The organism is Acinetobacter sp. PFS20, assembly GCF_052261015.1.
Taxonomy (GTDB): domain Bacteria; phylum Pseudomonadota; class Gammaproteobacteria; order Pseudomonadales; family Moraxellaceae; genus Acinetobacter.
Genome location: NZ_JBPVZE010000001.1, coordinates 1 through 57671 on the forward strand (window position 1 = coordinate 1; position 57671 = coordinate 57671).

At 41.0% G+C, this 57671-nt stretch carries 43 protein-coding genes and 1 pseudogene (1 of these 44 running past the window's edge); 16 read left to right on the forward strand and 28 right to left on the reverse strand.

Features of this window, described 5'->3' with window-relative positions; translation table 11 throughout:
• From ACS125_RS00005 to ACS125_RS00020, 4 genes are all read right to left on the reverse strand, one after another.
• A partial coding sequence (locus tag ACS125_RS00005) for an Ig-like domain-containing protein (RefSeq protein WP_443269910.1) occupies positions 1-11933 on the reverse strand: 11933 nt, incomplete at its 3' end.
• Positions 11934-12389: 456 nt separating this feature from the next.
• On the reverse strand, positions 12390-13892 hold the full coding sequence (locus ACS125_RS00010) for a cation:proton antiporter (protein WP_004789435.1): 1503 nt from the start codon (positions 13890-13892) through the stop codon (positions 12390-12392).
• 240 nt (positions 13893-14132) lie between these two features.
• Positions 14133-15032 (reverse strand): KPN_02809 family neutral zinc metallopeptidase, encoded by a 900-nt coding sequence (gene ypfJ, locus ACS125_RS00015; RefSeq protein ID WP_004789433.1) that lies wholly within the window; start codon positions 15030-15032, stop codon positions 14133-14135.
• 26 nt (positions 15033-15058) lie between these two features.
• Positions 15059-15988, reverse strand: coding sequence for a DUF808 domain-containing protein (locus ACS125_RS00020; RefSeq protein WP_005310080.1), 930 nt, complete (start codon positions 15986-15988; stop codon positions 15059-15061).
• 207 nt (positions 15989-16195) lie between these two features.
• Between ACS125_RS00020 and trpS the strand changes: the two genes are divergently transcribed.
• On the forward strand, positions 16196-17209 hold the full coding sequence (gene trpS / locus ACS125_RS00025; protein WP_004789430.1) for a tryptophan--tRNA ligase: 1014 nt from the start codon (positions 16196-16198) through the stop codon (positions 17207-17209).
• 409 nt (positions 17210-17618) lie between these two features.
• Here the strand turns inward: trpS and sucD are convergent, their stop codons facing one another.
• From sucD to sdhC, 10 genes are all read right to left on the reverse strand, one after another.
• Positions 17619-18509, reverse strand: coding sequence for a succinate--CoA ligase subunit alpha (sucD, locus tag ACS125_RS00030; protein ID WP_003655479.1), 891 nt, complete (start codon positions 18507-18509; stop codon positions 17619-17621).
• A gap of 14 nt (positions 18510-18523) precedes the next feature.
• The gene (gene sucC, locus ACS125_RS00035; RefSeq protein ID WP_003655470.1) at positions 18524-19690 is read right to left on the reverse strand and encodes an ADP-forming succinate--CoA ligase subunit beta; all 1167 of its coding nucleotides are present in this window, start codon (positions 19688-19690) and stop codon (positions 18524-18526) included.
• 147 nt (positions 19691-19837) lie between these two features.
• Positions 19838-21271, reverse strand: a complete 1434-nt coding sequence (gene lpdA, locus ACS125_RS00040; RefSeq protein WP_004789427.1) for a dihydrolipoyl dehydrogenase — start codon at positions 21269-21271, stop codon at positions 19838-19840.
• Between the two features lie 61 nt (positions 21272-21332).
• Positions 21333-22523, reverse strand: a complete 1191-nt coding sequence (gene odhB, locus ACS125_RS00045) for a 2-oxoglutarate dehydrogenase complex dihydrolipoyllysine-residue succinyltransferase (protein ID WP_004789424.1) — start codon at positions 22521-22523, stop codon at positions 21333-21335.
• Positions 22523-25363 (reverse strand): 2-oxoglutarate dehydrogenase E1 component, encoded by a 2841-nt coding sequence (locus ACS125_RS00050; RefSeq protein ID WP_004789422.1) that lies wholly within the window; start codon positions 25361-25363, stop codon positions 22523-22525. Before ACS125_RS00050 ends, odhB begins: the two co-directional genes overlap by 1 nt.
• Before the next feature lie 157 nt (positions 25364-25520).
• Complete coding sequence (locus ACS125_RS00055) at positions 25521-25649, reverse strand: hypothetical protein (RefSeq protein WP_081399426.1); 129 nt, start codon at positions 25647-25649, stop codon at positions 25521-25523.
• A gap of 283 nt (positions 25650-25932) precedes the next feature.
• Entirely contained in the window at positions 25933-26643 is a 711-nt protein-coding gene (locus ACS125_RS00060; RefSeq protein WP_004789420.1) for a succinate dehydrogenase iron-sulfur subunit, read from the reverse strand.
• Between the two features lie 14 nt (positions 26644-26657).
• Positions 26658-28493 carry a succinate dehydrogenase flavoprotein subunit gene (gene sdhA, locus ACS125_RS00065; protein ID WP_004789419.1) on the reverse strand — a complete coding sequence of 612 codons (1836 nt, stop codon included), beginning with the start codon at positions 28491-28493 and terminating at the stop codon, positions 26658-26660.
• A gap of 12 nt (positions 28494-28505) precedes the next feature.
• Entirely contained in the window at positions 28506-28871 is a 366-nt protein-coding gene (gene sdhD / locus ACS125_RS00070) for a succinate dehydrogenase, hydrophobic membrane anchor protein (protein WP_003655454.1), read from the reverse strand.
• A complete protein-coding gene (gene sdhC, locus ACS125_RS00075) occupies positions 28871-29272 on the reverse strand; it encodes a succinate dehydrogenase, cytochrome b556 subunit (protein ID WP_081399112.1) in 402 nt (133 codons plus the stop codon). The genes sdhD and sdhC overlap by 1 nt, the downstream gene beginning before the upstream one ends.
• Positions 29273-29769: 497 nt before the next feature.
• On the opposite strand from sdhC, the pseudogene ACS125_RS00080 reads away from it, so the two are divergent.
• Together ACS125_RS00080 and gltA are read left to right on the forward strand one after the other, a co-directional pair.
• Positions 29770-29853 (forward strand): annotated as a pseudogene (locus tag ACS125_RS00080) (hypothetical protein); the annotation flags it as partial.
• A 361-nt stretch (positions 29854-30214) separates the two neighbouring features.
• On the forward strand, positions 30215-31489 hold the full coding sequence (gltA, locus tag ACS125_RS00085; RefSeq protein WP_004789414.1) for a citrate synthase: 1275 nt from the start codon (positions 30215-30217) through the stop codon (positions 31487-31489).
• A gap of 80 nt (positions 31490-31569) precedes the next feature.
• Here the strand turns inward: gltA and ACS125_RS00090 are convergent, their stop codons facing one another.
• Positions 31570-32055 carry a DUF1289 domain-containing protein gene (locus tag ACS125_RS00090; protein ID WP_107881187.1) on the reverse strand — a complete coding sequence of 162 codons (486 nt, stop codon included), beginning with the start codon at positions 32053-32055 and terminating at the stop codon, positions 31570-31572.
• Positions 32056-32166: 111 nt separating this feature from the next.
• On the opposite strand from ACS125_RS00090, the gene trhO reads away from it, so the two are divergent.
• Positions 32167-33099 carry an oxygen-dependent tRNA uridine(34) hydroxylase TrhO gene (gene trhO / locus ACS125_RS00095; RefSeq protein WP_004789411.1) on the forward strand — a complete coding sequence of 311 codons (933 nt, stop codon included), beginning with the start codon at positions 32167-32169 and terminating at the stop codon, positions 33097-33099.
• Between the two features lie 296 nt (positions 33100-33395).
• Here trhO and ACS125_RS00100 read toward each other — a convergent pair whose 3' ends face one another.
• Together ACS125_RS00100 and ACS125_RS00105 are read right to left on the reverse strand one after the other, a co-directional pair.
• Complete coding sequence (locus tag ACS125_RS00100) at positions 33396-33920, reverse strand: YecA/YgfB family protein (RefSeq protein ID WP_004789407.1); 525 nt, start codon at positions 33918-33920, stop codon at positions 33396-33398.
• Between the two features lie 74 nt (positions 33921-33994).
• Complete coding sequence (locus ACS125_RS00105) at positions 33995-34201, reverse strand: PA3496 family putative envelope integrity protein (protein ID WP_002116495.1); 207 nt, start codon at positions 34199-34201, stop codon at positions 33995-33997.
• Between the two features lie 358 nt (positions 34202-34559).
• Between ACS125_RS00105 and rpoD the strand changes: the two genes are divergently transcribed.
• From rpoD to ACS125_RS00135, 6 genes are all read left to right on the forward strand, one after another.
• The gene (gene rpoD, locus ACS125_RS00110) at positions 34560-36443 is read left to right on the forward strand and encodes an RNA polymerase sigma factor RpoD (protein WP_005310050.1); all 1884 of its coding nucleotides are present in this window, start codon (positions 34560-34562) and stop codon (positions 36441-36443) included.
• 97 nt (positions 36444-36540) lie between these two features.
• Positions 36541-36828 (forward strand): YbeD family protein, encoded by a 288-nt coding sequence (locus ACS125_RS00115; RefSeq protein WP_002116017.1) that lies wholly within the window; start codon positions 36541-36543, stop codon positions 36826-36828.
• Between the two features lie 205 nt (positions 36829-37033).
• The gene (gene lipB, locus ACS125_RS00120) at positions 37034-37687 is read left to right on the forward strand and encodes a lipoyl(octanoyl) transferase LipB (RefSeq protein WP_443269920.1); all 654 of its coding nucleotides are present in this window, start codon (positions 37034-37036) and stop codon (positions 37685-37687) included.
• 81 nt (positions 37688-37768) lie between these two features.
• Positions 37769-38302 carry a hypothetical protein gene (locus ACS125_RS00125; protein WP_004789401.1) on the forward strand — a complete coding sequence of 178 codons (534 nt, stop codon included), beginning with the start codon at positions 37769-37771 and terminating at the stop codon, positions 38300-38302.
• A gap of 1 nt (position 38303) precedes the next feature.
• Entirely contained in the window at positions 38304-39488 is a 1185-nt protein-coding gene (locus tag ACS125_RS00130) for an iron-containing alcohol dehydrogenase (RefSeq protein ID WP_004789399.1), read from the forward strand.
• A gap of 266 nt (positions 39489-39754) precedes the next feature.
• Complete coding sequence (locus tag ACS125_RS00135; protein ID WP_013196978.1) at positions 39755-41140, forward strand: APC family permease; 1386 nt, start codon at positions 39755-39757, stop codon at positions 41138-41140.
• A gap of 37 nt (positions 41141-41177) precedes the next feature.
• Here ACS125_RS00135 and ACS125_RS00140 read toward each other — a convergent pair whose 3' ends face one another.
• Complete coding sequence (locus ACS125_RS00140) at positions 41178-41738, reverse strand: flavodoxin family protein (RefSeq protein ID WP_016143322.1); 561 nt, start codon at positions 41736-41738, stop codon at positions 41178-41180.
• Between the two features lie 117 nt (positions 41739-41855).
• Here ACS125_RS00140 and ACS125_RS00145 point away from each other — a divergent pair, with 117 nt between their 5' ends.
• Positions 41856-42236 (forward strand): winged helix-turn-helix transcriptional regulator, encoded by a 381-nt coding sequence (locus ACS125_RS00145; RefSeq protein WP_443269923.1) that lies wholly within the window; start codon positions 41856-41858, stop codon positions 42234-42236.
• Positions 42237-42279: 43 nt separating this feature from the next.
• Here the strand turns inward: ACS125_RS00145 and ACS125_RS00150 are convergent, their stop codons facing one another.
• The 3 genes from ACS125_RS00150 to ACS125_RS00160 all read right to left on the reverse strand — a co-directional run bounded on the left by ACS125_RS00150 (position 42280) and on the right by ACS125_RS00160 (position 45014).
• Positions 42280-42912 carry a hypothetical protein gene (locus ACS125_RS00150; protein WP_443269925.1) on the reverse strand — a complete coding sequence of 211 codons (633 nt, stop codon included), beginning with the start codon at positions 42910-42912 and terminating at the stop codon, positions 42280-42282.
• A 16-nt stretch (positions 42913-42928) separates the two neighbouring features.
• Positions 42929-43738: a DUF6502 family protein gene (locus tag ACS125_RS00155; protein ID WP_443269927.1), complete on the reverse strand. Its 810-nt coding sequence runs from the start codon at positions 43736-43738 to the stop codon at positions 42929-42931.
• A gap of 85 nt (positions 43739-43823) precedes the next feature.
• Complete coding sequence (locus tag ACS125_RS00160; RefSeq protein ID WP_443269929.1) at positions 43824-45014, reverse strand: cupin-like domain-containing protein; 1191 nt, start codon at positions 45012-45014, stop codon at positions 43824-43826.
• Between the two features lie 101 nt (positions 45015-45115).
• Between ACS125_RS00160 and ACS125_RS00165 the strand changes: the two genes are divergently transcribed.
• Positions 45116-46759 carry a PT dipeptide repeat lipoprotein gene (locus ACS125_RS00165; protein ID WP_443269931.1) on the forward strand — a complete coding sequence of 548 codons (1644 nt, stop codon included), beginning with the start codon at positions 45116-45118 and terminating at the stop codon, positions 46757-46759.
• A gap of 59 nt (positions 46760-46818) precedes the next feature.
• On the opposite strand, the gene ACS125_RS00170 is transcribed toward ACS125_RS00165, so the two are convergent.
• The 7 genes from ACS125_RS00170 to rplU form a co-directional block, all read right to left on the reverse strand.
• Complete coding sequence (locus tag ACS125_RS00170; RefSeq protein WP_002116042.1) at positions 46819-47292, reverse strand: tRNA (cytidine(34)-2'-O)-methyltransferase; 474 nt, start codon at positions 47290-47292, stop codon at positions 46819-46821.
• 43 nt (positions 47293-47335) lie between these two features.
• Positions 47336-48709 (reverse strand): siroheme synthase CysG, encoded by a 1374-nt coding sequence (gene cysG, locus ACS125_RS00175; RefSeq protein ID WP_174728327.1) that lies wholly within the window; start codon positions 48707-48709, stop codon positions 47336-47338.
• A gap of 67 nt (positions 48710-48776) precedes the next feature.
• On the reverse strand, positions 48777-50048 hold the full coding sequence (serS, locus tag ACS125_RS00180) for a serine--tRNA ligase (protein WP_004789381.1): 1272 nt from the start codon (positions 50046-50048) through the stop codon (positions 48777-48779).
• Between the two features lie 118 nt (positions 50049-50166).
• Positions 50167-50967 (reverse strand): RsiV family protein, encoded by an 801-nt coding sequence (locus ACS125_RS00185; RefSeq protein ID WP_312825377.1) that lies wholly within the window; start codon positions 50965-50967, stop codon positions 50167-50169.
• Between the two features lie 116 nt (positions 50968-51083).
• On the reverse strand, positions 51084-51779 hold the full coding sequence (lolA, locus tag ACS125_RS00190) for an outer membrane lipoprotein chaperone LolA (RefSeq protein WP_004789378.1): 696 nt from the start codon (positions 51777-51779) through the stop codon (positions 51084-51086).
• A 240-nt stretch (positions 51780-52019) separates the two neighbouring features.
• Positions 52020-52277, reverse strand: coding sequence for a 50S ribosomal protein L27 (gene rpmA / locus ACS125_RS00195; RefSeq protein WP_002116037.1), 258 nt, complete (start codon positions 52275-52277; stop codon positions 52020-52022).
• Positions 52278-52295: 18 nt separating this feature from the next.
• Positions 52296-52607 carry a 50S ribosomal protein L21 gene (gene rplU / locus ACS125_RS00200; protein ID WP_004639133.1) on the reverse strand — a complete coding sequence of 104 codons (312 nt, stop codon included), beginning with the start codon at positions 52605-52607 and terminating at the stop codon, positions 52296-52298.
• A gap of 443 nt (positions 52608-53050) precedes the next feature.
• Between rplU and sdsA the strand changes: the two genes are divergently transcribed.
• The 4 genes from sdsA to adeI all read left to right on the forward strand — a co-directional run.
• Positions 53051-54028: an All-trans-nonaprenyl-diphosphate synthase gene (sdsA, locus tag ACS125_RS00205; RefSeq protein ID WP_151964384.1), complete on the forward strand. Its 978-nt coding sequence runs from the start codon at positions 53051-53053 to the stop codon at positions 54026-54028.
• Between the two features lie 14 nt (positions 54029-54042).
• Positions 54043-56103 carry a site-specific recombinase gene (locus ACS125_RS00210; protein ID WP_312824536.1) on the forward strand — a complete coding sequence of 687 codons (2061 nt, stop codon included), beginning with the start codon at positions 54043-54045 and terminating at the stop codon, positions 56101-56103.
• A 186-nt stretch (positions 56104-56289) separates the two neighbouring features.
• On the forward strand, positions 56290-56916 hold the full coding sequence (locus ACS125_RS00215) for a phosphatase PAP2 family protein (RefSeq protein WP_151964383.1): 627 nt from the start codon (positions 56290-56292) through the stop codon (positions 56914-56916).
• Between the two features lie 23 nt (positions 56917-56939).
• Positions 56940-57671 carry the 5' portion of a multidrug efflux RND transporter periplasmic adaptor subunit AdeI gene (gene adeI, locus ACS125_RS00220; RefSeq protein ID WP_151964382.1) on the forward strand. The gene runs 516 nt beyond the window's last position, so the window shows 732 of its 1248 coding nt (coding positions 1-732); the start codon lies at positions 56940-56942; its stop codon lies off the right edge, out of view.

The window sequence follows — 57671 nt, forward strand, 5'->3', positions numbered from 1 at the left end:
GTCACGGTAATGGTATGTGGACCGTCTGTTAATACAGGCAAGGTATTGTCTGCAAGGGTCCAGGTGCCGTCACCATTGTTGGTCGCTGGATAGTCTGTGCCATCAACAGTCACCACCACAGTCGCAGTCGGATCGTTCACTGTACCAGTGAGTGCTGGTGTGCTGTCATTGGTTAACACATCATCGAGTGCAACCACAGGTGCAGTAATGTCCGCAGACACTACGCCTGAACCTGGCAATGAAGTATTGCCTGCAGGGTCAGTTGCTGTTGCTGTAACCGTTTGACCATCCGTCAAGTCACCTGGGTTTGCTACTGACCAGCTGCCGTCTGTACCTGCAACCACAGTTGCTGTCGTACCGTCAGGGAAGCTTACAGTCACGGTTGAACCCGGTTCTGCTGTACCTGTCACTGGATCAGTCGCATTGATTGGATCAAGGACCGGTGCATTTGGTGCAGTGGTATCAATCGTTACCACAGCTGTATCTGTTCCTGCATTACCTGCAGGGTCAGTTGCTGTCACGGTAATGGTATGTGGACCGTCTGTTAATACAGGCAAGGTATTGTCTGCAAGGCTCCAGGTGCCGTCACCATTGTTGGTCGCTGGATAGTCTGTGCCATCAACAGTCACCACCACAGTCGCAGTCGGATCGTTCACGGTACCCGTCAACGCTGGTGTGCTGTCATTGGTCAACACATCATCGAGTGCAACCACAGGTGCAGTAATGTCCGCAGACACCACGCCTGAACCTGGCAATGAAGTATTGCCTGCAGGGTCAGTTGCTGTTGCTGTAACCGTTTGACCATCCGTCAAGTCACCTGGGTTTGCTACTGACCAGCTGCCGTCTGTACCTGCAACCACAGTTGCTGTTGTACCGTCAGGGAAGCTTACAGTCACGGTTGAACCCGGTTCTGCTGTACCTGTCACTGGATCAGTCGCATTGATTGGATCAAGGACCGGTGCATTTGGTGCAGTGGTATCAATCGTTACCACAGCTGTATCTGTTCCTGCATTACCTGCAGGGTCAGTTGCTGTCACGGTAATGGTATGTGGACCGTCTGTTAATACAGGCAGTGTATTGTCTGCAAGGGTCCAGGTGCCGTCACCATTGTTGGTCGCTGGGTAGTCTGTGCCATCAACAGTCACCACCACAGTCGCAGTCGGATCGTTCACGGTACCAGTGAACGCTGGTGTGCTGTCATTGGTCAACACATCATCGAGCGCAACGACAGGTGCAGTAATGTCCGCAGACACCACGCCTGAACCTGGCAATGAAGTATTGCCTGCAGGGTCAGTTGCTGTTGCTGTAACCGTTTGACCATCCGTCAAGTCACCTGGGTTTGCTACTGACCAGCTGCCGTCTGTACCTGCAACCACAGTTGCTGTCGTACCGTCAGGGAAGCTTACAGTCACGGTTGAACCCGGTTCTGCTGTACCTGTCACTGGATCAGTCGCATTGATTGGATCAAGGACCGGTGCATTTGGTGCAGTGGTATCAATCGTTACCACAGCTGTATCTGTTCCTGCATTACCTGCAGGGTCAGTTGCTGTCACGGTAATGGTATGTGGACCGTCTGTTAATACAGGCAGTGTATTGTCTGCAAGGCTCCAGGTGCCGTCACCATTGTTGGTCGCTGGATAGTCTGTACCATCGACAGTCACCACCACAGTCGCAGTCGGATCGTTCACAGTACCAGTGAGTGCTGGTGTGCTGTCATTGGTCAACACATCATCGAGTGCAACCACAGGTGCAGTAATGTCCGCAGACACCACGCCTGAACCTGGCAATGAAGTATTGCCTGCAGGGTCAGTTGCTGTTGCTGTCACCGTTTGACCATCCGTCAAGTCACCTGGGTTTGGTACTGACCAGCTGCCGTCTGTACCTGCAACCACAGTTGCTGTTGTACCGTCAGGGAAGCTTACAGTCACGGTTGAACCCGGTTCTGCTGTACCTGTCACTGGATCAGTCGCATTGATTGGATCAAGGACCGGTGCATTTGGTGCAGTGGTATCAATCGTTACCACAGCTGTATCTGTTCCTGCATTACCTGCAGGGTCAGTTGCTGTCACGGTAATGGTATGTGGACCGTCTGTTAATACAGGCAAGGTATTGTCTGCAAGGGTCCAGGTGCCGTCACCATTGTTGGTCGCTGGGTAGTCTGTGCCATCAACAGTCACCACCACAGTCGCAGTCGGATCGTTCACGGTACCCGTCAACGCTGGTGTGCTGTCATTGGTCAACACATCATCGAGTGCAACGACAGGTGCAGTAATGTCCGCAGACACTACGCCTGAACCTGGCAATGAAGTATTGCCTGCAGGGTCAGTTGCTGTTGCTGTAACCGTTTGACCATCCGTCAAGTCACCTGGGTTTGCTACTGACCAGCTGCCGTCTGTACCTGCAACCACAGTTGCTGTCGTACCGTCAGGGAAGCTTACAGTCACGGTTGAACCCGGTTCTGCTGTACCTGTCACTGGATCAGTCGCATTGATTGGATCAAGGACCGGTGCATTTGGTGCAGTGGTATCAATCGTTACCACAGCTGTATCTGTTCCTGCATTACCTGCAGGGTCAGTTGCTGTCACGGTAATGGTGTGTGGACCGTCTGTTAATGCAGGCAGTGTATTGTCTGCAAGCGTCCAGGTGCCGTCACCATTGTTGGTCGCTGGATAGTCTGTACCATCGACAGTCACCACCACAGTCGCAGTCGGATCGTTCACAGTACCAGTGAGTGCTGGTGTGCTGTCATTGGTCAACACATCATCGAGTGCAACCACAGGTGCAGTAATGTCCGCAGACACCACGCCTGAACCTGGCAATGAAGTATTGCCTGCAGGGTCAGTTGCTGTTGCTGTCACCGTTTGACCATCCGTCAAGTCACCTGGGTTTGCTACTGACCAGCTGCCGTCTGTACCTGCAACCACAGTTGCTGTCGTACCGTCAGGGAAGCTTACAGTCACGGTTGAACCCGGTTCTGCTGTACCTGTCACTGGATCAGTCGCATTGATTGGATCAAGGACCGGTGCATTTGGTGCAGTGGTATCAATCGTTACCACAGCTGTATCTGTTCCTGCATTACCTGCAGGGTCAGTTGCTGTCACGGTAATGGTATGTGGACCGTCTGTTAATGCAGGCAGTGTATTGTCTGCAAGGGTCCAGGTGCCGTCACCATTGTTGGTCGCTGGATAGTCTGTACCATCGACAGTCACCACCACAGTCGCAGTCGGATCGTTCACAGTACCAGTGAGTGCTGGTGTGCTGTCATTGGTCAACACATCATCGAGTGCAACCACAGGTGCAGTAATGTCCGCAGACACCACGCCTGAACCTGGCAATGAAGTATTGCCTGCAGGGTCAGTTGCTGTTGCTGTAACCGTTTGACCATCCGTCAAGTCACCTGGGTTTGCTACTGACCAGCTGCCGTCTGTACCTGCAACCACAGTTGCTGTCGTACCGTCAGGGAAGCTTACAGTCACGGTTGAACCCGGTTCTGCTGTACCTGTCACTGGATCAGTCGCATTGATTGGATCAAGGACCGGTGCATTTGGTGCAGTGGTATCAATCGTTACCACAGCTGTATCTGTTCCTGCATTACCTGCAGGGTCAGTTGCTGTCACGGTAATGGTATGTGGACCGTCTGTTAATGCAGGCAGTGTATTGTCTGCAAGGGTCCAGGTGCCGTCACCATTGTTGGTCGCTGGATAGTCTGTACCATCGACAGTCACCACCACAGTCGCAGTCGGATCGTTCACAGTACCAGTGAGTGCTGGTGTGCTGTCATTGGTCAACACATCATCGAGTGCAACCACAGGTGCAGTAATGTCCGCAGACACCACGCCTGAACCTGGCAATGAAGTATTGCCTGCAGGGTCAGTTGCTGTTGCTGTAACCGTTTGACCATCCGTCAAGTCACCTGGGTTTGCTACTGACCAGCTGCCGTCTGTACCTGCAACCACAGTTGCTGTCGTACCGTCAGGGAAGCTTACAGTCACGGTTGAACCCGGTTCTGCTGTACCTGTCACTGGATCAGTCGCATTGATTGGATCAAGGACCGGTGCATTTGGTGCAGTGGTATCAATCGTTACCACAGCTGTATCTGTTCCTGCATTACCTGCAGGGTCAGTTGCTGTCACGGTAATGGTATGTGGACCGTCTGTTAATGCAGGCAGTGTATTGTCTGCAAGGGTCCAGGTGCCGTCACCATTGTTGGTCGCTGGATAGTCTGTACCATCGACAGTCACCACCACAGTCGCAGTCGGATCGTTCACAGTACCAGTGAGTGCTGGTGTGCTGTCATTGGTCAACACATCATCGAGTGCAACCACAGGTGCAGTAATGTCCGCAGACACCACGCCTGAACCTGGCAATGAAGTATTGCCTGCAGGGTCAGTTGCTGTTGCTGTAACCGTTTGACCATCCGTCAAGTCACCTGGGTTTGCTACTGACCAGCTGCCGTCTGTACCTGCAACCACAGTTGCTGTCGTACCGTCAGGGAAGCTTACAGTCACGGTTGAACCCGGTTCTGCTGTACCTGTCACTGGATCAGTCGCATTGATTGGATCAAGGACCGGTGCATTTGGTGCAGTGGTATCAATCGTTACCACAGCTGTATCTGTTCCTGCATTACCTGCAGGGTCAGTTGCTGTCACGGTAATGGTATGTGGACCGTCTGTTAATGCAGGCAGTGTATTGTCTGCAAGGGTCCAGGTGCCGTCACCATTGTTGGTCGCTGGATAGTCTGTACCATCGACAGTCACCACCACAGTCGCAGTCGGATCGTTCACAGTACCAGTGAGTGCTGGTGTGCTGTCATTGGTCAACACATCATCGAGTGCAACCACAGGTGCAGTAATGTCCGCAGACACCACGCCTGAACCTGGCAATGAAGTATTGCCTGCAGGGTCAGTTGCTGTTGCTGTAACCGTTTGACCATCCGTCAAGTCACCTGGGTTTGCTACTGACCAGCTGCCGTCTGTACCTGCAACCACAGTTGCTGTCGTACCGTCAGGGAAGCTTACAGTCACGGTTGAACCCGGTTCTGCTGTACCTGTCACTGGATCAGTCGCATTGATTGGATCAAGGACCGGTGCATTTGGTGCAGTGGTATCAATCGTTACCACAGCTGTATCTGTTCCTGCATTACCTGCAGGGTCAGTTGCTGTCACGGTAATGGTATGTGGACCGTCTGTTAATGCAGGCAGTGTATTGTCTGCAAGGGTCCAGGTGCCGTCACCATTGTTGGTCGCTGGATAGTCTGTACCATCGACAGTCACCACCACAGTCGCAGTCGGATCGTTCACAGTACCAGTGAGTGCTGGTGTGCTGTCATTGGTCAACACATCATCGAGTGCAACCACAGGTGCAGTAATGTCCGCAGACACCACGCCTGAACCTGGCAATGAAGTATTGCCTGCAGGGTCAGTTGCTGTTGCTGTAACCGTTTGACCATCCGTCAAGTCACCTGGGTTTGCTACTGACCAGCTGCCGTCTGTACCTGCAACCACAGTTGCTGTCGTACCGTCAGGGAAGCTTACAGTCACGGTTGAACCCGGTTCTGCTGTACCTGTCACTGGATCAGTCGCATTGATTGGATCAAGGACCGGTGCATTTGGTGCAGTGGTATCAATCGTTACCACAGCTGTATCTGTTCCTGCATTACCTGCAGGGTCAGTTGCTGTCACGGTAATGGTATGTGGACCGTCTGTTAATGCAGGCAGTGTATTGTCTGCAAGGGTCCAGGTGCCGTCACCATTGTTGGTCGCTGGGTAGTCTGTGCCATCAACAGTCACCACCACAGTCGCAGTCGGATCGTTCACGGTACCCGTCAACGCTGGTGTGCTGTCATTGGTCAACACATCATCGAGCGCAACGACAGGTGCAGTAATGTCCGCAGACACCACGCCTGAACCTGGCAATGAAGTATTGCCTGCAGGGTCAGTTGCTGTTGCTGTAACCGTTTGACCATCCGTCAAGTCACCTGGGTTTGCTACTGACCAGCTGCCGTCTGTACCTGCAACCACAGTTGCTGTCGTACCGTCAGGGAAGCTTACAGTCACGGTTGAACCCGGTTCTGCTGTACCTGTCACTGGATCAGTCGCATTGATTGGATCAAGGACCGGTGCATTTGGTGCAGTGGTATCAATCGTTACCACAGCTGTATCTGTTCCTGCATTACCTGCAGGGTCAGTTGCTGTCACGGTAATGGTATGTGGACCGTCTGTTAATGCAGGCAGTGTATTGTCTGCAAGGGTCCAGGTGCCGTCACCATTGTTGGTCGCTGGATAGTCTGTACCATCGACAGTCACCACCACAGTCGCAGTCGGATCGTTCACAGTACCAGTGAGTGCTGGTGTGCTGTCATTGGTCAACACATCATCGAGTGCAACCACAGGTGCAGTAATGTCCGCAGACACCACGCCTGAACCTGGCAATGAAGTATTGCCTGCAGGGTCAGTTGCTGTTGCTGTCACCGTTTGACCATCCGTCAAGTCACCTGGGTTTGGTACTGACCAGCTGCCGTCTGTACCTGCAACCACAGTTGCTGTTGTACCGTCAGGGAAGCTTACAGTCACGGTTGAACCCGGTTCTGCTGTACCTGTCACTGGATCAGTCGCATTGATTGGATCAAGGACCGGTGCATTTGGTGCAGTGGTATCAATCGTTACCACAGCTGTATCTGTTCCTGCATTACCTGCAGGGTCAGTTGCTGTCACGGTAATGGTATGTGGACCGTCTGTTAATACAGGCAAGGTATTGTCTGCAAGGGTCCAGGTGCCGTCACCATTGTTGGTCGCTGGGTAGTCTGTGCCATCAACAGTCACCACCACAGTCGCAGTCGGATCGTTCACGGTACCCGTCAACGCTGGTGTGCTGTCATTGGTCAACACATCATCGAGTGCAACCACAGGTGCAGTAATGTCCGCAGACACTACGCCTGAACCTGGCAATGAAGTATTGCCTGCAGGGTCAGTTGCTGTTGCTGTAACCGTTTGACCATCCGTCAAGTCACCTGGGTTTGCTACTGACCAGCTGCCGTCTGTACCTGCAACCACAGTTGCTGTCGTACCGTCAGGGAAGCTTACAGTCACGGTTGAACCCGGTTCTGCTGTACCTGTCACTGGATCAGTCGCATTGATTGGATCAAGGACCGGTGCATTTGGTGCAGTGGTATCAATCGTTACCACAGCTGTATCTGTTCCTGCATTACCTGCAGGGTCAGTTGCTGTCACGGTAATGGTGTGTGGACCGTCTGTTAATGCAGGCAGTGTATTGTCTGCAAGGGTCCAGGTGCCGTCACCATTGTTGGTCGCTGGATAGTCTGTACCATCGACAGTCACCACCACAGTCGCAGTCGGATCGTTCACAGTACCAGTGAGTGCTGGTGTGCTGTCATTGGTCAACACATCATCGAGTGCAACCACAGGTGCAGTAATGTCCGCAGACACCACGCCTGAACCTGGCAATGAAGTATTGCCTGCAGGGTCAGTTGCTGTTGCTGTCACCGTTTGACCATCCGTCAAGTCACCTGGGTTTGCTACTGACCAGCTGCCGTCTGTACCTGCAACCACAGTTGCTGTCGTACCGTCAGGGAAGCTTACAGTCACGGTTGAACCCGGTTCTGCTGTACCTGTCACTGGATCAGTCGCATTGATTGGATCAAGGACCGGTGCATTTGGTGCAGTGGTATCCACTGTCACCACAGCCGTATCCGTACCCACATTGCCTGCTGCATCAGTTGCAGTCACGGTAATGGTATGTGGACCGTCTGTTAATACAGGCAGTGTATTGTCTGCAAGGGTCCAGGTGCCGTCACCATTGTTGGTCGCTGGATAGTTCACACCATCCACAGTCACCACCACAGTCGCAGTCGGATCATTCACTGTACCAGTCAGTGCTGGTGTGCTGTCATTGGTCAACACATCATCGAGCGCAACCACAGGTGCAGTAATGTCCGCAGACACCACGCCTGAACCTGGCAATGAGGTATTGCCTGCAGGGTCAGTTGCTGTTGCTGTCACCGTTTGACCATCCGTCAAGTCACCTGGGTTTGCTACTGACCAGCTGCCGTCTGTACCTGCAACCACAGTTGCTGTCGTACCGTCAGGGAAGCTTACAGTCACAGTTGAACCCGGTTCTGCTGTACCTGTTACTGGATCAGTCGCATTGATTGGATCAAGGACCGGTGCATTTGGTGCAGTGGTATCAATCGTTACCACAGCTGTATCTGTTCCTGCATTGCCTGCAGGGTCAGTTGCTGTCACGGTAATGGTGTGTGGACCGTCTGTTAATACAGGCAGTGTATTGTCTGCAAGGGTCCAGGTGCCGTCACCATTGTTGGTCGCTGGGTAGTTCACACCATCCACAGTCACTACAACAGTCGCAGTCGGATCGTTCACTGTACCAGTCAGTGCTGGTGTGCTGTCATTGGTTAATAGATCATTAAGAGCGACTGTCGGTGCAAGCGCATCTACGACACCTGTTGCAGGTCCTGATGTATTGCCAGCAGGATCTGTTGTAACTGCCGTAACTTCATCACCATCATTAAGACCTGGATTTGGCACAGTCCAACTGCCATCCGGTCCTGCTACAACGCTTGCTGTACTGCCATCAGGATAGGTCACAGTGACTGTTGAGCCAGGTTCTGCTGTACCTGTAATTGGGTCTGTCCCGTTAACCGGGTTAATTACTGGCGCATCAGGTGCAGTGGTATCTACTGTATAAGTTTGTGTATCGTTAACTGTGCTGCTATTACCTAATGCATCTGTAAACGTTACTTTCGCATCAATCGTCTTATCTGCATCTGCCGTTAAATCGCTGCCCGGTACACTTACTGTCCATGTACCTGCTGCACTGTCTACAGTTGCAGTATACGTTTGACCATTAATAACAACAGTAACGACTGTATTCGCGGCATCTGCCGGAACGTTTTTCAAAACACCACTAACCGTAACATTGCCTGATGCTTCTGAAGCATTAATCACGTTGTCAGAAGTGACAGAGTCAACCGCGAAGTTGACACCACTTGTATCTGGACCCACTGCATCGACAGTACCTGTGCCTGGTAATGATGGGTTACCTGCTGGATCGGTAGCGATTGCTGTTACCTTGTCTCCGTCATTTAAACCTGGATTTGGCACAGTCCAGCTACCATCCGGTCCTGCAACTACACTTGCTGTACTGCCATCAGGATAGGTCACAGTGACTGTTGAGCCAGGTTCTGCTGTACCTGTAATTGGGTCTGTCCCGTTAACCGGGTTAATTACTGGCGCATCAGGTGCAGTGGTATCTACTGTATAAGTTTGTGTATCGTTAACTGTGCTGCTATTACCTAATGCATCTGTAAACGTTACTTTCGCATCAATCGTCTTATCTGCATCTGCCGTTAAATCGCTGCCCGGTACACTTACTGTCCATGTACCTGCTGCACTGTCTACAGTTGCAGTATACGTTTGACCATTAATAACAACAGTAACGACTGTATTCGCGGCATCTGCCGGAACGTTTTTCAAAACACCACTAACCGTAACATTGCCTGATGCTTCTGAAGCATTAATCACGTTGTCAGAAGTGACAGAGTCAACCGCGAAGTTGACACCACTTGTATCTGGACCCACTGCATCGACAGTACCTGTGCCTGGTAATGATGGGTTACCTGCTGGATCGGTAGCGATTGCTGTTACCTTGTCTCCGTCATTTAAACCTGGATTTGGCACAGTCCAGCTACCATCCGGTCCTGCAACTACACTTGCTGTACTGCCATCAGGATAGGTCACAGTGACTGTTGAGCCAGGTTCTGCTGTACCTGTAATTGGGTCTGTCCCGTTAACCGGGTTAATTACTGGCGCATCAGGTGCAGTGGTATCTACTGTATAAGTTTGTGTATCGTTAACTGTGCTGCTATTACCTAATGCATCTGTAAACGTTACTTTCGCATCAATCGTCTTATCTGCATCTGCCGTTAAATCGCTGCCCGGTACACTTACTGTCCATGTACCTGCTGCACTGTCTACAGTTGCAGTATACGTTTGACCATTAATAACAACAGTAACGACTGTATTCGCGGCATCTGCCGGAACGTTTTTCAAAACACCACTAACCGTAACATTGCCTGATGCTTCTGAAGCATTAATCACGTTGTCAGATGTTACCGAATCAATCGCAAAATTTACTGATCCTGTATTTGGTGCTGCAGTATCAACAGTGACCACACCTGTATCTGTACCTTTGTTACCTGCTGCATCTGTTGCAGTCACGGTAATCGTGTGTGGACCGTCAGTTAATGCAGGCAGTGTATTGTCTGCAAGCGTCCAGGTGCCGTCACCATTGTTGGTCGCTGGATAGTCAACACCATCCACAGTCACCACCACAGTGGCGGTCGGATCGTTCACTGTACCAGTCAGCGCAGGTGTGCTGTCATTGGTCAACACATCATCAAAAGCAACTGTCGGCGCTGATGTATCAAGCGTATAAGTTTGTGTATCGTTAACAGTACTGCTATTACCTGCTGCATCTGTGAAGGTTACTTTGGCATCAATGGTTTTATCTGTATCAGCAACCAAACCACTACCCGGTACACTTACACTCCAAGTACCTGCAACTTTATCAACTGTTGCAGTATATGTTTGACCATTAATAACAACAGTAACGACTGTATTCATCGCATCTGCCGGAACATTTTTCAAGACACCTGTAATGGTGACATTACCTGATGCTTCTGAAGCATTAATCACGTTGTCAGCAGTTACTGAATCAACTGCAAAGTTGACACCATCTGTATTTGGCCCAACGGCATCGACAATAGCAGTCCCTGGTCCGGAAGTATTGCCAGCAGGGTCTGTTGCTACGGCTGTTACAGTATCTCCATCTTTAAGATCACCAGGATTATCAACTGACCATGTACCATCTGGTCCTGCTACAACAGTTTTCGTACTTCCGTCAGGATAAGTCACAGTCACTGTTGAACCAGGTTCTGCCGTACCTGTAATTGGGTCTGTCCCATTCACCGGGTCAATCACTGGTGCATTTGGTGCAGTGGTATCTACTGTATAAGTTTGCGTATCTTTAACAGTGCTGCTATTACCTGCTGCATCTGTAAACGTTACAGTAGCATCAATAGTTTGATCTGGATCTGCTTTTAAACCGCTACCCGGTACGCTTACACTCCATGTGCCCGCATTCTTATCTACTATCGCATTATAAGTCACACCATTAATTACAACAGTTACCACAGTATTTGCTGCATCTGCTGGAATGTTTTTCAAAATACCAGTAATCGTGACATTACCTGCTGCCTCTGAGGCATTAAGTACATTATCTGATGTAACTGAATTAACAGAGAAAGTTACCCCATCTGTATTTGGTGGAGTCGTATCGGTAGGTGTTGAAGAGTCATTATTACTATCATGGTTCGATGCTGCTGCGATAATACCACCCGCAACTAATGGGATAGCCCACAGCCATGGGTTTATACCGCCATCGTGATAAAGCAATGGTTCAATTGAAGAAATAGGTTGATAAATGACATCAGACACCAACTCTTGTGGTGCCTCTGCTGGTAAAGCAGCTGGTAAATCTTCAGCTACGAGTGCTTGTGGCTCAACATCACTGTCGGCATCAGCATCCGCATCAGCATCCGCGTCTGCATCATTTTCAGCATCTTTGAATTTTGCCCAAATTAACTGTCCATTTTCGTCTTGAAAAACAAGGCTGTTATCTTTAGGCTCAGCTGTTCCACTAAAAAAGCCTTCAATAACAATTGTCTCGCCATTTTTCAGGCGAATGACTGCATTGGTTCCCTCCCTATTTACTACCAATACATCACTGGCAGCCACTTTTACCAATACAACCGATGCTTCTGTAAGCGATGCGGAAGTTCCCTTGATGGTTGACAAGGTGTCGTGACTATCCTTGGCAATAATTTGTATTTCAGGCATATCTGTATTCCTTTTATATTATTGATTTAAATGATTTTTGTATAATTCTTTTTACTTAATGTTTTCAAGTTTTTGACCTACAACTTAAAAACATTAAGTAATGTGATCATTTTTACATTAACCACTTTAAAATAAAAAAAACAAATACTAAAGTACCTAAAGAAAAAATTTTAATTAATAGAAATTATATATAAGTCTTCTTTGAGTTTATCTTGTGTTAATTTAATGGAAAATTTCTTTAAATGTTTTATATATAAAACAAATTTCTTTTTTTATATTTACCATTTGTTGAAAAGTCATTTAATTAAAGTATCCATATAACAATTATTAATATCTTAATAAAATAAAATATATTATTAATGATATATATAGAAAAAAAAAGGCTTTAGGTAATATTTCACTATTACACTAAAACCTAATTTGTAAATCTTTTATAAAATTTAAAACCGCAAATATTTAGAAATTATCTGGACTCTCAAATCGTTTTACTTCTTGTAACTTATTTGGGTCATGCATTGTTGCAATTCCATCTTCAGTTTTTTGGTCAACCAGAATATCCGGATTAAAAACGGTAATTGTTTCTCTACCCAGTGCATCCTCTCCAACAATATATTGAAAGCCTCTTCGATTCATCTTATGACACAATCGTTGATAGAGACCTTTTAAACCTTCGGTTTCTTCATTCGGATTGTAATAGAAAGCATTCATCACAGCTGGTAAGCCTAGACCACATACGATGCCTGATAACAACACACTAATAAAAGTATAGCCAATCAGGATACTGCTATAAGGACTTAATGCAGGAATATTGGCAACCGCCAAAATCAATGCAAGTGAAATCCCCCCTCGTACACCACCCCAAGATAAAATAGTCAAGCTACCATTATAACTTTTCATTTTCCGCATATTCGGGAAAAAGGCAAAAGCCATGAAGTTGGCTGCAAAACGAGAGATATGTAGGATAAAGAACGCAACAATACCGCCTAAAATTAGGCTAAAGTTTAAATCAAGAATAAATAACTCTAGACCAATTAAAGTAAATAGGAATGAGTTGATGATCCCTTCTACGGTATGCCAAAAATGATTAACTTCTTGAATCTCTCGCTCTTCTCGTATTTCTTTCCATTTGTTTCCAACAATTAAACCACCTATTACACAGGCAATCGGTGCTGATGCATGGGCAAACAAAGCCACTAAATATGCTCCACTCGCAAGCAAAGCTGTTGTCAAAATTAGGGACTCCATTTCGTGTTTACCACGTAATAGACGCAACACTCCTACCCCAAATGCCCAACCAATCCCGACTGCAACAACAATTTCATAGAGTAGAGCTTCTAGTGTCGCCATCAACGAGAAATGTTCACCCTGTAAAACATTAAGCAAAGTCATAAACAATGCAATACACATTGCATCATTAAAGAGTGACTCACCTTCCAGCTTAACGATCAAATGATGCGGTGCACGAATCGAACTAAGTACACCTTTAATACCAATAGGGTCTGTTGCTCCTAAAGCTGCACCTAAAAGTAGTAGCACCAGAATTGGCACATGATATCCAACTAGTAGTTGGAACCCATAGAGCAATCCACCAAATAAAACGGCGCAAATGACTAATGCAATGGTGGCCAAGATACTAATTTGCTTCCAGTAACTTTTTAAATCAGAAATTTTAAATTTAAGTGCTGAAGAAGTTAAAATAAAACAGATGACACCATTAATTAAAAAATCATAAAAATCGATATGGCGCACGGCTTCTTCAATATTATGAATATTAATAGTAATAAACTGGTTACCGTTTAGCAGGCTTGCGCCCCATTGCAAAATAAAGACAAAAATTGCTGAGACCAGTGGCACACCAATAGCCTGAGGAAAGCCTAAAATGCGCTTATTGAAGATCGTGGTTGCGATTGATAGCGCAAAAACCACTGTGAATGCTTGTAGTAGAAAAAAATTACCCATTAATACCCTTCTTCTGGGTCAACGACCAAATAAGTGAAACTTTGTTAGATCGACCAAACTTAATAAAAAACTGGCATGAAGAATGCCATAATCATAAAAAACAGAAATTAGGACACAAGTTTAACGAATTGATTGAACAATCTATCACTCTGTTAAATTTCTTAACATTATTTATAGTTATGATCTAAAAAAACGGATGAGCTTCTTAAATATGTTTAACAAGACTCATCCTAGAAAAAATTAAACTGGATTGTTAAAAGTATCGCATTGGTTAATATCGCCAGTTTTTAAACCAACCTGAAACCAGTGCATTCGCTGTTCACTACTACCATGGGTAAAGCTATCTGGAACAACCTGACCAGTAGAGCGTTTCTGTAAATAATCGTCTCCAATTTTTTGAGCAGCATCCATCGCTTCTTCAATATCACCTTGCTCTAAAAATTGAGTACGTTGCTGATTATGACTCGCCCAAATACCCGCTAAACAATCCGCTTGCAATTCTTGGCGAACAGATAATTGATTACCTTCTCTTTGGCTTGCTTGTGCACGGGCTTGTTGTACTTGTGAAGAAATACCAAGCAAGGTTTGAACATGGTGCCCTACCTCATGTGCAACCACATAAGCTTGAGCAAAATCGCCTGCCTGATCTTGTCTTGAAAGTTCAGTTTGGTTTTGCTCACCAGAAATTCCCATTTGCTGACGCATATCTTTAAAGAATTCTGTATCGATATAAACCTTCTGATCTGCTGGACAATAAAATGGTCCCATTGCAGATTGAGCAGTACCACATCCAGATTGAATCATTCCACTAAATAGCACCAATCTTGGTGGCGTATATGTTTTACCTAACTGTTTAAATATAGGAGTCCACGTATCCTCTGTATCAGCCAAAACAGTTCCAACAAAATCAGAGGCTTCTTTTTGCTCGGGTGTTAAATTTTCTGGCGCAGTTGCATTTGACTGCTGTGATGCAGTGACTTGCTGAGTTGCCTGATAAGCTTGTTGTGGATCAACCCCAAAAAACTTCCACGCAACAAATGCAACAACCAAACCAATAATGCTGATACCACCTGCTCTAACACCGCCACCACCTCGACGGTCTTCCACATTGGTACTAATTCGACGACCTTTCCAGCGCATAATTTCCCTCTTATTTTAGAATGGCATCATGAACCCGATGCTTTTTTTGGCCACATTTTTTGTATTAAGCTCACAATTAATAGAACAATTGCACCCGCAACCAATCCTATTCCAAAATTAATTAATGTCGGTGTTAAAGCACCAATAATATTGCCTACCGCTGGTATTGTTTCTACATGATCCACTGTGTTTTCAGTTAAGTGATGAAGTAACGGAATCGTATGATTAATAATCCCACCACCCACTAAAAACATTGCAATGGTGCCTACAATTGAAAGTAATTTCATTAAAATAGGTGCAAAAGCTAATAAACCTCGACCTATAGTTTGCTTGAATGAGGTAGTTTGCTTCGTTAAATATAATCCCAAATCATCAATCTTAACAATCATGCCAACTAAGCCATAAACGCCAATTGTCATCACAATAGCAATAATACTGAGTACGCTTACCTTAGTCATTAAACTAGCTGTAGCCACGGTGCCTAAAGAAATGACAACAATTTCAGCCGATAAAATAAAATCTGTTCGAACGGCTCCTTTTACTTTTTCTTTTTCAAAATTTGCTAAATCTAATTCTTCACTATCAAATTCTGCTTTTGCTTCTTCAGATGTAGAGGGCTTTTTATGCATAATGGTATGAAGAACTTTCTCTACCCCTTCATAACACAAAAATAAACCTCCCAACATTAATAGTGGATTAATCAGCCAAGGCGCAATCACACTAATCAACAAAGCCAAAGGAACTAAAATAAGTTTATTAACAAATGAGCCTTTAGCCACTTTCCAAACAATAGGTATTTCGCGATCTGCACGCACACCTGTAACTTGTTGCGCATTTAAAGCTAAATCATCGCCTAAAACACCAGCAGTTTTCTTTGCTGCCATTTTGCTCATTAAAGCAACATCATCTAAAATTGTTGCAATATCATCTAGTAATAAAAGTAAGCCACTTGCCATTTCTTATCCAAGTTTGTATTTATTAGGCTATTGTAAGATGATTTTTTTCAATTTCTGTAATTTTACTGAATAAATTCACAATATTATTTTAAGAAAAGTTTAACCAATCGCTGACGAATTTTTTTTATTTCCCGTACAATAATGCCAATCTTTTATATTGCAGGGCTTACTACCCCTGATTAAGCCAATAAGACAGTGGAATAAATAATGAGTAATGTTGATCAGCGTCCAATTATTTTGACAGGCGACCGCCCAACCGGACAACTTCATCTTGGGCATTTTGTCGGTTCTTTGCGTTCTCGTGTAGGTTTACAGGATAGCCATCATCAACATCTCTTGTTAGCAGATGCGCAAGCCCTAACTGACAATGCAGATAACCCAGATAAAGTCCGTCGCAATATTTTGGAAGTTGCTCTAGATTATTTAGCTGTAGGCATTGATCCAACAAAAACCACGATTTGCGTTCAATCATGCTTACCAGCACTGAATGAGCTTACTATGCTCTATCTTAACTTCGTGACGGTTGCACGCTTAGAGCGTAATCCAACCATTAAGTCTGAGATTCAAATGCGCGGTTTTGAGCGTGATATTCCAGCGGGTTTCCTCTGCTACCCTGTTGCACAAGCAGCTGACATTACTGCTTTTAAAGCGACTGTGGTTCCAGTGGGTGAAGATCAAATTCCAATGATTGAACAAACCAATGAAATCGTACGTCGAGTAAACCGTCAGATTGGCCAAGACCTTTTACCTGAATGTAAAGCTTTGCTTTCAAATATGGCACGCTTACCTGGTTTTGATGGCAAGGCAAAAATGTCTAAATCATTAGGTAATACCATTGTTTTAAATGCTTCTGATAAAGACATTAAAAAAGCTGTAAATGCGATGTATACCGACCCAAATCATCTTCGCATTGAAGATCCAGGTCAGGTTGAAGGAAATATTGTATTTACTTACTTAGATGCATTTGATCCAAATAAAGAAGAAGTTGAAGAGTTAAAAGCACACTATCGTCGCGGTGGTTTAGGTGATGGAACTGTTAAAAAACGCCTTGAAGGTGTTTTGAAAGAATTGATTAGCCCTATCCGTGAACGTCGTGAAGAACTAGCTAAAGATCCTGACTACATTATGGATGTTTTACGTCAAGGTACAGATAAGTGTCGTCTTATTACTCAACAAACCTTAGATGAAGTTAAAGATGGTTTAGGATTATTTAAATTCTAATTCCTTTCAAAACGAAAAGCCCTTAGGGGCTTTTTTTATGCTTATTTTATTCATAGCATAATTTTTTAGAATTACTAATGTATTGACGACTATTCACATGCTTTTACCCTATTAACGTGAAGTAACACTTATTAACGCTAATAGCGATGAAGAATTTCTTAACTATCTCTATTATTCATTATGTAGGTTACATGATATGAACCTCACGACATTTCTCCTTAAACCGAAACTGTTTTTACAGATTCGTTGTTCTACGCAATGATCACCCCAATCATTGCGTATTTTTTTGCTTAAATATTTTTGTTTTCTTTAGAAATTTTATTTTGGATTACTTATTTTTATTTAATTGATAAAAAAACACCGCATCATTTTCAGATGCGGTGTTTTTTTAAGATTCAGAATAAAGCGATTAAGCTAAACCTTTCTCTTTTAAAACTTGCAACATTGTTGAACCAAGCTCAGCTGGGCTACGAGTGTAAGCCATTCCCGCGCGTTCAAATGCAGCGAATTTCTCTTCAGCAGTACCTTGACCACCAGAAATGATCGCACCAGCGTGACCCATACGCTTACCTTTAGGTGCAGTTACACCAGCAATGTAACCTACTACAGGCTTAGTCACGTTAGATTTGATGAATTCAGCAGCTTCTTCTTCCGCTGTACCACCGATCTCACCGATCATGATGATTGCATCAGTATCTGGATCGTCTTGGAACAATTGAAGAGCTTCGATTTGGTTCATACCTGGGATTGGGTCACCACCAATACCGATACAAGTAGACTGACCTAAACCAAGCTTAGTTGTTTGAGCAACAGCTTCATAAGTCAATGTACCTGAACGTGAGATGATACCAATACGACCTGGTTGGTGAATGTGACCTGGCATAATACCAATCTTACATTCGCCTGGAGTGATCACGCCTGGGCAGTTAGGACCAACTAAACGAGTACCGTTACCGTTAGTTTCTAAGTAGCGTTTTGCTTTAAGCATGTCGATTGTTGGAACACCTTCAGTGATCACAACAATTAGGCCAACACCTGAATCAACCGCTTCAACGATAGAATCTAAAACAAATGGAGCTGGTACATAAATTACAGATGCGTCTGCATTTGTTTCACGTACAGCTTCTTTCATTGTGTTGAATACTGGTAAGTCAAGGTGAGTAGTACCACCTTTACCTGGAGTAACACCACCAACAACTTTTGTACCGTAGTCTAAAGCTTGTGCAGAGTGGAAAGTACCGTTTTTACCAGTAAAACCTTGTACCAATACTTTAGTGTCTTTATTAATTAATACGCTCATGATTGATACTCCCCTTACGCTTTAACTGCAGCTACAACTTTTTCTGCGGCATCAGACAAGCCGTTCGCAGAAATTAATTTCAAACCAGATTCATCAAGTAATTTAGCACCTAACTCCGCGTTGTTACCTTCTAAACGAACAACAACTGGAACAGTTACATTTACTTCTTGAACCGCTGCAATAATCGCTTCAGCAATCATGTCACAACGTACGATACCACCGAAGATGTTAATTAAAACACCTTGTACAGATGTATCAGCAAGGATGATTTTGAACGCTTCGATTACGCGCTCTTTAGTTGCACCGCCACCAACGTCAAGGAAGTTTGCAGGCTGACCACCATAAAGTTTAATGATGTCCATAGTTGCCATTGCAAGACCAGCACCGTTAACCATACAACCGATGTTACCTTCTAAAGCAACATAGTTAAGGTCGAATTCAGATGCTTTTAATTCACGCTCATTCTCTTGAGATTTATCACGTAAAGCAGCAACTTTAGGTAAACGGTAAAGCGCGTTAGAGTCGATACCAACTTTTGCATCTACACATAAAATATCGCCATTTTCACGAACTGAAAGTGGGTTAATTTCGAATAATGCAAAGTCATTTTCTACAAACGCTTGATAAGCAGCAGCCATAATTTTAACAAATTGGCTGATTTGCTTGTCTTTCAAACCTAAAGCAAACGCAACTTCACGCGCTTGGAATGGTTGTAAGCCAACTAATGGATCAACTTCAACTTTGATAATTTTTTCTGGAGTTTCTTCTGCAACTTTCTCGATTTCTACACCACCTTCTGTAGAAGCCATGAAAGTAATACGACGGCTAGAACGGTCTACAACCGCGCCCAAGTAAAGCTCACGCTCAACTGGGTATACGTCTTCAGCAACAATAATGCTGTTTACTGGTTGACCATTTGCATCAGTTTGATACGTTACAAGACGAGTACCAATAATGTTATTTGCAAACTCGATAACATCTTCTTTAGATTTTGCAACTTTAACGCCACCAGCCTTACCACGACCACCAGCATGAACTTGCGCTTTCATTACAGCGAATTTACCACCAAGCTGTTCGAATGCAGCAACTGCTTCGTCTGCATTGGTTGCCAAGATACCTTCTTGTACCGGCATACCATATTCTTTCAATAACGCTTTAGCTTGATACTCATGTAAGTTCATTTAGTTACCTACTTAACTTTGTTTGTTGTCTTCAATTTGCGCAACATTCTCATGTTGTATATGCAAATTGCTGTCTACCTCTATCACCTTGATGTTTTTTTAATCACACCATCAAATGTGAAAAAGAGCGGAGAACCGCTCTTTATTTTATTTACGCTTACGTTGAATCGCGTGAATTGCACGACCATCTACAGCAAGTGCAGCTTCATGAACAACTTCAGAGAATGTTGGATGACCAAATGTCATTAACTGAAGATCTTCAACAGAAGATACAAATTCAAGAGCGATCATACCTTGGTGTACGATATCAGATGCAGCAGGTCCAATGACATGCATACCTAATAAACGGTCAGTTTTTGCATCAGCAACAAACTTAACGAAACCAGCACCTTCACCCGCCGCTAAAGCACGACCATTTACAGCAAAACCGAATTGACCAGTTTTAACTTCATGACCTTTTTCTTTAGCTTGTTCTTCAGTTAAACCAACCCATGCCGCTTCCGGATGTGTATAGATAACAGAAATGATTGTGTCGTAGTTCACTTGAGCTGCATGACCATGGATACGTTCAACAGCCATTACACCTTCTTCCATTGCTTTATGAGCAAGCATTGGACCACGAACTAAGTCACCAATCGCATATACACCTTCTACAGAAGTTGCACAGTAATCGTTTACTTCAACTAGACCACGTTCAGTCAATTTAATGCCTGAATCATCAGCCAATAAACCTTCTGCATAAGCTTTACGGCCTACACAAACGATTAATTTGTCAAAAGTCTGAGTTTTTTCTTCGCCACCTTGAGTGTATTTAACAGTCACTTCACGACCATTAACTTCAGTACCAGCAACTTTAGCGCCAATACGAATATCAAGACCTTGCTTAGTTAAAAGCTTTTGGTACTCTTTTGCCAAAGCTTTATCAGCCATTGGTAAAAATGCATCCATTGCTTCAAATACAACAACTTCAGCACCAAGACGACGCCAAACAGAACCAAGTTCTAACCCGATTACACCAGCACCAATAACACCTAAACGTTTAGGTACTTCTGGGAAGTTTAATGCGCCAGTTGAATCAACAATAATATCTTGATCTACAGGAGCTACTGGAATATTTACAGGTACAGAACCAGACGCAAGAATTACGTATTTAGGTTCTAAAACTTGAGTCTCACCTTCGTGTGAAACAAACTCAACTTTTTTACCAGCAAGTAATTTACCAGTACCTTTTAACCACTCAATACCATTGCCTTTAAGCAATTGATCGATACCACCAGTTAATTGGTCAACAATTTTGTCTTTACGAGCAAGAAGCTTAGCAAGATCAAAATTCACTTCACCTGTAGTAATACCGTGATCAGCCAAGTGATGTACTGTATCTTCATAACGATGTGAAGAGTCAAGTAATGCTTTAGAAGGGATACAACCTACGTTTAAGCATGTACCACCTAAAGATGGCTTACCGTTGTGAATACGTTTTTCGATACAAGCGACTTTAAAACCTAGTTGAGCAGCACGAATTGCAGCTTCATAACCACCAGGACCACCGCCAATAACAACAAGATCAAATTGTTGAGACATTGTTTATCTCCATGGTCCGAGATAGAGGATCACTCTATCTCGGTAATATTATTCGAAGAAATTAAAGATCAAGGATGAGTTTAGCTGGCTCTTCTAACAATTCTTTGATTGCTACCAAGAAACCTACTGCTTCTTTACCATCGATCATACGGTGGTCATAAGAAAGCGCTAAATACATCATTGGCAAGATTTCAACTTGACCATTTACAGCCATAGGACGCTCTTGGATTTTGTGCATACCCAAGATACCAGTTTGCGGCTGATTCAAAATTGGAGTTGAAAGTAATGAACCGAAAGTACCACCGTTAGTAATAGTGAAAGTACCACCAGTCATTTCTTCGATAGATAATTTACCGTCACGTGCTTTAGCAGCATAAGCACCAATACCTGCTTCAACTTCTGCATAGCTCATACGATCAGTATCACGTAATACTGGAACAACAAGACCACGATCAGAAGAAACTGCGACACCGATGTCATAGTAACCGTGATAAACAATATCGTCGCCATCAATTGACGCATTTACCGCAGGATAGCGTTTAAGTGCTTCAGTTACAGCTTTAACAAAGAATGACATGAAGCCTAAACGAGCGCCATGGCGTTTTTCAAACGCATCTTTATATTGCTTACGCAATTCCATGATTGGCTTCATGTTAACTTCGTTAAATGTAGTTAACATTGCAGTTTCTTGAGTTGCAGAAAGAAGACGCTCAGCTACACGCTTACGTAAACGAGTCATTGGAACGCGTTTTTCGATGCGCTCACCAACAGCTACGCTTAACGGAGTAACGTTAGCAGCTGGTTTAGCTTGATGGTTTGCTACATCTTCTTTAGTGATACGACCACCGCGACCAGTACCTTGTACGTCAGCAGCTGCAATACCAGTTTCAGACAAAGCTTTACGAACTGCAGGAGCTTGACCAGATACAGCTTCAGTGCGCTCAACAACAGGAGCTGCACCAGCTTGAGTTTGAGCAACTTCTTGCTCTACTGCAGGAGCAGCAGCTGCACCAGCACCAGCTTCAAACTGAGCAATCACTTCATCAGAAAGAACTGTATCGCCTTCACCTTTAATGATTGCAACTAAGCTACCATCTGCAGGAGCAACCACTTCTAAAACAACTTTGTCGGTTTCAATATCACAGATCACTTCATCACGTGATACAGGTTCACCCACCTTTTTGTGCCAAGTTGCGATGGTTCCATCTGCAACAGACTCTGGGAATACCGGTGCTTTAATTTCGGTTGCCATTATTGAGAATCTCCTGATTGTTCAGCTTCGATTGCCAATGCATCATTAATTAGCTGAGCTTGTTGTTTTGCATGCAAGTACGGTGAGCCACAAGCTGGTGCAGCAGAAGCTTCACGACCTGCAAAACTGATACGGATTTGTTTGCCAGATTTTAAGATATCGTCGTATAAACGCGGTGCGATAAATAACCAAGCGCCTTGGTTCTTCGGCTCTTCTTGTGCCCAAACAAGTTCTTTCACGTTTGGATATGCAGCTAAGATTTCCGCAAGACGTTGTTCTGGGTATGGATATAACTGTTCAATACGTACAATTGCGACGTTAGTTAAGTTTTGTTCACGACGTTTTTCGAGTAAGTCGTAATAAACTTTACCACCACAAAGTACAAGACGAGTTACATCTGACTTGTTAATTTGGTCAATTTCGTCAATTACAGTTTGGAATGAACCATTTGCAAGCTCTTCTAAAGTAGAAGTAGCAAGTTTATGACGAAGTAAAGATTTCGGTGACATTACGATCAATGGCTTACGAATTGGGCGTACAGCTTGACGACGTAATGCATGGAAAATCTGTGCAGGTGTCGTTGGAGTGATCACTTGCATGTTATCTTCAGCACATAACTGTAAGAAACGCTCTAAACGAGCTGATGAATGCTCTGGACCTTGACCTTCGAAACCGTGTGGTAACAACATTGTTAAACCACAAACTCGTTCCCACTTAGTCTCGCCAGAAGCAATGAACTGGTCAATTACAACCTGAGCACAGTTTACGAAGTCACCAAATTGTGCTTCCCAAATAATTAAGCTCTTAGGAATTGTAGTTGCATAACCATATTCAAATGCAAGAACAGCTTCTTCAGATAATAAAGAATCGTAAATTGCAAAACGAGGCTGGTTTTCTTTAACGTGACAAAGTGGAATATACGTTGAGCCATCTACCTGATTATGCAATTTTGCATGACGGTGCGAGAATGTACCACGCCCAACGTCTTCACCAGTAATACGAACAAGGTAATCTTCATCAATCAAGGTTGCATAAGCTAAAGTTTCAGCAGCACCCCAGTTCAATGCAGTTTCACCAGTTTGCATTTTCACACGATCTTCAATTACTTTTTGCACTTGACGCTGCATAACAAATCCTTCCGGAAGTTTGCTCATGCCCTCGCCTAACTCTTTTAAGCGATTTAAGTCAAATGAAGTATCCCAGTCGTCTGTATAGTCATGGCCCAAATAAGGTGTCCAATCAACAAACATTTTTGTATTTGGTTCAAGCACCAAAGCGTTTGCCACATGGTTTCCGGCTTCTAAATCAGCACGGTAATCTTCAACCATTTGGTCTGCTTCAGCACGATCAATTACTTTGTTTTGAACAAGTTGGTCTGCATAGAGTGTACGAGTTGTTGCTTTTTTAGCAATCACTTGATACATCAATGGTTGTGTACCAGATGGCTCATCTGCTTCATTATGACCACGACGACGGTAACAGAACAAGTCAAGTACTACGTCTTTACGGAATTCGTGACGGAAATCATGTGCTAATTGAGTAGCAAAGATTACTGCTTCAGGATCATCGCCATTCACATGGAAAATTGGCGTCTGAATCATTTTTGCAACGTCAGTACAATATTCAGTAGAACGCGCATCACGTGGATCAGAAGTTGTAAAACCAACTTGGTTGTTCACGATAATGTGTACAGTACCACCAACCGTATAGCCACGAGTTTGTGACATCTGGAAAGTTTCCATGTTCACACCTTGACCTGCAAATGCAGCATCACCATGAACAATGACTGGTAATACATCATCACCGCCGATGTCTCTACGACGCACTTGACGTGCACGCACAGAACCTTCAACTACAGGACCAACGATTTCCAAGTGAGATGGGTTAAATGCTAATGCCAAGTGAACTTCGCCACCAGGAGTCATTACATTACTTGAGAAACCTTGATGGTATTTAACGTCGCCAGAACCTTTCTTATGAATAGCTTTACCTTCAAACTCGCCAAACAAGTCTGCAGGGTTTTTACCCATAATATTAACAAGAAGGTTTAAACGGCCACGGTGTGGCATACCAATAACAACTTCTTTACAACCAACAGCACCAGCACGTTGAATGATTTCATTCACCATAGGAATAAAAGATTCACCACCTTCCACACCAAAGCGCTTAGCACCAACGTATTTATTGCCTAGGTATTTTTCAAGTCCTTCTGCAGCGGTTAAACGCTCCAGGAACCCTTTCTTTTGATCATTTGTAAAATTAAGCTGACCACGAACACTTTCAAGACGTTGTTGAATCCAACGCTTTTCTTTTGTGTCCACGATATGCATATATTCAACACCGATTGAACCACAATAGATTGCTTCCATTGCTTCAATCATTTCAGCAAGCGTAGCTTCGCTTTTGCCAATCTCAAGATTGCCAGTGTTAAATACTGTGTCTAGATCTGATTTGGTTAAACCGTGAGCTGAAAGCTCTAAATCTGGAATCTCTTCACGCTTAGCAAGACCTAATGGATCTAACTTAGCTTTTTGATGTCCGCGATTACGATAAGCAGCAATAAGTTGTAAAACGCCGATTTGACGACGTTCATGCTCAGTACTTACCGTACTTTGTACAACAGGTTGAACACGATTAGCATTGCGTCCTAGTAATAGGAATTGCTCACGCACAGCACCGTGTGGTTGGTCACCCTTTGGGTATTTATCGAAATATTGGCGCCAGTCCTCAGCTACAGAGGTTGGGGAAGACAGGTACTGCTCGTAAAGTTCTTCAATATACGCTGCACTATCAGCGGAAAGTTCAGTGTCAAGACGCAATGCGTCAGCAACTTCTTGCATTTGTGGACCCATTTCCTATTGCAAAAAATATTACAGGCTGCCTTTTAAGCACACCCATGATGCATAATGCCAAATTGGTAAAAAAGGCATTACTTACCCAACAGGTCTTTAAGACCATGGGGCGTCATACTACCTAGAGAGGAAACTCCATAGGTAATTAATGAATCACAACACCCTCAATGGCATCATCACTCATCTTATACTCGATTAAAACCGAGCAATTTTTTGCAAATCTTTTTAGAAAAATTAACTTTAAAATTAACTTTTCTAAAATGACTTTAACCATAAAAATTAAGCACAGATCTAAGATTGTGCTACTTAAATTAATTTCAATAGTATACGCTTTTTTCACCTATAACTTTGTGGCAAATCGTATCATGTTCTTAACGAACGATTGATTTTTTTGACACATACCACCTATAAATTGGCGAAATACATATGCGATTTTATCTTTTAATATATGGTGCAATATATAAAAACCTCATCTTTTTCGACCAAAGTCTAAAGTTTACATTATAAAGTTAAAAAAAAACGCACATCAAGGATGTGCGTTCTCTATTTGTGCAGAATTAACCCGCTTGATCTAATAGCATATTACGGATGTGACCGATTGCTTTTGTAGGATTTAGACCTTTAGGGCATACTGACACACAGTTCATAATACCTTTACAACGGAACAAACTGAATGGATCGTCAAGACGAGACAAACGGTCTGCAGTAGCAGTATCACGAGAATCAATAATAAAACGGTATGCATTCAATAATGCTGAAGGACCCAAGAACTTATCAGGGTTCCACCAGAATGATGGGCATGAAGTTGAACAACATGCACAAAGAATACATTCATACAAACCGTTTAAGTGTTCACGCTCTTCAGGAGATTGTAAACGCTCTTTAGGTGGAGCTGGTTGGTTATTGATCAAGAATGGCTGAATCTTGTCATATTGATCATAGAATTGGTTCATATCAACAACCAAATCTTTAACCACCGGCAAACCTGGTAATGGACGAATTACGATTTTCTCTGGTAAATCATTCAGGTTTTCTAAACAAGCCAAACCATTTTTACCATTGATATTCACACCATCCGAACCACAAATACCTTCACGGCAAGAACGACGGAATGTTAACGATTCGTCTTGAACTTTCAATGCAAGCAATGCATCAAGCAGCATACGGTGCTTGTCAGTCAATTCAAGCTTGAAAGTTTGCATGTACGGCGCTTTATCCTTATCAGGATCATAGCGGTAGATTTCGAATGTACGAGTACCTCTACTCATCTTTATACTCCCGATTAGAATGTACGTGGTGCTGGCGGAATTGCATCAACAGTCAACGGTTTGAAGCGCACTGGCTTATATTCCAAACGGTTATCTGATGAATACCATAACGTATGTTTCATCCACTCATCATCACGGCGACCGTATGAATAAGTTGGGTGATCAGCTGGTAATTCATAATCAACTACAGTATGCGCACCACGACACTCTTTACGCGCAGCAGCTGAAATTAGAGTTGCTTTTGCAACTTCATACAAGTTTTCAACTTCAAGCGCTTCAACACGCGCAGTGTTAAATACTCTAGATTTATCTTTTAAATGAATGTTACGCACACGTGGTTCAAGAGCAAGGATCTCTTTTACACCCTTATCAAGCAATGCTTGAGTACGGAATACACCAGCGTGATCTTGAACGATATCACGAATTGCATCAGCAACTTCTTGAGCATTTTCACCAGAAGTCGAGTCATCCAATTTACGTACGCGATCTAATGTTTGCTCTAATACGTTTGTTGGAAGAGGTGCATATTCATCACCATGATGCTTAGTTACGTAATCAATAATGTGCTCACCAGCAGCTTTACCAAATACAACCAAGTCAAGAAGTGAGTTAGTACCTAAACGGTTTGCACCATGTACTGATACACAAGAACATTCGCCAATTGCATAGAAACCTTTTACAGGTTTAGTGTAGTTGTCTGTACCCACTTCAGGTAAACACACCTGACCATGCATATTCGTAGGAATACCACCCATTTGATAATGGATTGTTGGTACTACAGGAATCGCTTCTTTTGTAATGTCAACGTTCGCGAATTTTTTACCAATCTCAAATACAGATGGTAAACGCTTCATGATTGTTTCAGCACCCAAGTGAGTCATATCTAGTAAGATATAATCACCTTTTGGACCACAACCACGACCTTCTTTAATTTCTTGGTCCATAGAGCGCGAAACGAAGTCACGTGGAGCCAAGTCTTTTAAAGTCGGTGCATAACGTTCCATGAACGGTTCGCCGTCTTTATTACGAAGGATTGCACCTTCACCACGACAACCTTCAGTCAACAATACACCAGCGCCCGCAACACCCGTTGGATGGAATTGCCAGAATTCCATATCTTGTAATGGAATACCAGCACGAGCAGCCATACCAAGACCGTCACCAGTGTTGATATAAGCATTTGTTGATGCACGGTAAACACGACCAGCACCACCAGTAGCAAATAATGTTGCTTTTGCTTGGAATACTGAAATGTTACCAGTTTCTTGATCAATTGCTGTTACACCAAGAACATCACCAGCTTCGTTACGGATCAAATCAAGAGCGATCCACTCAACGAAGAATTGAGTACCCATTTTCACGTTGCTTTGATAAAGCGTGTGCAATAATGCATGACCTGTACGGTCCGCAGCTGCACAAGCACGTGGAACTGGCTTATCACCATAGTTAGCAGAGTGACCACCGAACGGACGTTGGTAAATTGTACCATCAGCGTTACGGTCAAACGGCATACCCATGTGTTCAAGTTCATATACAACTTTTGGTGCTTCACGACACATAAATTCAATTGCGTCTTGGTCACCTAACCAGTCAGAACCTTTTACTGTATCGTAAAAATGGAAATGCCAGTTATCTTCTTGCATATTACCTAACGACGCACCGATACCGCCTTGAGCAGCTACAGTGTGCGAACGTGTCGGGAAAACTTTAGTGAGTACTGCAACCTTCAAACCCGCTTGAGCGAGTTGGTAAGATGCACGCATACCAGAACCACCACCACCAACGATAACTGCATCGAAAGTGAGGTTTTGAATATTTGAATAATCTTCTTTAGGGGTTATCGCGCCCATGATGTCTTCCTATCAATTCGCCCAGAAAATCTGGATACCCCAGATTGCGTACACAAACACTGCAATAATGACAGCCGTCGTCAGTACAAGGCGTAAACCTTTCGCTGAAGGACCCATTTGACGAGTAGTGACATAGTCAGTAAAAACTTGCCACATACCAATCCATGCGTGTGCGATAAGCGATAAAATTGCCAATAAAGAGAAAATCTTCATTGGTAATGTCATCATGAAACCAGCCCATTGTTGATAGTCAAATCCACCTTTGCAGAGAATCCAACCCAAAAGAACAACAGTATAGGCTGCAAGTACAACCGCACTTACACGCTGGATAAACCAATCACGAGAACCTGAACCAGTTAAACCTGTAGCACTTTTCATTAGAACATAATCCATATAAAGGCTGCGATAATAGCTACCACAGATAAGATCAATGAAATTGTCGCTGCTATACGACCACTTTGCAGTTCTTCAGCAAAACCTAAATCTGCAAGTAAGTGCTTTACTCCAGCAATAAAGTGGAATAACAAGCCGGCTACAAATACCCAAACGATAAAACGTACAAGGATATTTCCAAACACGACATTTTTAACGTAGTCAAATCCTTCTGGTGAAGATAATGATTTATCTAAAATCCATAATAGAACTGGTACTAATAAGAAAACGATGACACCTGATAAACGGTGTAAAATTGATGCAATAGCCACGGGTGAGCGTAAATTTACCGCTAACACCTGACCCATGGACAAATTGACAGGTCTGTTGCTTTTCACAGCGGGCATCCTGTAGGTAGAAACTCCGACCGGAGTTTGTTGAATTAATTCCAAGGAAAGCTGGCATTGTTAGGCAAGCACAGCTCATGCCTAACCTATAAACGACACTGAATTATAAAACGCGAAGTATCAAAATACAAACAATCCACTTTCCCATTTAAGCAAAAAACAATTAAATAAGAATCATTAACAATGATATCACCCTATTAACCCCGTTAAAATGGCATACAGAGTTTCATCATGTTATTGTTTAAAATAACTTTTTATTTAATTTCATTTTTTCTGCAATTTCTTTTAAATAAGCAAATTTTAGACTAAAGATAAAGTTATAAATTCATCATATAAATAGAAAAATGTTAGTAACTGCTCATATTTTCAATAAAAGCTACAATTCAACTAAGTGAAGTTAGTTGGATTCAATACAAATCAGTCAATCTAAAATACATTTGAGAAAGCGATTTTTATTGAAAATAAAATTTATAATTATTCTAACGCAGTTCAATTAGCTATTTTTTATACAATTAAACTTAAAAAAACAGCAACATTCTTTGTTACAACTAAATAAAAATAGAGTGTTTTTTGATTATTAATTTTAAATTACACCATGAGTTTTATGATTTTTTTAATTGGATTGGCATTTTCTACCGACTTGCCAGTCCTCCTCTTAATTTAAAAATTTGCTTACAATTGTACTGATACTTCATTTTTTTTCTGCACGTTCTTATTGAATTGACTTATTATACCATCCCGATGCAGTGATTTTACTGACTTTTTTGCTCGGGTCTTGATGACTAACTCTCTGTGAGAACGTTATTTTTTATCCATAAGTATAATTGACAAAATTTCAGTACTCACTAATCTTATAGCAAATTTTGACACCGTCTGATTCGCACATGAGAACATTAGGATTTCGAGTCAGATCAACATTCACCAGGACAGGAGATCTATTGAATGTCTGAAGCAAATGGCAAAAAAGCCGTATTACATCTTGATGGCAAAGAAATTGGTTTACCAATCTACAGTGGCACTTTAGGTCCAGATGTAATTGATGTCAGCAGCATATTGAAAGAAGGTCATTTTACTTTCGATCCTGGTTTTATGGCGACAGCTGCATGCGAGTCTAAAATTACGTTCATTGATGGTGACAAAGGTATTTTATTACACCGCGGTTACCCAATCGACCAATTAGCAACTCAAGCAGACTATCTTGAAACTTGTTATTTATTATTAAATGGCGAGCTCCCAACTGCTGAACAAAAAACAGAATTTGATGCCAAAGTTCGTGCTCATACTATGGTTCATGACCAAGTTAGCCGCTTCTTCAATGGTTTCCGTCGTGATGCTCATCCTATGGCAATCATGGTTGGTGTTGTGGGTGCATTATCTGCGTTCTATCACAACAACCTCGACATTGAAGACATCAATCACCGTGAAATCACTGCGATTCGTCTAATTGCAAAAATTCCAACGCTTGCTGCTTGGAGTTACAAATACACAGTAGGTCAACCATTCATCTATCCACGTAATGACTTAAATTACGCGGAAAACTTCTTACACATGATGTTTGCTACTCCTGCTGACCGTGATTACAAAGTAAATCCTGTTCTTGCTCGTGCAATGGATCGTATCTTCACGCTTCACGCTGATCACGAACAAAATGCTTCGACATCTACAGTACGTCTTGCTGGTTCTACTGGTGCAAACCCATACGCATGTATCTCTTCAGGTATTTCTGCGCTTTGGGGACCTGCTCACGGTGGTGCAAACGAAGCTGTTCTTAAGATGCTTGATGAAATCGGCAGTGTAGAAAACGTTGCTGAGTTCATGGAAAAAGTAAAACGTAAAGAAGTTAAACTCATGGGCTTCGGTCATCGTGTGTACAAAAACTTCGACCCACGTGCTAAAGTCATGAAACAAACTTGTGACGAAGTTCTTGAAGCATTAAATATCAATGATCCTCAATTAGCGCTTGCTATGGAACTTGAACGTATTGCATTGAACGACCCGTACTTTGTTGAACGTAAACTTTACCCTAACGTAGACTTCTACTCAGGTATCATCCTTAAAGCGATTGGTATCCCAACAGAAATGTTTACAGTAATCTTTGCTCTTGCACGTACAGTAGGTTGGATCAGCCACTGGTTAGAAATGCACAGCGCACCATACAAAATCGGTCGTCCTCGTCAGCTTTACACTGGCCCGACTCAACGCGACATCAAACGTTAATATTCGAAAGAAAATTAATGATAAAAAAGCTGCCTTCTGGCAGCTTTTTTATTGGGGTATTTTCAATTCAATTTAAAAACTTATTCTTCATCAAACACACTTAATAAATGATGACTAATCCCATCAGCTCGGAGCCAAGCCAACTCATAACTCGCTTTAGCCAAAGCTAGAACACGTCTTTCAAATTCAACCCATATTGTTTTGACTTGAGGTTCTGAAATACCCAAACCACTCTCGTGTGCCAGATGCTTATTTTTTTCACATATTTTCAAAGCATGATAAAGCTTGCGGCCCTTACTCGCCCCTTCCATCAACCGAACACGCTTACTTAAAATAAATCCCTCTACATGCTGCAAGTTCGCATGAGGCAACATAGGTACTAGGATTTGATTCAACTGATCATCTAAGCGCTTCCACACAGCCAAGCGTTGCTCTGCTGTATAAGTATTCCATTGAATTACTTCATGGTTAAAACGGCGACAACCACGGCACACCTGATCACCAAAAACTGTTGAACAACGCCCTGCACATGGGGTGAGAGAGAGCATTCGATGATCATTACTCAAAACAAACTCCTTAAATAAACCATATACTTTTTATGGTTTTCTCGCTTATTACACATTTTCGCGCTAAAATATGCGCCTTAAATTTATATCTTAATACATTTGGAGTTTTCCATGAACGCTACTGTAGAACAGCTTGCACCTGTAGAACAGCAAGCGACCGCGGGTTGGGTTGTTGCAGCACTATATCAATTTAAAGAAGTTCAAGATCCTGCAGATCTTCAGCAACGTCTATTAGACTTAGTGAAAACAATTAACCTTTGTGGAACTCTGATTGTAGCAGGTGAAGGAATTAATGGTACTGTTGCGGGCGATCGTGTAGCAATTGATAATCTCTATCAATTTTTGCTTAATGAAGGTTTTGCTTCTATGGAATACAAAGAATCCCATAGCTCTGACAAACCTTTCCGTAAAATGAAGATTAAACTTAAAGAAGAGATTGTAACTTTAGGTGTTGAGGTTAAACCCCGCGACTTAGTGGGTCACTACCTCGATCCAAAAGAGTGGAATGATTTAATTGCACGTGATGATGTAATTTTAATCGACACACGTAATGACTATGAATATAAGGCAGGCACTTTTAAAGGTGCAATCGACCCTAAAACTGAGACATTCCGCGAATTCCCAGAATATGTCAAAAAAGAGCTAGAGCAACATAAAGATAAAAAAATTGCGATGTTCTGTACAGGCGGTATTCGCTGTGAAAAATCAACATCATTACTTCTTCAAGAAGGCTTCCAAGAGGTTTATCACCTCAAAGGTGGTATTCTTAAATACTTAGAAGAAACCCCTGCCGATGAAAGTTTATGGGAAGGCGAATGTTTCGTATTTGATGGACGTACTGCTGTAACTCATGGCGTTGAGGAAGGCGTAAATATTAAATGTCATGCTTGTGGTTGGCCATTAACTCCAGAAGAGTCAGCTTTAACAAGTTATGAACATGGTGTTTCATGCGTGTATTGCATCGACAAGACAACTGAAAAACAAAAAGCTGGTTTCCGTATGCGTCAGTCGCAAATCGCAGCTGCAAAGCGTAAACGTTTATAATTTTTAATGAAAAGGCATTTAGTTTTCTAAATGCCTTTTTTACAGAAATCCTAAATAATAAAAATATTTTAACTACATAGCCCTTCAAAACTAATTTATTCACTTCAAGCTAGTTTTGAAACTTTTAACATCCAAACTCCACCAGATTATGAAAACAACTCGTTCAACATCCCGATTAAAGCTCTAAATTTAAGATAAAACCTTAAAAAAGACTGCTTCATTCTTTAAACAATTAAAAAAGCCAAATAATAAAAAACGCCCTAGAAAGGACGTTATTTATTATTTCTTCTAATAAATTAATTTGGAGTATGGTACATCAAATATAATTCATTCAAATTATCTGGAATTTCTTCTGCCAGTTCATCCATTAACTGTCCATTACGACGGAAAGATTCCATCTGCGGATCTTCTTCATCAATTCCACTAAATACCATCATTGGTAAAGTTAAATCAATTAATTGTTCTTCATGTTCAGGGGCAAACCATGCCTCTTCATTTAAGAACATTGCATCAACAAATCCCACACTCCAGTCGCCTAAGCTAGATTCAACATCAGCTTCTTCAATTTCAAATGGAAATACAATTCCATTCTCATTTGCTAAATCTTGTCGAATTGACTCTAACCACGCCTTGATTTGCTGAATAATTTCAGCAGGAACCTTTTTATGGTTATTATCAAACAGCTCATCTAACCAACGGTCAAACTGAGGGCCTACTGCAATTGCACACAGAAAACCATGAGTTGCAGCGAAATCTAGACCATACTCATTGTGGTCTCCATCTAGATATTCACTTAATTGGTCTAAATCTAACGCACTCATTGTGTTACCTGACTATAAAAAAGAAATCTACGATAGCATAGCATTTAAGCTGACGATGCCCTATTCAGATTTGATTAGTCTTCATCATCAAGATCATCATCGTCTAAATCATAATCAAAATCCTTCAACTCACGCTCTAAACGGCGTTGAGCCAATAGATCATCAATTAATCTACGTTTTTCTAATGATTCTTTCGCAGTGATTTTGCCTGATGACTCATCAAAACCGACATCATCATCATCACCGTAGTTATCATCTAGTTCAAAATCTGTAGAAGACACTAAAACTACCTCTAATGAAAAAATGTGAATGGGTCTAGGCGCTATTTATCTCTCTTACAGAATCATGTCAAGTTTTATTTATATTTTTTTCATTAAACTGCATATTTGTACTTTTTTTCACCCGAAAAATTGTGTATTTATAAAACTCAACTATTTTTTTGATCAAGAAAAAATTCTATGATCTTTTCGATGATTTAAGCTTGAAAAAAATGATTTTAGCCCAATATTCAAAAAACAGACGTGAATTCAAAGATATTTTTTATTTAACGGTTACCGATCAAACCCAAAACATTTCAAGCAAATTGTGCTATCATGCACGGTTTTTCACTGCCACAGATTCAACGAAGAGTAAGCAAAGATGAGCGATATGCATTCCCCTACTTCTCAAGTAGCGGCTCTGATTAGCCGAGGCAAAGAACAAGGTTACTTAACTTACGCTGAGGTTAACGATCATCTGCCGGACTCGATTACTGAAAGCGAACAGATTGAAGACATTATTCAAATGCTTCAAGACGTTGGTATTCCTGTACACGAGCGTGCACCTGAATCTGACGATACCATGTTCGGTGAGTCAACTGACACAGCCGATGAAGTTGCTGAAGAAGAAGCTGCTGCCGTACTTGCATCGGTTGAAAATGAGCCTGGACGTACGACAGATCCTGTACGTATGTACATGCGTGAAATGGGTACAGTTGAACTGTTAACCCGTGAAGGTGAAATCAGCATTGCAAAACGTATTGAAGAAGGGATTCGTGATGTCCTTAATTCAATTGCGTACTGGCCAAATGCTGTTGAAGTTGTATTAAAAGAATATAATGATTTCTTGACTGGCGAACGTCGCCTTGCCGATATTTTATCTGGCTATCTTGATCCGGAAACTGACGAAGATATTCCTGAAGTTCTAGAAGAAGAAACAGAACTTGAAGAAGATGATGCGCCAGCTACACCAGCAAAAGAAGTTAAGCTTGACGATGACGAAGAAGATGAAGAGTCGGAAAGCGACGATGATTCTGAAGGTGAGTCTGGTCCAGACCCTGAAGTTGCAAAGATTCGTTTTAATGAACTTGAATCTGCATGGACTAAAACAAAAGGTATTATTGAGAAACATGGCCGTAACAGCCCTGAAGCAGACGAAGCTTTAGAAGCGTTAGCTACTGTGTTTATGATGTTTAAATTTACACCACGTTTATTCGATATCATTTCTGAAATGATTCGTGGCACACATGAACAAATTCGTGCCAATGAACGTGAAATCATGCGTTATGCAGTACGTCGTGGCCGTATGGATCGTACTCAATTCCGTACATCTTTCCCTAAGCAAGAATCTAATCCAGCTTGGTTAGATGAACAAATTGCTAAAGCTCCTGCTGAAATCAAGGCGCATTTGGAAAAAGTTCGTCCGGATGTTTTAGCGTTCCAGCAAAAAATTGCAGATATTGAGAAAGAACTTAGTTTAAGCGTTGCTGAAATTAAAGATATTTCTAAGCGTATGGCAATTGGCGAAGCGAAAGCACGCCGTGCTAAGAAAGAAATGGTAGAAGCCAACCTTCGTTTGGTAATTTCGATTGCGAAGAAATATACCAACCGTGGTTTACAGTTCCTTGACTTGATTCAAGAAGGGAACATTGGTTTGATGAAAGCTGTAGACAAGTTTGAATATCGTCGTGGTTATAAATTCTCGACTTATGCAACTTGGTGGATTCGTCAGGCGATTACCCGTTCGATTGCCGATCAGGCTCGTACAATTCGTATTCCTGTACATATGATTGAAACAATTAACAAGATCAACCGTGTATCTCGTCAATTGTTACAAGAAATGGGCCGTGAACCAACACCTGAAGAATTAGGTGAACGTTTAGAAATGGACGAAGTTAAGGTTCGTAAGGTACTTAAAATTGCCAAAGAACCAATTTCAATGGAAACACCTATTGGTGATGATGAAGATTCGCATCTTGGTGATTTCATTGAAGATCAAAACATCACTTCTCCAATTGATGCTGCGACTTCAGAAGGCTTAAAAGAAGCAACACGTGAAGTATTGGAAAACTTAACTGAACGTGAAGCAAAAGTATTGAAGATGCGTTTTGGTATTGATATGCCAACCGATCATACGTTAGAAGAAGTGGGCAAGCAATTTGACGTAACACGTGAACGTATTCGTCAGATTGAAGCGAAAGCATTGCGTAAATTACGCCACCCTTCTCGTTCTGAACACTTACGTTCTTTCTTGGAAAATGACTAAGTTTTGAAGGCTTGAAATTTCAAAACCAAGCCCCATTTAATAGAAAGAGCTATAAACGCCTGCGATAATGCAGGCGTTTCAAATCATGAGGTAACTTATGTTAGACCGCACTCCATCTCGCGAACTACAAGAACATCTTTGGGTATTTCCGATGGATTATCCAATTAAACTTATTGGCGATGCGGGTGAAGAATTACGTGTTGCTGTAGTCGATATTTTGGTGAAACATTTCCCAGACTTCGACCACTCAACATTAAAAGTTCAAGAATCTCGCACCGGCAAGTATCATTCTTTAACAGCACAATTGCGCTTTGAAGAATTAGAACAAGTTCATGCACTTTATGCTGACTTGGCTGCTTGCCCGCAGATTAGAACTGCGCTTTAATTTTAAGTTCTTCAATCAATACCACAGTCAGACACTCTTACTGTGGTATTTTTTTGAGAAATTTTTAAGTTATCAAACAGTAAAAAAACAATATAAATATTTAGAAACCCTATTATAAAATCCTTTAAAATTACAGGGTTTTCGGCTTCTATCTTGCAGATATTAACTGGGTGCCGCAGAAACCAACTTATAGGAAGATATTGTGATGAGCCTTGATAGACCCAACTTGATCATTCGCCAATGGAACGATTTACAAGATTATCAAAGCAAGTTCGAAACCATGAAACTCTTAACAAACGAGCGTGATCAAGATACGCCTGATGAGTTATGGTTACTTCAACATTATAATGTCTTAACACAAGGTCAAGCTGGTAAACCAGAACACATCCTAATTTCATCAAATATTCCAGTCGTACAAACTGATCGTGGCGGGCAAGTGACTTGGCATGGCCCTGGTCAACTTGTGGCTTACTTCATGTTTGATCTTAATCGACTAAAATGGAACGTACGTACTTTGGTCAGTTTTGCTGAACAATTTATGATAGATGTTTTAAAAAAATATGGAATTGAAGCTTATGCCAAACCCGATGCACCTGGGGTATATGTAGATGGTCGTAAGATTGGTTCTTTAGGTTTTAAAATTCGTCGTGGTCGTAGTTATCATGGATTAGCATTAAACTTGGACTGCACCTTAGATGGATTCCAGACCATCAATCCTTGCGGTTATGCAGGCTTAGAAATGGTACGTATACAAGATTTAGTGACTCCTTATCCATCATTTGGTCAACTTTGTCAGGACTTTATTGAGTATATTAATAGTACTGGGTACTTTAATGACCCTAAAGTCAAATATGAATAAATCGCTTTGCGATGAAATAAAAATGGATTAGAGTAATTACTCTAAATTTGCTTTCGCATAATTTTAACAAGGGATACGCGAGTGATTTCGACAAAAGCGGTAAAGCCGACTCTGCAACTTGCCTACGTTAAGCTCATGATGGATGTTATTGGTCGTGGCTTGGTCATGGCAAGTCAAGTGGACACTGAAATACAAGAGGAAGTATCTAAATTTCCTGTTCACTTTGTACTTTCAATGAATGTTTTCCCGAATGGACCAGCATTTTTTGCTCGAGTGACAGAAGACAAACAGTTAGAACTACTTCAAAGAGCTGAAAGAAAACCAGACTTAACGATTACATTCAAACACGTCACTCATGCCTTTTTGGTATTTTCTTTTCAAGAAAGTACTGCTCAAGCATTTGCCAATGACCGAATGATTGCCGATGGTGATGTATCTGCTGCTATCCGCTTAGTACGCTGCCTAAATAAAATGGAAGCTCTTATTTTACCTAAATTGGTTGCTTCACTAGCAGTCAAAGAATACCCAACTGAACTTAGCCTAAAAGAAAAATTCAACGAGGCTGCAAATATTTACCTAAAAGTAGCCAAGTCCTATTTCAAGCGGAGCGCATAACATGGCCAAACCATATTACGAATTCTTTTGTCCTGTAAAAGTCATTGCTGGTAATGCTGCGTTAGAACATATTCCGTTTGAGCTTGCAACTTTGGGTGCAAAACGCCCTCTTATCATTACAGATAAGGGTGTACGCGCAAATGGCTTATTAAATCCGATTGAAGCTGCATTTAGTACAACTGATGCTGTCATTGGTCATGTTTTTGATGATGTTCCACCCGACTCGAGTTTAGAGGTTGTTCGCCTTGCAGCAGAAGCTTATCGTGCAAACAAATGTGATGCGATCATTGCTGTAGGTGGTGGTTCAGTCATAGACACTTCTAAAGCAACTAATATTTTAGTTTCTGAAGGTGGAAATGACTTACTGCAATATGCAGGTGCTCATAACTTACCGAAGCCATTAAAACCATTTTTTGTGATTCCAACAACTTCAGGCACTGGTTCTGAAGTAACAATGGTTGCAGTGGTTTCAGATACTCAAAAAAATGTTAAGTTAGCATTTGCTTCTTATTATTTAATGCCACATGCAGCGATTTTAGATCCACGCATGACACTTACATTACCGCCTCATTTAACTGCAATGACTGGTATGGATGCATTAACGCATTGTGTAGAAGCCTATACATGTATGGCTGCCAATCCATTGAGCGATGCTTATGCAAGTGCCGGAATTAAAAAGATTAGTGAAAATCTATTTAATGTCTTAGAAAACCCAAATGACTCACAAGGCCGTTTAGAGTTAGCTCAAGCTTCAACAATGGCTGGTATTGCATTTTCTAATTCAATGGTCGGCTTAGTTCACTCTTTAGGTCATGCTTTAGGTGCTGTTGCTCACCTACCCCACGGTCTATGCATGAATTTATTCTTACCGTATGTACTTGAATATAATAAACAAGTAAATGGTCAGAAAATTGGTGAGTTACTATTACCGCTTGCTGGTGCAGATATTTATGCACAAACGCCTGCAACCCAGCGTGCAGATAGAGCAATTACAACTATCTTAGCAATGCGTGATCGCCTATTTACTTTAACAAAGTTACCACGCACTCTACGTGAAACAGGTAAAGTAACTGAAGCACAGCTTGATGAAGTTGCAGAAAAAGCACTAAATGATGGCTCAATTATTTACAACCCGAAAGAAGCAAGCTTAAAAGATATCCGAGATATCTTAGAAAAAGCTTGGTAATTCGATAAGTCAAACTCCAAGAAATCCCATAAAGGTCTGATTTATATATTGAATCAGACCTTTTTTATCACTAAGCATTTTTATTGATTATTTTATTTGAAACATATGGCAAAAAAATTGCTAAAAAATAGATGAAAGTACTGACAATTTATATCAATTTAGGATAGATTGGCGCACTTTATCTTTTTCTGTAGGGGGGATCGTTCGTCTCAAACGATCCTTAACACCAAGCTGATCCTTGATCAACGATTATGAGGATAACGCCGTTGACAAATTTATCTGGGACTAAACCAACAGGCAAGCTTCAAAAGAATCTTGTACTTTGGCATATTGTTATTATTGGTTTAGCTTACATTCAGCCATTAACGTTATTTGATACTTTTGGTTTAGTGTCAGAACGAAGTGGTGGTCATGTACCAACTTCCTACATTTTTGCATTAGTCGCAATCTTATTAACATCGATCAGTTATGGACATATGATTAAGCGCTACCCTTCTTCTGGGTCGGCCTATACGTATGCTCAAAAATCAATTCACCCTAACGTTGGCTTTATGGTGGGTTGGTCTTCTTGGTTAGACTATCTACTGTCACCGCTTGTTAATATTATCTTGGCAGATATTTATCTAAGAGCTCTTTTTCCAGAAGTAAATAACTGGTTATGGGTGATTGGTTTAACAACGCTTATGACTGTTATTAATTTATTTGGTGCACGGTTCGTTGCACGTTTTAACAGTACGATTGTTGTTATTCAGCTTGGCGTAATTTTTTATTTTGTTTATCAAGTATATATCTTACTTACTCAAGGTGTATATGCAGATGGAACTTTAAATCCAGATAAAGCGGCATTGTGGTCATTAACTCCTTTTTGGAACGATATGACATCTGTCAGTTCTTTAATTGCTGGCGCGACTGTACTCTGCTTCTCTTTTACCGGATTTGATGCTTTATCGTCTCTTGCTGAAGAAACAAAAGATGCAGAAAAAACGCTACCAAAAGCTATTTTTTCTACAGCATTACTTGCAGGTATTATTTTCATTGTAAGTACTTACTTCATCCAATTATATTTCCCAAGTAATCCAAATACTTACTTCAATCCGTTAGATGAATCACAACCTGTGATGGTCGCTGCGATTGGTAGTTTGATGTTTAAAACTTTGGTTTTATATTTTGCTGTAGTCGCTGTGATGGCATCAGGTATTTCTGCACATGCGGGTGTATCACGCTTAATGTATGTGATGGGACGAGATGGAGTCATCAACAAGAAATTATTTGGTCATATCAGTCCAAAATTGCATACCCCAACTTACAACATTCTTATTGTAGGTGTGGTTGCTTTATCTGCTGGCTTTTTAGATCTTGAGCATATTGTTAACTTGATTAGTTTTGGTGCTTTAACTGCTTTTAGTTTTGTTAACTTCTCCGTAGTTTCTCGCTATGCATTAAGAGATGGCAAGAATAAAACGCTTAAAGACATCATTAATTATATTGCTATACCAACGCTTGGTTTTGCCAGTGTCTTTATGATGTGGTTAGAGATTGATAAGCTTGCCTTACAAATTGGCTTAGCTTGGGCCGTTATTGGTGTAGGTTATTTGGCCTATAAAACCAAAGGCTTTAAATATAATGCTCCGCAACATAACGAGCATGAGTAATAAAAAAGGCGCTTAAAGCGCCTTTTTTATGGTCAAATTAACCAAAAATTTTATTTACAATGCTTTGTACACGTTGAGCATAAAGTTTTGCTGTTTCAAGATCACCTGTCGGAACCTCTTCCACACTTGCATCCGAAGGTGATTGAACTAAAAGTCCTACCGAACCACCTAAGTTGTTTACATCTTCACGTGTTGCATCTTTCGTATTTGCTGGCAATAAACCAAGGCTCACCCAAATGCCACCATGCTGTGATGCTAAAGTTTGCAGTTGAATAAGAGTTACTTGCTTATCACCATTTAAGCTCGCGCTGTTTGTAAAACCTGCAAATACTTTATCTTGCCAACCACGTGTAAACCACACTTTTGAAGTTGCATCAGCAAACTTTTTAAACTGCCAGGGCGCTGTACCCATATAAGTAGGCGCACCAAAAACAATCCCCTTCGCATCATTTAATGTCTGCCAATCTTGATCAGTAATATTTCCCTCTTGATCAATTTGGATGAGCTGAGCATTAATTTCGTTTGCAAACGTTTCAGCCACGACTTTAGTGTGGCCATAACCAGAGAAATATACAACCGCGATATTAGAGTTAGACATGGGAGCAAACCTTTGTTTTATTAAATTCCACTTTATGATATATTTTAGAAACTAGGTGTCAATTAGTTACTAGTTGGTAACTAGGGTAGTTTTTTCAAGAAATTATAGGTAAATGGTATGAATGAATGTCTAAAATATAATATTTTTCAACAACATTGCCCTGCTCGTTTATTTTTTGAAAAAATTGCAGATAAATGGGTTTTATTGATTTTAAATGTTCTTGAGGAGGAAATTCAGCACTTCAATTTGCTCAAAAAGAATATTCAAGGTATCTCCCCTAAAGTCTTATCACAAAAGTTAAAAATGCTGGAGAGAGACGGTTTTATCGAGCGTAAAATTCAGAATACATCCCCAATTCGTGTTGATTACTCACTTACTTCTTTAGGGCAAAATGTAGCTTCAATGGCGTTCCAATTAAAGGAATGGGCCGAAACCAATATTGAACAAGTTTTAGCAGCTCAAATAACTTATGATGAAAAAGCATTAGAACAGGCTTAACTCATACTTCCCTTAAAATTTTATAGCTCATGAGTGGCTCATCTTAATTAATTTTAATCGGTTCAGGTGGCGCACTTATTTTAAATTGAATAGTTAAAGGTTCGCATTGTTTTAACTCCTGCTCATTTTTCAAATAGGTGCTTTCTAGACCATATTTCCAAGTACCATTCATGACTTCAAATGCAGGATAATTGACAATAAAAGTTTTGGTTTCACTAGGCTTATATTCGTAAGTTTGGGTCTCTTTACACTCATTTTCTGGATAAGAACGTTTAGTATTTCCAAATAAATAGAGTTCTAAAGGTACATAACACGCAGGTTGTCGTTCTTGTATTTTCTCTAAACCCGTATTAGTTTGAGTAATCTGCAAAGCAATTGTGCCATTTAAAGTTAACTGCTGTGCATATTTAAAAACTGTTTCTTTTTCGATGGGTTCACGCGTTACATTATTCAGGAACTGTAATTTACGATGCAAGCCATTACAGTCATCTTCAACAGGTGCGGGTAACCAAATTTCATTATCTTTTGAGTCACCTTTCTCTCCATCGGCTGGTGTCTCATAATCACCCGGTTTACCAGGTTTAGTCGGATTTCCCGATCCACCTAAACTAGCACCACCTGCGAATAAATCCTCTCCACAAGCAGTCAAAAGACCACCCATCAAAATGAAACTCATGGATATTATTAATTTTTTATAAGTTATTTTCATCATATTGATAAGCTCCGAAACGGAAAGTTTTGGTTGCACCCTCTTTTCCTTCATCGAGTGCACAACGTTCAATGGCTAACTTAAGTATTTGCAGTGATAGATCTTCCCACAAGCGTAAACTTGCGTCTTTGAGTAAAGTGATCGATTCATCTGTTAATTCATCAGCAAAAATTGCTTGTTCTAAATAGGGCTCTTTTTCTGGCTGAAATAAATTATGAACTCCGGCAGCTAAATGTGCCTCTAAGTTATTCGTTAATAATTTTCGAACCTCGAATTGCTCAACATCAGGCATAAAACTACGCTGCTGCAACATCACAAGGCCATCTTGTTCTTTCACAATGTTCAAACGCTCAAGTTCGTTCAGAATAGATCTTGGATGTTTTTCAGTTGAAATTTTCTTTACCAAACTTTCAAAGCTAATCTGATTTTCACTAATAAAAGGAATTTTTTCTGCTAATCCCTCTGCAAGCCACAAGCCAATCACTCGAGCAGGAACACTTACTGGCTCTGCTACTTTTGCTTCTGTTAAAGGCTGCCCAGCCTGCATCGCCTTTTTAAATGCATTCACATCTTTGCGATGTAACCCTGAAAGTAAACTGACCGCTGAATCAGTTGGCTTTTGCTCTATACGCTCTAGCTCAGTTAAAGCTTGTTGATAGAAAATAGGTTTCAAAGCAGTCACAAAGTCGTTATATCCCACTCCTGAACGAATTAACCATTGCGTCAGGTATTCCATTAACATTAATACCTGCTTCTGATTAAGTTCTGCATTGTTCGTTTGGAGTGTGGTCATAGGGTAACAATTTTCCTTCATATTTGAAAAACAGTATGGGCCGAGCAATTGTCACACTGAACGGTTTAAGATGCAATTTTCATTCTTAGACCTCTTTTGGAAACCGATCAACATAATGATTTGGCGCATTAAAATGGGTAAAAGAAATACTGATTGAGACATTTAAACTTTCTACACTATGCCACCAACCAATGGGGATAAACAAAGCCTCCCCAGCATTCAAACTACATTCCACTGGAGTGATTAATCTTGCCAAAGGATATTTTTCAAAATCAATTTTATTTGCATTACTTAATTCGCTAAACACCCAATGATCGTTATATAGATGAGGAACTTGCAAGGCAGGAATTAAAGTTACTTTTTTGCGTCCATAAATTTGAACTAACATATTATTCGTTAAATCATGATGTAATGGCGTAAATGTTCCTTTAGGCCCAAACCATAAAAAACTACGCTCATCTTTTAAAGCCAAATCACAATAACCTTCTGCAAAATCACCTATATCTAAAAATAGTTCTTGAAGCATCTGATGGCTGTTGGTCGCATTATTTGCAGTCATATAAAAATCATTACTAGCATCAACTGCCATAACTTTTGATACAAACTCCGACATCTTCATTTTGTGTTTTAGTGATGGAGAATGTCTTTCAAACTGTTCATCTAAATTTCTATTCATCTGAACTTCAACTAAATGATGGCCAAATTTAGAAGCAAAATATTGCGGAGACCATTTGTGCAAAGCTGGCCAATGTTCTATTCCTTCTTTTAAAATGACAGGCCGATGTTGACTATAGTAATTCTTTATAAAAACAGAGAACTGTGGAGCAGTAATTGAAGGAATTTCTTCACTATAGCCAGAGTTTAGCTGTGCCAATTGATCTACAATTTCTATTAACCATTCACGTTTTTTAAGTTGATGATGCTTTTTCTTCAAAATTTTATATAGCTGATTATTTTCTAAATTATTTAAATATTCTTTTACTTTTAAACCATCATGCCCCTGCTCTATTAATATTTTTACTATTTGCTCAGACGTAACCTCATTTAAAACTTGTTCAATGATCCACTCTTGATCATGATCCGATAAAGTCTGAAATTTCAAATCATTCATTTCAAATCTTGGCTCAAATCCATTTGCTTTTAACACATCGACTAATTGTTCAATTGCACACCCTTTTTCTAAATTTTCTTCAAGCCAGTTTTTCCATTCTAATGGCAACTGGTCAAACCATTTTTGACTTTGTTCGAATATTTCAATTTGATTATAAGCTGCCATGTTGAACCTTTTTTCAAATTTGATCTTTACAACTGCATTATAATTGATCTATTTTAAAAATGTTAAATTTTCACATTTTTAATAAAAAAAGGGTTCATGTGATGAATAACATAGTAAAAGGAAGCAGCATTGCTTTGATTTTTATAGCTTTAAGTGGGTGTGGGTCTGACGATAATGATTCGACACCGACACCGACACCGACACCGACACCGACACCGACACCGACACCGACACCAACACCAACACCAACACCAACACCAACACCAACACCAACACCAACACCAACACCAACACCAACACCAACACCAACACCAACACCAACACCAACACCAACACCAACACCAACACCAACACCAACACCAACACCAACACCAACAAGTGTAGCGGATCGCTTTGTTGGAAGTTGGTTAGCGGGTAAAGGAGCTTGTATTAACGGCTCTGCTCTAAAAATGAACGTCATTAAGGTTTCTGATAACAGCGTTCGATTTACCAGTGAAACAGTACGTTATGAGAATGAATCGAACTGTACAGGTAACATTGTTGCAAGTTACCGCCAAGCTGAAGATTTTAGTCTGGTTTCAAATATTGGAGCACCACAGACTATACAAACCTCAAGCTATAACAAAGTAGATTGGCAGCTTGTAGTAGCTGGAGAATTAGAGCAAAAACAGCCAGCTATTCTAGGGTTTAAAAATGCAAACCAATTCTGTCTAGTTCCTACAGATGAACCAAATGCGATACATAATTATTTGCAGCAAGCAAACTTTGATCTCATAAATACTTGCTTCACAAAAACGACACCACCAGCAAGCATGCAAAAGCCGACACAAGTATTGGCAACAGCAAGTTATAGACTAGGAGATAATAAGGAATCTTGGGCAGATCTATTAACCCAACTTAATGACCAAGGACGTCAAGGCTATGCCCTTCTCACACCATCTGTAAGTTTAGATAATCCTGATAGTAGCTTTGCCCTATATAAAAATTTATATGTTAAAAACAATAAAACCACTGACACATACACCTATAAGACAGTTGATGTTAAAACCAACTCGGTAGCAAACCGTTATTTACTATGGGTTAATGAGTTAAATAAACAAGGTAGCTTAGGCTATATATATAAACTTTCATTTGGAGAAGTTACATCTAATACAGATAAATATTTATTTGTTAAAAATGATAAGAAACCAGCAACATATTCTTACTCTAATCGATTCTTAACCAATACCTCTCGCACAACAATTTTAAATGCCTTCAACGAACTTGGTGCACAAGGTTGTAAACTCATTTACGCAAACACCTCGTTCACCAATAATGGCACAACGAATGGAACCTTCTATGTACCAACTTGTGTAAATAGCAGTACACATAACGGAACCTATGCGTATCGTTATTTTGAAGTTCCACAACATATTCCGTTTAACAAGGAAGATGCAATTAAACTTGAAAAACTCCTTAAAGAGCAAGCAGCCGAAGGTTATAGATTGGTTGATGCGAACAATAACCTAGGCTTCTTTAATATTGATGGTTATCTATTTGAGCGTGATAGTGAAAATACGGGACCTATTGAATATAAAGTATTTATTGAAGATGCTGCATCCGAAACAGATGAGCCATATCTTGTTGAAAATCGAATTCAAGACCAAGGTAAATTAGGTTGGTTCTTTGCAGTTCGACTTGGATCAGTCTATACCAACTCTCCAACAAATTATGATTTAGCAAGTGGTGTTGTTTTCCCTAAATAAGACATCTAAAAACAAATAAGGCCACAATTGTGGCCTTATTCTTACTCAAAATTAGTAACTTACCCTAAGTTTTTAAAACCCTGCTGACGCCATGCTTCATAAACAATCACAGCCGTTGCATTAGATAAATTTAAACTTCTTGAGTTTTCGGCCATCGGCAAACGGATCCATTGTTCTTGCGGAAACATTAAGCGAACATGCTCAGGCAAGCCACGTGTTTCTGGCCCCATCAATAAAGCCACAGGTCGATTCAAATCAACTGTATGTGGAGTTGCAGAACCTTTAGTGGTGAGTGGAAAAACATGCTCAACCCCTTTAGCTTTTAAGTCTGCAAGACACAGTTCAATGTTGTCCCAAATCTGCATACGTGCCCATTCATGATAATCAAGGCCTGCTCTTTTGAGTTTTTTATCATCCAACTCAAAACCTAGGGGTTTGACTAAATGTAACTGTGCGCCCGTATTAGCACATAAACGAATGATATTGCCTGTATTGGCAGGAATTTCAGGCTCGTATAGAACAACATGAATCACAAATTTTCTCGACTTTAATAACCAGCAATAAATTCAGATGAACTTATTGCCATTTTAACTGTTCACGTAAACTCACCACTTCACCAATAATGGTTAAAGTCGGCGCCACGATATGATGTTCAGACACTTTTGTTGCAATATCAGCTAATGTCCCAACAATAACTTTCTGTTCTGGTGTAGTTCCTTTAGAAATTAAGGCTACAGGCATATCAGCACGTTGACCATGAGCAATAAGTTGCTCACAAATACGTTCCAAACCAACCAACCCCATATAGAGGACTAAAGTTTGATTTTCATAAACCAGTTCATTCCAAGGGAGTTCAGGTGAACCTTCCTTTAAATGCCCAGTCAAGAAACGGACACTTTGCGCATAGTCACGATGAGTTAATGGAATTCCTGCATAAGCTGAACAACCTGATGCTGCTGTTATGCCCGGTACAACTTGGAAAGTGACATTCGCCTCAACTAGCTCTTGAATCTCTTCACCACCACGCCCAAAGATAAATGGATCACCACCCTTTAGACGACAAACACGCTTTCCTTTTTGAGCATATTCAACCAATAAAGCATTGATACCATCTTGGGGAACAGAGTGATTTGAACGGGCTTTACCAACATAAATTTTGGTCGCATCACGACGGCAAAGTTCTAAAATTGGTGCAGACACCAAACGATCATAAATCACCACATCTGCTTGTTGCATAAGACGCAATGCTTTTAGTGTCAGTAGCTCAGGATCGCCGGGTCCAGCCCCTACCAAATAAACTTCACCTTTAGGTGCAGTCCATTCTGTTAAGGCTTGCTGAATCAAATCATTTGCAACTTCTAAATTATCATTAAAAACTTGTTCTTTTAATGGGCTGGCATAGAGGTTTTCCCAAAAGATTCGACGCTCATCGGGGTTAGTAATCTTTTCTTTTACTTGCTTACGCCATTGACCAGAAAACTCAGCCAATTTACCCATGCCATGTGGAACAATCGTTTCGATTTGAGTACGAAGTTGTCTAGATAAAACTGGCGATGCGCCATTTGAGGCAACAGAAATGATCAATGGAGAACGATCAATAATCGCTGGAACCATAAAACGGCAGTGCGGAATATCATCGACACTATTTACCAGTAAATTACGCGCTTCACATTGTTCAAAAACAGCTTTGTTTACTTGCGCATCATTAGTGGCAGCAATAACTAATCTGTAAGGAGTATTTAAAAAAACTTCGGCAAAGGTCTCAGCAAAGTACTGCCCTCCAGTTGCCTGAATCAACGATAAAAGCTGATCTTCAATTGCCGGAGCAATAATATCAATTACTGCTCCAGCTTTGGCTAAAAGATTTGCTTTGCGCAAAGCGATATGCCCACCACCCACAATCAGACAACGTTGCTGTTGCAACTTTAAAGAGATTGGAAAAATATCCACCTTAAACCTCTACATTAATCATCTGATTTGAATTAAGCAAAAACCGTGCACAATTTAGATGCAAAGCTTAGTCAATAAATGTTAAACCACCCATATATGGGCGTAATACTTCTGGAATCTCGATAGAACCATCTTCACGTTGATAATTTTCCATTACAGCAAGCAAAGTACGACCAACAGCTAGACCAGAGCCATTTAAAGTATGCACCAATTCGGTCTTCTTTTGATCCATTCTGTAGCGCGCTTTCATGCGGCGTGCCTGAAAATCACCCATATTAGAGCAACTTGAGATTTCACGGTAAGTATTTTGGCTTGGAACCCAAACTTCTAAGTCGTAAGTTTTAGTCGCACCGAAGCCCATATCACCGCCACAGAGCAAAATTTTGCGATATGGCAAGCCAAGTGCCTGCAAAATGCCCTCGGCATGTGCAGTAAGTTCTTCAAGTGCCTGCATAGAAGTTTCAGGTTTAACGATTTGCACCATCTCAACTTTATCAAACTGATGCTGACGAATTAAACCACGTGTATCGCGACCATAAGAACCAGCTTCACTACGGAAACACGGTGTATGCGCTGCATATTTTAATGGCAAGCGTTCGGTATCAATAATCTCATCACGAACGAAGTTAGTAACAGGAACTTCTGCTGTAGGGATGAGGTAATATTCTTTTTCGCCTTGAAGTTTGAACAAATCTTCTTCAAATTTTGGTAATTGACCAGTACCACGAAGTGAATCAGCATTTACCAAATAAGGCACATAAGCTTCTGTATAGCCATTCTTTAAAGTATGGGTATCAAGCATGAACTGCGTTAAAGCACGTTGTAGGCGCGCTAAAGAACCTTTCAACACACTAAAACGTGAACCAGTCAATTTAGTCGCAGTTTCAAACTCTAAACCGCCCATCCACTCCCCTAAGTCAGTATGATCTTTGATTTCAAAATCAAACTGACGAGGCGTACCCCATTTTGAAATTTCAACGTTATCATCTTCATCTTTACCAGCAGGAACAGATTCATCTGGTAAGTTAGGGATGCTAAGCGCTTTTTGTTCAATCTCGTTTTGGAGCTCTGACAAAGCTACTTCAGCAGCTTTGATTTCATCACCAATCGCCTGCATACGCGCCATGATTTCAGAAGCATCACCACCGGATTTTTTAATCTGACCCACTTGTTTTGCACCGGCATTACGTTCTGCCTGCAATTTTTCAGTTTTTGATTGCAAGTCTTTACGGCGAGTTTCTAAAGAAGCCCATTCTTGAACATCTAATTGAACACCACGTTTTGCCAAAGCCGCATTAACAGCTTCAATATTATTTCTGAGTAACTTAGGGTCGATCATAATCAATCATAATATGGGTAAAAAACTGGCTATAGTGTAAGGCCTTCACACTAAAAAATATAGTGATCATATTCATAACGAATAGCTTTCACACAATTGTTAGAATAGATCACCTATTTTAGAACTTATAGTTTGGCACGCTCGGTAAATACTCAGGTTTAATGAATTTACTCGCTTCAAAATACGGCAACGTTAATTCAGACATTCCTTCGGCATAAGAAGCCAACTCATAAATTGGATAGACAAAAACAATCCCATTTGCGCCATAGTAGAAATTATCACTTAATTGCAGTTTTTCACGATTGATATTGTGCTCTTGAAGCCAATTTGTATTTGCATCATAGAGGGCATCAACCAACTGTTTTTCAATATCTGGTTGAATAAGTTCAGTAACAGTAATGTGCTTTTTATTTAATAAGTCAAAATTTACAAATTCTTGATGAGACATGCCGTGTGCAGCACCAGCTGAGTACGAATAAGTCTGTAATGCAAAGGTGGCAAGATTATAGTTTTGCCCTAAATAACGAACATAGATTGCACTTTGACTTGAACTTGGTTCGCCTTCAGGTACTTCAACTGGTTGATCAGCTAAATTTGCAAAAGCATTCGGATCTGCTTTCTTTATACGATTGGTGAAGTAATCATTAATCCATTTTTGATTGGTCTGTACTGTTTGAAAATCATACTCAGTACAACCATCTTCTAAGCAAACTTTTGATTTTGGCAATTTTACTGGGATTACTTTTGCTTGAATTACAGGAACACCAGCCTCTTTCGTTTCTTTAACTTTTGCAGTCGAAGCAGCCTGCTCTTCTTTGGCGGCCGACTTTGGTTGACAACCAGTCACCATTGCCATTGCAGCCATTAATGGAAGAATACAAATAATTTTCTTATCGTAAAGTCGCATAATAATCCCCATGAATTTACCTCTAACACTATACAAAGCGTAAGAATAAGACGGGGTTAAAAAATGTATCTGTCTCTCTTATATAAAAAAAGCTACCTTTTACGGTAGCTTTTTTGAAGAGGCTTTAATTATTGGTCAATAACATCTGTACCTTTTGGTGGCGTAAAGTTAAAGACTGATGCTGGAATTGAAGCATTTACTTTAACGTTCTTAAAGCGTACATAGGTGGTTTGACCTAATGAGTCTTGTAATACCATAAGTGTAGGCGCTTTATTTGCTCCAAAGCTAATCGTTAAGCTTTGGAATGCCCCATCTTCTTTTTTCGGGAATAATGTGAAATAAAGTTTAGATTTATCGGGTTGTGTTACACGATAAGACTTCATGATTTGGTTGGTATTACCAGAGAGTAATAATGCTGGTGTATCTGCAACCTGATCATCTAAGCTTTGGCGAACCGCTTGTTGTAAATCTGGATCATAGATCCAAACTGTTTTTCCGCTCGTTACAATAGTTTGTTTAGCAGGACTTACTGTTTCCCAATAAAATTTCCCCGGACGCTCAACTTTCATTGAGCCTTTAAATGTCTGGTTCATATGCTGTGCACTTAAACTCTTTTTCTGTGCCACAGTTTTTGTATTGGCTTTAGTTGTTTGTTCAAAGTCGGCAGTCAAACGCTGTAATCCTGATAACTGATTAACCAGGTTCCCAATTGCCTGTTGCTCCGGTGCTGCTACAGGCGCAGCAAACACTGTAGTACTCATTACAGGAGCAAGCACTGACGCGCTGAGTGTAATAGCACACATAGTTTTACGAAGCATATTCATGTCATCACCTTTTTAGTTGCTGTAAGACAACTTGCCATCTTCCAAAGTTATGAAACTTAGCAAGCTCTTAATTCAAGACTCATATTAACCGACAAACTCTGTGCTAATCATTGAGAAAATAAGATATTTTGTTATGTTATTCATGTTGTTTGTAGAATTTCATTCATCATGATGAAGATACACAAGATTAAATTCCATAAAAAAAGCCCACAAAATGTGGGCTTTTTTTGAAGCTAAAACTTATACAGTTTCAACTTTTACGTAGCGACGGCCAAATTGACCTTTCACTTCGAATTTTACTACGCCGTCAGCAGTAGCAAATAAAGTATGGTCACGGCCCATACCAACATTTGCACCAGCGTGGAACTCAGTACCACGTTGACGAACGATGATGTTACCAGCAGTTACAGCTTGACCGCCGTAAACTTTAACACCTAACATTTTTGGGTTTGAATCACGACCGTTCTTCGTCGATCCACCGGCTTTTTTAGTTGCCATGTCTCTTACTCCTCGTGATTAGCCTGAAATACCAGTAATTTTCAACTCAGTGAACCATTGACGGTGACCTTGTTGTTTACGGTAGTGTTTACGACGACGCATTTTGATAATGCGGATTTTGTCGTGACGACCATGGCCAACCACTTCTGCAGTTACTTTAGCGCCAGCTACAACTGGAGCACCGATTTGAATGCTGTCACCGTTTACAACCATCAATACATCATCAAATGTAATAGTCGCACCAGATTCAGCTTTCAATAATTCAACTTTAAGGGTTTCACCCTCAACTACACGGTGCTGTTTACCACCGCTTTGGATTACTGCGTACATAATGTACTCCAATTAGCCCGTGTCGACGTGCCGATAAGGGATATATCGATCTTAAAACGCTCGCCACTGGGGTTATATAAGGCGACAGATTTTAAGTGAAATTTGATCAAACGACAAGTATTTTCTATTTATCAGTGGTTCCTATTCCCCTCTTTTTACAAAATCAACAGACAGCTTAGATTGGAATTTAGCAGTTTTCATTGATTCTGAATGAAAATTAAAATACAGTTCCAGACACAAATTGCGACAAGAACAAGTTGTATTAATGCTGATGTCATTAAATTTATTGTTTTGCCGGAAATATCATGTTTTGCTTAAATAAAGAACAAAGAACGCATAAAGACAATAGAAATGATTAATATCAGCCACTTGTTTACCTGTGCAACACACCTTTAATTGATACACTAACGCCACTTATCTACCAATACGGGGTTTTTCTTCATATGGTCATCGATTTCAAGCAAGACATTCTTGCGCCTGTTGCCTCAGACTTTGCTGCGATGGATCACTTGATTAATGAAGGAATTAGCTCAAAAGTCGGTTTAGTCATGTCTGTCAGCAAGCATGTTGTTGAAGCTGGCGGAAAGCGTATGCGCCCAATCATGTGTTTACTTGCAGCCCGTGCTTGTGGTTTAGATAACATGGTAAACGCACAACGTTTAGCTGCAATCATTGAAATGTTGCATACCGCGACATTGGTCCATGATGATGTGGTAGATGAATCTGGCCTTCGACGTGGTCGACCTACAGCAAATGCGACATGGAATAATCAGACCGCTGTATTAGTCGGTGACTTCCTCATCGCACGTGCTTTCGATTTACTGGTCGATTTAAATAACATGACTTTATTGAAAGACTTTTCAACAGGTACATGTGAAATTGCTGAAGGTGAAGTATTACAACTTCAATCACAGCATCAACCAGATACAACCGAAGAAACTTATTTAAAAATTATTCACGGTAAAACTTCTCGTCTATTTGAACTCGCTACAGAAGGCGCTGCTATTCTGGCTGGACAAGAAGCATATCGTGAACCTTTAAGATTGTTTGCTGGTCATTTTGGTAATGCATTCCAAATTATTGATGATATTTTAGACTACACTTCAGATGCTGAAACATTAGGTAAAAATATTGGTGATGATTTAATGGAAGGTAAGCCAACTTTACCGTTAATTTCTGCATTAGCACACTCAACAGGTGAAGAGCATGCGATTATTCGTCGCAGTATCGCCACTGGTGGAGTAGACCAATTATCTCAGGTCATCGAAATTGTACAAAAGTCTGGTGCTTTAGATTATTGCAACCAACGTGCCCAAGAAGAAACAGAAGCAGCACTGCAAGCTTTATCAAACCTACCCGATACACCGTATCGTCAGGCATTGATTAACTTAACTCAGCTTGCGTTACATCGAATACAATAGATATTATTTTGCCTATGCATGTAAATTTTTCAGAACATTTTTTAAAAATAGAGAAGCAGCTTGAGGATCCTCAAGCTGTCATTGATGAAAATCTACTGATTGAACTCGTCAATGTCGTTCGCCCATCCGACCCAGAGGATACGGATGAAATTAAGAACAAAATACAGGCTTTAATTGAAAGTCTTTTACGTACACCTACAGCACTCTTTCTATTACAAACTTTCTTATTACGTTTGATTAATCGCTATAAGCAAGTCAGCTTATATGCGGACAGCGGGATTTTGTCTTTAGATGGTTTCTGGAACCAGCTTGGACAAAGACTCGGAGCACATTTTTTACCGTTAATTGAAGATGCAAGCCAACTCAAAATATTAATTGGAAGAATTTTCTATTTAGAAAGTGACAAAATCTGGCTCAATAATATTGCTGATGAAGATTGGTCAAATTTATTTAGTCTTATTGGGCAAAGCCAAAGTAATGTCGATGAAAAGTTAGTCATTCAAAATGAAATGATTAAAGCCATCACTGTCTTATCCTATCGAATTAGTGGAATTGGTCTTTATCCCGAATTTATTAATGCTCAACCAGAATTAACGGAATATGAATCCCCGTTTCTAGTTCAGAATCGTGAAATTATTGAATTTATAGAAAAATATAAAAAACAAGAACTTTCTGATCATGAGATTGCAGTTATTGCTCCTCCCGATGCATCACAAGCATTTGTTATGTTGGAACAATGTCGGGATGTGGTGTTAAAGATTCGCCGTGCTACTAAAAGAATTGGTGTAAGTTTAAGTTTGACTTATTTGTTGTCATTACTTGAGCAATGTCTTGATCGTATTGAATTATTACTTTATCTGGTTGTAGATAATACTCATGGAAAGTATGTTTCGTTAGGGCACCTTATTTCCGATTTAACCAAGGCGCACTATAGTGAAAAAAGTGTTCGCTCTTTACTCAGCACAACCAGTGAACTTATTGCCTTTCAAGTGACTGAAAATGCCAGCCGAACAGGTGAACATTATGTAAGTACTGATACCAAAGGCTTTTGGGGCATGTATAAAGCTGCTGCTGGAGCAGGCGTCATTATTGCCTTTATGGCATCTTTAAAAATTCTTGCAGCACGAATGACAATGGCTCCGCTCATGCAAGCCTTTACATTTAGTATGAATTATTCTCTAGGTTTTATTCTGATTCATGTTCTGCACTTTACTGTTGCTACCAAGCAACCCGCAATGACGGCGGCGGCTCTTGCTGCAACAGTACAGCAGCGTAGAGGTTCTAAAACAGCTCAGATTGCAGAGTTAGCAGCCCTGATTATTAATATTATCCGAACTCAATTTATTGCTATTTTAGGCAATATTTCGATTGCGATTCCTACTGCCGCACTCATTACTTTTGCTTGGCAGTTTTATCTTGATGAACCGTTATTAACCCATACTAAAGCAACGTATTTGTTGCACAGCCTAAATCCATTCACTTCTTTAGCAGTTCCCCATGCAGCAATTGCCGGAGTTTGCTTATTTTTGTCGGGTCTCATTGCTGGCTACTTTGACAACATGGCTGTTTACCGAAAAGTCGGTCCACGCCTAAGAGCGCATCGCCGCTTAGCAAACTGGTTTGGGCAAGATCGCCTCAACCGTTTTGCTGATTATATTGAACGTAACTTAGGAGCGTTAGCGGGTAACTTCTTATTCGGGATTATGTTAGGAAGTATGGGTACCATAGGGTTTATTTTAGGTTTACCTTTAGATATCCGTCATATTGCCTTTGCTTCGGCTAACTTTATCCAAGGTTTAATGACCATTAACGGCAGCCCAGACATCGGACTGATTATCGTGTCCTTTCTAGGCGTGCTATGTATTGGTCTCACTAACTTATTTGTTAGTTTCACCTTAACGATTATTGTGGCTCTACGTGCACGTCGTGTTCGCTTCGAACAATGGAAACCTTTAGCCAAACTCGTTATGACCCATTTCCTGACTCGCCCAAGCGATTTTTTCTGGCCCCCAAAACAGCCGCTAGAACTTGAAGAAAATACGACTACAAATAACGGAAAAAAAGCAGACCACTAAGAATTTTGCTTTGTACACAAAATGTGATTTTCGTCAATTTTGTTGTGATTGTTTTTCCAAATGTTAAAAAATTTTCAAAATGAATTTACGATGATCTATCAGGCTTGAAAAAAAGTGTACTGGCAAGTACACTTTTAGCGGCTTTCAGTAGTGGACACTGCTTGAATAAGCAAAGGTATTTTTTATATGCCCTATTTGTTGCTTTTTATTGGTTGTATTTTTTTAGGATTAGGTGTTCTTGGTCTTTTTGTACCAAGACTTCAGTCTTTGGATCTTCTCAGCGTTCAAATATTGAGTGAATATCGTTCAGATTATCTTAACTCTATTACGATCTTCCTAGCACGGATAGGTGGTATGCCTTTTGTACTTTTTTTATCCTTTCTGGTGTGTATATATCAGGCATGGTATAAAAAATATATTACTGTTATTTTCATTAGCATGGGAGTTCTTGGCAGTATCACCATGGGTTGGCTGCTCAAGTGGTGTGTTGATCGCCCAAGACCCCCACAGGTATATCATATTGTCGAAAGTTACGGTGCATCGTTCCCAAGTGCACACAGTGTTTATGCATCAACACTGGCTTGTCTGGCAATGATAATGTTATGCCATAAGCCCAACATTAACTCTCCTTATATCATTTTGATTTCTTGCCTTTGGTTTATCTGCATGGGGCTTTCAAGAATATATGCTGGAGTTCATTTTCCAACAGATGTACTCGCCGGTTGGGGCATAGGTTTTATTTGGATTGCACTGCTTTGGCTCTGGTTATTACAAACACAAAGTAGGTTAAGTAAAAAACAAATATATTTTTAGATTTTATCTAACGAGGTGGAACAATGATGTCGGCTAAGCTTTGGGCTCCTGCCCTTACTGCTTGCGCATTAGCAACAAGTATCGCACTTGTTGGTTGTGGCAAAGGCTCCGATGAGAAACAGCAAGCTGCTGCTGCTCAGAAAATGCCGCCTGCTGAGGTAGGTGTTATTGTTGCTCAACCACAAAGTGTTGAACAAAGCGTTGAGCTTTCTGGCCGTACTTCAGCATATCAAATTTCTGAAGTTCGTCCTCAAACAAGTGGTGTAATTTTAAAACGCTTGTTTGCTGAAGGAAGTTATGTACGTGAAGGTCAGGCTCTTTATGAACTGGACTCTCGAACAAACCGTGCAACGCTTGAAAATGCAAAAGCATCTCTTTTACAACAACAGGCAAATCTAGCTTCACTACGCACCAAGCTAAACCGTTATAAGCAACTTGTTTCGAGTAATGCTGTATCTAAACAAGAATATGACGACTTACTTGGTCAGGTTAATGTTGCTGAAGCACAAGTTTCTGCTGCAAAAGCTCAAGTAACGAATGCAAATGTAGATCTTGGTTATTCTACAATTCGCTCACCAATTTCTGGTCAGTCTGGACGTTCTTCTGTAACAGCTGGTGCTTTAGTTACAGCAAACCAAACTGATCCTTTAGTGACGATTCAACAGTTAGATCCAATCTATGTTGATATTAACCAGTCTAGTGCCGAGTTATTACGTTTACGCCAACAACTCAGCAAAGGCAGTTTAAACAACAGT

Excerpts from the sequence above, each read along its gene's own strand:
- odhB (WP_004789424.1), bottom strand. The coding sequence starts at position 22,523 with ATGGCAACCGAAATTAAAGCACCGGTATTCCCAGAGTCTGTTGCAGAT.
- ACS125_RS00155 (WP_443269927.1), bottom strand. The coding sequence starts at position 43,738 with ATGACCACACTCCAAACGAACAATGCAGAACTTAATCAGAAGCAGGTA.
- ACS125_RS00060 (WP_004789420.1), bottom strand. The coding sequence starts at position 26,643 with ATGAGTAGAGGTACTCGTACATTCGAAATCTACCGCTATGATCCTGAT.
- ACS125_RS00100 (WP_004789407.1), bottom strand. The coding sequence starts at position 33,920 with ATGAGTGCGTTAGATTTAGACCAATTAAGTGAATATCTAGATGGAGAC.
- ACS125_RS00145 (WP_443269923.1), top strand. The coding sequence starts at position 41,856 with ATGAATGAATGTCTAAAATATAATATTTTTCAACAACATTGCCCTGCT.
- ACS125_RS00210 (WP_312824536.1), top strand. The coding sequence starts at position 54,043 with ATGCATGTAAATTTTTCAGAACATTTTTTAAAAATAGAGAAGCAGCTT.
- trpS (WP_004789430.1), top strand. The coding sequence starts at position 16,196 with ATGAGTAATGTTGATCAGCGTCCAATTATTTTGACAGGCGACCGCCCA.
- ACS125_RS00165 (WP_443269931.1), top strand. The coding sequence starts at position 45,116 with ATGAATAACATAGTAAAAGGAAGCAGCATTGCTTTGATTTTTATAGCT.
- trhO (WP_004789411.1), top strand. The coding sequence starts at position 32,167 with ATGAACGCTACTGTAGAACAGCTTGCACCTGTAGAACAGCAAGCGACC.
- ACS125_RS00150 (WP_443269925.1), bottom strand. The coding sequence starts at position 42,912 with ATGAGTTTCATTTTGATGGGTGGTCTTTTGACTGCTTGTGGAGAGGAT.
- ACS125_RS00020 (WP_005310080.1), bottom strand. The coding sequence starts at position 15,988 with ATGGCAAGTGGCTTACTTTTATTACTAGATGATATTGCAACAATTTTA.
- sdhC (WP_081399112.1), bottom strand. The coding sequence starts at position 29,272 with ATGCCCGCTGTGAAAAGCAACAGACCTGTCAATTTGTCCATGGGTCAG.
- sucC (WP_003655470.1), bottom strand. The coding sequence starts at position 19,690 with ATGAACTTACATGAGTATCAAGCTAAAGCGTTATTGAAAGAATATGGT.
- lpdA (WP_004789427.1), bottom strand. The coding sequence starts at position 21,271 with ATGTCTCAACAATTTGATCTTGTTGTTATTGGCGGTGGTCCTGGTGGT.
- gltA (WP_004789414.1), top strand. The coding sequence starts at position 30,215 with ATGTCTGAAGCAAATGGCAAAAAAGCCGTATTACATCTTGATGGCAAA.
- lipB (WP_443269920.1), top strand. The coding sequence starts at position 37,034 with ATGAGCCTTGATAGACCCAACTTGATCATTCGCCAATGGAACGATTTA.
- lolA (WP_004789378.1), bottom strand. The coding sequence starts at position 51,779 with ATGAATATGCTTCGTAAAACTATGTGTGCTATTACACTCAGCGCGTCA.
- ACS125_RS00115 (WP_002116017.1), top strand. The coding sequence starts at position 36,541 with ATGTTAGACCGCACTCCATCTCGCGAACTACAAGAACATCTTTGGGTA.
- ACS125_RS00185 (WP_312825377.1), bottom strand. The coding sequence starts at position 50,967 with ATGGGGATTATTATGCGACTTTACGATAAGAAAATTATTTGTATTCTT.
- ACS125_RS00130 (WP_004789399.1), top strand. The coding sequence starts at position 38,304 with ATGGCCAAACCATATTACGAATTCTTTTGTCCTGTAAAAGTCATTGCT.
- ACS125_RS00010 (WP_004789435.1), bottom strand. The coding sequence starts at position 13,892 with ATGGGTAATTTTTTTCTACTACAAGCATTCACAGTGGTTTTTGCGCTA.
- sdsA (WP_151964384.1), top strand. The coding sequence starts at position 53,051 with ATGGTCATCGATTTCAAGCAAGACATTCTTGCGCCTGTTGCCTCAGAC.
- ACS125_RS00215 (WP_151964383.1), top strand. The coding sequence starts at position 56,290 with ATGCCCTATTTGTTGCTTTTTATTGGTTGTATTTTTTTAGGATTAGGT.
- rplU (WP_004639133.1), bottom strand. The coding sequence starts at position 52,607 with ATGTACGCAGTAATCCAAAGCGGTGGTAAACAGCACCGTGTAGTTGAG.
- ACS125_RS00140 (WP_016143322.1), bottom strand. The coding sequence starts at position 41,738 with ATGTCTAACTCTAATATCGCGGTTGTATATTTCTCTGGTTATGGCCAC.
- ACS125_RS00050 (WP_004789422.1), bottom strand. The coding sequence starts at position 25,363 with ATGCAAGAAGTTGCTGACGCATTGCGTCTTGACACTGAACTTTCCGCT.
- sdhD (WP_003655454.1), bottom strand. The coding sequence starts at position 28,871 with ATGAAAAGTGCTACAGGTTTAACTGGTTCAGGTTCTCGTGATTGGTTT.
- ACS125_RS00055 (WP_081399426.1), bottom strand. The coding sequence starts at position 25,649 with ATGGTTAAAGTCATTTTAGAAAAGTTAATTTTAAAGTTAATTTTTCTA.
- sdhA (WP_004789419.1), bottom strand. The coding sequence starts at position 28,493 with ATGGGCGCGATAACCCCTAAAGAAGATTATTCAAATATTCAAAACCTC.
- serS (WP_004789381.1), bottom strand. The coding sequence starts at position 50,048 with ATGATCGACCCTAAGTTACTCAGAAATAATATTGAAGCTGTTAATGCG.
- ypfJ (WP_004789433.1), bottom strand. The coding sequence starts at position 15,032 with ATGCGCTGGAAAGGTCGTCGAATTAGTACCAATGTGGAAGACCGTCGA.
- ACS125_RS00160 (WP_443269929.1), bottom strand. The coding sequence starts at position 45,014 with ATGGCAGCTTATAATCAAATTGAAATATTCGAACAAAGTCAAAAATGG.
- sucD (WP_003655479.1), bottom strand. The coding sequence starts at position 18,509 with ATGAGCGTATTAATTAATAAAGACACTAAAGTATTGGTACAAGGTTTT.
- rpmA (WP_002116037.1), bottom strand. The coding sequence starts at position 52,277 with ATGGCAACTAAAAAAGCCGGTGGATCGACGAAGAACGGTCGTGATTCA.
- rpoD (WP_005310050.1), top strand. The coding sequence starts at position 34,560 with ATGAGCGATATGCATTCCCCTACTTCTCAAGTAGCGGCTCTGATTAGC.